The sequence below is a fragment of the Oscillospiraceae bacterium genome (assembly GCA_034925865.1).
In the GTDB taxonomy this organism is placed as follows: Bacteria; Bacillota; Clostridia; order Oscillospirales; family SIG627; genus SIG704.
In genome coordinates this window covers 57,672-115,342 of record JAYFRN010000005.1, presented here as the reverse complement: position 1 = coordinate 115,342, position 57,671 = coordinate 57,672, and the positions used below count along the sequence as shown (strand labels likewise).

At 39.0% G+C, this 57,671-nt stretch carries 59 protein-coding genes (1 of these 59 only partly in view); 29 read left to right on the top strand and 30 right to left on the bottom strand.

Annotated features, from left to right (window positions below):
• Positions 1 to 607 carry the 5' portion of an NAD-dependent protein deacylase gene (locus VB118_02205; protein MEA4831415.1) on the bottom strand. It extends 119 nt beyond the left edge of the window, so 607 of the gene's 726 nt are visible here — the first part of the coding sequence; it begins with the start codon at positions 605 to 607; its stop codon lies beyond the left edge, outside the window.
• Between the two features lie 774 nt (positions 608 to 1,381).
• Here VB118_02205 and VB118_02200 point away from each other — a divergent pair.
• The 11 genes from VB118_02200 (at position 1,382) to VB118_02150 (ending at position 13,053) form a co-directional block, all read left to right on the top strand.
• Positions 1,382 to 1,927, top strand: coding sequence for a sigma-70 family RNA polymerase sigma factor (locus VB118_02200; GenBank protein MEA4831414.1), 546 nt, complete (start codon positions 1,382 to 1,384; stop codon positions 1,925 to 1,927).
• The gene (locus tag VB118_02195; protein MEA4831413.1) at positions 1,924 to 2,610 is read left to right on the top strand and encodes a DUF4367 domain-containing protein; all 687 of its coding nucleotides are present in this window, start codon (positions 1,924 to 1,926) and stop codon (positions 2,608 to 2,610) included. Before VB118_02200 ends, VB118_02195 begins: the two co-directional genes overlap by 4 nt.
• A 120-nt stretch (positions 2,611 to 2,730) precedes the next feature.
• On the top strand, positions 2,731 to 3,183 hold the full coding sequence (locus tag VB118_02190) for a hypothetical protein (GenBank protein ID MEA4831412.1): 453 nt from the start codon (positions 2,731 to 2,733) through the stop codon (positions 3,181 to 3,183).
• Positions 3,184 to 3,646: 463 nt separating this feature from the next.
• A complete protein-coding gene (locus tag VB118_02185) occupies positions 3,647 to 5,194 on the top strand; it encodes a hypothetical protein (GenBank protein ID MEA4831411.1) in 1,548 nt (515 codons plus the stop codon).
• 71 nt (positions 5,195 to 5,265) lie between these two features.
• On the top strand, positions 5,266 to 5,817 hold the full coding sequence (locus VB118_02180; GenBank protein MEA4831410.1) for a hypothetical protein: 552 nt from the start codon (positions 5,266 to 5,268) through the stop codon (positions 5,815 to 5,817).
• 353 nt (positions 5,818 to 6,170) lie between these two features.
• On the top strand, positions 6,171 to 7,397 hold the full coding sequence (locus tag VB118_02175; protein MEA4831409.1) for a hypothetical protein: 1,227 nt from the start codon (positions 6,171 to 6,173) through the stop codon (positions 7,395 to 7,397).
• A 9-nt stretch (positions 7,398 to 7,406) separates the two neighbouring features.
• Positions 7,407 to 8,000, top strand: coding sequence for a hypothetical protein (locus tag VB118_02170; GenBank protein ID MEA4831408.1), 594 nt, complete (start codon positions 7,407 to 7,409; stop codon positions 7,998 to 8,000).
• Positions 7,997 to 8,647 carry a hypothetical protein gene (locus VB118_02165; protein MEA4831407.1) on the top strand — a complete coding sequence of 217 codons (651 nt, stop codon included), beginning with the start codon at positions 7,997 to 7,999 and terminating at the stop codon, positions 8,645 to 8,647. Before VB118_02170 ends, VB118_02165 begins: the two co-directional genes overlap by 4 nt.
• Before the next feature lie 16 nt (positions 8,648 to 8,663).
• Positions 8,664 to 11,099, top strand: a complete 2,436-nt coding sequence (locus VB118_02160) for a hypothetical protein (GenBank protein MEA4831406.1) — start codon at positions 8,664 to 8,666, stop codon at positions 11,097 to 11,099.
• Positions 11,100 to 11,281: 182 nt separating this feature from the next.
• A complete protein-coding gene (locus tag VB118_02155) occupies positions 11,282 to 12,199 on the top strand; it encodes an ATP-binding cassette domain-containing protein (GenBank protein MEA4831405.1) in 918 nt (305 codons plus the stop codon).
• A gap of 98 nt (positions 12,200 to 12,297) precedes the next feature.
• The gene (locus VB118_02150; GenBank protein MEA4831404.1) at positions 12,298 to 13,053 is read left to right on the top strand and encodes a hypothetical protein; all 756 of its coding nucleotides are present in this window, start codon (positions 12,298 to 12,300) and stop codon (positions 13,051 to 13,053) included.
• Between the two features lie 825 nt (positions 13,054 to 13,878).
• On the opposite strand, the gene VB118_02145 is transcribed toward VB118_02150, so the two are convergent.
• The 5 genes from VB118_02145 to VB118_02125 form a co-directional block, all read right to left on the bottom strand.
• Positions 13,879 to 14,247: a hypothetical protein gene (locus VB118_02145; protein ID MEA4831403.1), complete on the bottom strand. Its 369-nt coding sequence runs from the start codon at positions 14,245 to 14,247 to the stop codon at positions 13,879 to 13,881.
• Between the two features lie 157 nt (positions 14,248 to 14,404).
• Entirely contained in the window at positions 14,405 to 14,608 is a 204-nt protein-coding gene (locus VB118_02140; protein ID MEA4831402.1) for a hypothetical protein, read from the bottom strand.
• A 165-nt stretch (positions 14,609 to 14,773) separates the two neighbouring features.
• A complete protein-coding gene (locus VB118_02135; protein MEA4831401.1) occupies positions 14,774 to 15,007 on the bottom strand; it encodes a hypothetical protein in 234 nt (77 codons plus the stop codon).
• A complete protein-coding gene (locus tag VB118_02130) occupies positions 15,004 to 15,171 on the bottom strand; it encodes a hypothetical protein (protein MEA4831400.1) in 168 nt (55 codons plus the stop codon). Before VB118_02130 ends, VB118_02135 begins: the two co-directional genes overlap by 4 nt.
• A 42-nt stretch (positions 15,172 to 15,213) precedes the next feature.
• On the bottom strand, positions 15,214 to 15,543 hold the full coding sequence (locus tag VB118_02125; GenBank protein ID MEA4831399.1) for a TIGR04076 family protein: 330 nt from the start codon (positions 15,541 to 15,543) through the stop codon (positions 15,214 to 15,216).
• 318 nt (positions 15,544 to 15,861) lie between these two features.
• Between VB118_02125 and VB118_02120 the strand changes: the two genes are divergently transcribed.
• The 7 genes from VB118_02120 (at position 15,862) to VB118_02090 (ending at position 21,423) form a co-directional block, all read left to right on the top strand.
• On the top strand, positions 15,862 to 16,056 hold the full coding sequence (locus VB118_02120) for a DNA-binding protein (protein MEA4831398.1): 195 nt from the start codon (positions 15,862 to 15,864) through the stop codon (positions 16,054 to 16,056).
• Positions 16,037 to 17,548 (top strand): DUF4118 domain-containing protein, encoded by a 1,512-nt coding sequence (locus tag VB118_02115; protein ID MEA4831397.1) that lies wholly within the window; start codon positions 16,037 to 16,039, stop codon positions 17,546 to 17,548. Before VB118_02120 ends, VB118_02115 begins: the two co-directional genes overlap by 20 nt.
• 3 nt (positions 17,549 to 17,551) lie before the next feature.
• On the top strand, positions 17,552 to 18,250 hold the full coding sequence (locus VB118_02110) for a response regulator transcription factor (GenBank protein MEA4831396.1): 699 nt from the start codon (positions 17,552 to 17,554) through the stop codon (positions 18,248 to 18,250).
• Positions 18,251 to 18,414: 164 nt separating this feature from the next.
• Positions 18,415 to 18,816: a hypothetical protein gene (locus tag VB118_02105; GenBank protein MEA4831395.1), complete on the top strand. Its 402-nt coding sequence runs from the start codon at positions 18,415 to 18,417 to the stop codon at positions 18,814 to 18,816.
• A gap of 2 nt (positions 18,817 to 18,818) precedes the next feature.
• Positions 18,819 to 19,289, top strand: coding sequence for a TrkA family potassium uptake protein (locus VB118_02100; protein ID MEA4831394.1), 471 nt, complete (start codon positions 18,819 to 18,821; stop codon positions 19,287 to 19,289).
• Positions 19,286 to 19,951, top strand: a complete 666-nt coding sequence (locus VB118_02095; GenBank protein ID MEA4831393.1) for an NAD-binding protein — start codon at positions 19,286 to 19,288, stop codon at positions 19,949 to 19,951. The genes VB118_02100 and VB118_02095 overlap by 4 nt, the downstream gene beginning before the upstream one ends.
• Before the next feature lie 221 nt (positions 19,952 to 20,172).
• On the top strand, positions 20,173 to 21,423 hold the full coding sequence (locus tag VB118_02090) for a potassium transporter TrkG (protein MEA4831392.1): 1,251 nt from the start codon (positions 20,173 to 20,175) through the stop codon (positions 21,421 to 21,423).
• Between the two features lie 999 nt (positions 21,424 to 22,422).
• Here VB118_02090 and VB118_02085 read toward each other — a convergent pair.
• The 11 genes from VB118_02085 to asnB all read right to left on the bottom strand — a co-directional run bounded on the left by VB118_02085 (position 22,423) and on the right by asnB (position 31,816).
• Complete coding sequence (locus VB118_02085; GenBank protein MEA4831391.1) at positions 22,423 to 22,818, bottom strand: hypothetical protein; 396 nt, start codon at positions 22,816 to 22,818, stop codon at positions 22,423 to 22,425.
• Positions 22,815 to 23,378: a GNAT family N-acetyltransferase gene (locus VB118_02080; protein ID MEA4831390.1), complete on the bottom strand. Its 564-nt coding sequence runs from the start codon at positions 23,376 to 23,378 to the stop codon at positions 22,815 to 22,817. The genes VB118_02085 and VB118_02080 overlap by 4 nt, the downstream gene beginning before the upstream one ends.
• A gap of 2 nt (positions 23,379 to 23,380) precedes the next feature.
• Positions 23,381 to 24,412 (bottom strand): GNAT family N-acetyltransferase, encoded by a 1,032-nt coding sequence (locus VB118_02075; GenBank protein MEA4831389.1) that lies wholly within the window; start codon positions 24,410 to 24,412, stop codon positions 23,381 to 23,383.
• 6 nt (positions 24,413 to 24,418) lie between these two features.
• Positions 24,419 to 25,270, bottom strand: a complete 852-nt coding sequence (locus VB118_02070; protein ID MEA4831388.1) for a Nif3-like dinuclear metal center hexameric protein — start codon at positions 25,268 to 25,270, stop codon at positions 24,419 to 24,421.
• A 25-nt stretch (positions 25,271 to 25,295) separates the two neighbouring features.
• The gene (locus tag VB118_02065; protein ID MEA4831387.1) at positions 25,296 to 26,129 is read right to left on the bottom strand and encodes a class I SAM-dependent methyltransferase; all 834 of its coding nucleotides are present in this window, start codon (positions 26,127 to 26,129) and stop codon (positions 25,296 to 25,298) included.
• A 47-nt stretch (positions 26,130 to 26,176) separates the two neighbouring features.
• Positions 26,177 to 26,950: a methyltransferase domain-containing protein gene (locus VB118_02060; protein ID MEA4831386.1), complete on the bottom strand. Its 774-nt coding sequence runs from the start codon at positions 26,948 to 26,950 to the stop codon at positions 26,177 to 26,179.
• Between the two features lie 111 nt (positions 26,951 to 27,061).
• Entirely contained in the window at positions 27,062 to 27,544 is a 483-nt protein-coding gene (locus VB118_02055) for a GNAT family N-acetyltransferase (protein ID MEA4831385.1), read from the bottom strand.
• A gap of 4 nt (positions 27,545 to 27,548) precedes the next feature.
• Positions 27,549 to 28,325: a methyltransferase domain-containing protein gene (locus VB118_02050; protein MEA4831384.1), complete on the bottom strand. Its 777-nt coding sequence runs from the start codon at positions 28,323 to 28,325 to the stop codon at positions 27,549 to 27,551.
• Positions 28,326 to 28,805, bottom strand: a complete 480-nt coding sequence (locus tag VB118_02045) for a GNAT family N-acetyltransferase (protein ID MEA4831383.1) — start codon at positions 28,803 to 28,805, stop codon at positions 28,326 to 28,328.
• A gap of 23 nt (positions 28,806 to 28,828) precedes the next feature.
• On the bottom strand, positions 28,829 to 29,419 hold the full coding sequence (locus VB118_02040) for an HAD-IA family hydrolase (GenBank protein MEA4831382.1): 591 nt from the start codon (positions 29,417 to 29,419) through the stop codon (positions 28,829 to 28,831).
• Between the two features lie 555 nt (positions 29,420 to 29,974).
• Positions 29,975 to 31,816, bottom strand: coding sequence for an asparagine synthase (glutamine-hydrolyzing) (gene asnB / locus VB118_02035; GenBank protein MEA4831381.1), 1,842 nt, complete (start codon positions 31,814 to 31,816; stop codon positions 29,975 to 29,977).
• A 399-nt stretch (positions 31,817 to 32,215) separates the two neighbouring features.
• Between asnB and VB118_02030 the strand changes: the two genes are divergently transcribed.
• Positions 32,216 to 33,277 (top strand): SGNH/GDSL hydrolase family protein, encoded by a 1,062-nt coding sequence (locus tag VB118_02030; protein MEA4831380.1) that lies wholly within the window; start codon positions 32,216 to 32,218, stop codon positions 33,275 to 33,277.
• Between the two features lie 164 nt (positions 33,278 to 33,441).
• Positions 33,442 to 34,500, top strand: coding sequence for a hypothetical protein (locus VB118_02025; protein ID MEA4831379.1), 1,059 nt, complete (start codon positions 33,442 to 33,444; stop codon positions 34,498 to 34,500).
• A 380-nt stretch (positions 34,501 to 34,880) separates the two neighbouring features.
• Here the strand turns inward: VB118_02025 and VB118_02020 are convergent, their stop codons facing one another.
• The 10 genes from VB118_02020 to VB118_01975 form a co-directional block, all read right to left on the bottom strand.
• Entirely contained in the window at positions 34,881 to 36,047 is a 1,167-nt protein-coding gene (locus VB118_02020; GenBank protein MEA4831378.1) for a helix-turn-helix transcriptional regulator, read from the bottom strand.
• A 263-nt stretch (positions 36,048 to 36,310) separates the two neighbouring features.
• On the bottom strand, positions 36,311 to 36,781 hold the full coding sequence (locus tag VB118_02015; GenBank protein MEA4831377.1) for a chemotaxis protein CheD: 471 nt from the start codon (positions 36,779 to 36,781) through the stop codon (positions 36,311 to 36,313).
• Entirely contained in the window at positions 36,781 to 37,398 is a 618-nt protein-coding gene (locus VB118_02010) for a chemotaxis protein CheC (protein MEA4831376.1), read from the bottom strand. Before VB118_02010 ends, VB118_02015 begins: the two co-directional genes overlap by 1 nt.
• 335 nt (positions 37,399 to 37,733) lie before the next feature.
• Entirely contained in the window at positions 37,734 to 38,006 is a 273-nt protein-coding gene (locus tag VB118_02005) for a hypothetical protein (GenBank protein MEA4831375.1), read from the bottom strand.
• A 190-nt stretch (positions 38,007 to 38,196) separates the two neighbouring features.
• Entirely contained in the window at positions 38,197 to 39,567 is a 1,371-nt protein-coding gene (locus VB118_02000) for a hypothetical protein (protein ID MEA4831374.1), read from the bottom strand.
• 35 nt (positions 39,568 to 39,602) lie between these two features.
• Positions 39,603 to 40,751, bottom strand: a complete 1,149-nt coding sequence (locus VB118_01995) for an FtsX-like permease family protein (GenBank protein MEA4831373.1) — start codon at positions 40,749 to 40,751, stop codon at positions 39,603 to 39,605.
• Positions 40,752 to 40,755: 4 nt separating this feature from the next.
• Complete coding sequence (locus VB118_01990) at positions 40,756 to 41,448, bottom strand: ABC transporter ATP-binding protein (GenBank protein ID MEA4831372.1); 693 nt, start codon at positions 41,446 to 41,448, stop codon at positions 40,756 to 40,758.
• Complete coding sequence (locus VB118_01985; GenBank protein ID MEA4831371.1) at positions 41,441 to 42,031, bottom strand: WHG domain-containing protein; 591 nt, start codon at positions 42,029 to 42,031, stop codon at positions 41,441 to 41,443. Before VB118_01985 ends, VB118_01990 begins: the two co-directional genes overlap by 8 nt.
• A gap of 330 nt (positions 42,032 to 42,361) precedes the next feature.
• Entirely contained in the window at positions 42,362 to 43,333 is a 972-nt protein-coding gene (locus VB118_01980) for a GNAT family N-acetyltransferase (protein MEA4831370.1), read from the bottom strand.
• A gap of 212 nt (positions 43,334 to 43,545) precedes the next feature.
• Positions 43,546 to 45,093, bottom strand: a complete 1,548-nt coding sequence (locus VB118_01975; protein ID MEA4831369.1) for an RNA polymerase sigma factor — start codon at positions 45,091 to 45,093, stop codon at positions 43,546 to 43,548.
• Between the two features lie 275 nt (positions 45,094 to 45,368).
• On the opposite strand from VB118_01975, the gene vanR reads away from it, so the two are divergent.
• The 8 genes from vanR to VB118_01935 all read left to right on the top strand — a co-directional run bounded on the left by vanR (position 45,369) and on the right by VB118_01935 (position 54,308).
• Complete coding sequence (gene vanR / locus VB118_01970; protein ID MEA4831368.1) at positions 45,369 to 46,064, top strand: VanR-ABDEGLN family response regulator transcription factor; 696 nt, start codon at positions 45,369 to 45,371, stop codon at positions 46,062 to 46,064.
• A 202-nt stretch (positions 46,065 to 46,266) separates the two neighbouring features.
• Positions 46,267 to 47,184, top strand: a complete 918-nt coding sequence (gene vanS / locus VB118_01965; protein MEA4831367.1) for a vancomycin resistance histidine kinase VanS — start codon at positions 46,267 to 46,269, stop codon at positions 47,182 to 47,184.
• Between the two features lie 209 nt (positions 47,185 to 47,393).
• The gene (locus VB118_01960) at positions 47,394 to 48,191 is read left to right on the top strand and encodes a M15 family metallopeptidase (protein MEA4831366.1); all 798 of its coding nucleotides are present in this window, start codon (positions 47,394 to 47,396) and stop codon (positions 48,189 to 48,191) included.
• A 293-nt stretch (positions 48,192 to 48,484) separates the two neighbouring features.
• The gene (vanG, locus tag VB118_01955; GenBank protein MEA4831365.1) at positions 48,485 to 49,534 is read left to right on the top strand and encodes a D-alanine--D-serine ligase VanG; all 1,050 of its coding nucleotides are present in this window, start codon (positions 48,485 to 48,487) and stop codon (positions 49,532 to 49,534) included.
• Positions 49,531 to 50,319, top strand: coding sequence for a M15 family metallopeptidase (locus VB118_01950; protein MEA4831364.1), 789 nt, complete (start codon positions 49,531 to 49,533; stop codon positions 50,317 to 50,319). Before vanG ends, VB118_01950 begins: the two co-directional genes overlap by 4 nt.
• On the top strand, positions 50,288 to 52,417 hold the full coding sequence (vanT, locus tag VB118_01945) for a serine racemase VanT catalytic subunit (protein ID MEA4831363.1): 2,130 nt from the start codon (positions 50,288 to 50,290) through the stop codon (positions 52,415 to 52,417). The genes VB118_01950 and vanT overlap by 32 nt, the downstream gene beginning before the upstream one ends.
• 566 nt (positions 52,418 to 52,983) lie before the next feature.
• The gene (locus tag VB118_01940; GenBank protein MEA4831362.1) at positions 52,984 to 53,592 is read left to right on the top strand and encodes a 3'-5' exonuclease; all 609 of its coding nucleotides are present in this window, start codon (positions 52,984 to 52,986) and stop codon (positions 53,590 to 53,592) included.
• A gap of 2 nt (positions 53,593 to 53,594) precedes the next feature.
• Positions 53,595 to 54,308 (top strand): DNA alkylation repair protein, encoded by a 714-nt coding sequence (locus tag VB118_01935; GenBank protein ID MEA4831361.1) that lies wholly within the window; start codon positions 53,595 to 53,597, stop codon positions 54,306 to 54,308.
• Positions 54,309 to 54,389: 81 nt separating this feature from the next.
• Here VB118_01935 and VB118_01930 read toward each other — a convergent pair whose 3' ends face one another.
• Genes VB118_01930 through VB118_01920 form a run of 3 tightly spaced genes read right to left on the bottom strand, consistent with a single transcriptional unit; the run spans position 54,390 to position 56,794 of the window.
• The gene (locus VB118_01930; protein ID MEA4831360.1) at positions 54,390 to 55,169 is read right to left on the bottom strand and encodes an amino acid ABC transporter ATP-binding protein; all 780 of its coding nucleotides are present in this window, start codon (positions 55,167 to 55,169) and stop codon (positions 54,390 to 54,392) included.
• A gap of 14 nt (positions 55,170 to 55,183) precedes the next feature.
• Positions 55,184 to 55,894 carry an amino acid ABC transporter permease gene (locus VB118_01925; GenBank protein MEA4831359.1) on the bottom strand — a complete coding sequence of 237 codons (711 nt, stop codon included), beginning with the start codon at positions 55,892 to 55,894 and terminating at the stop codon, positions 55,184 to 55,186.
• Between the two features lie 57 nt (positions 55,895 to 55,951).
• The gene (locus VB118_01920) at positions 55,952 to 56,794 is read right to left on the bottom strand and encodes a transporter substrate-binding domain-containing protein (GenBank protein MEA4831358.1); all 843 of its coding nucleotides are present in this window, start codon (positions 56,792 to 56,794) and stop codon (positions 55,952 to 55,954) included.
• A gap of 405 nt (positions 56,795 to 57,199) precedes the next feature.
• Between VB118_01920 and VB118_01915 the strand changes: the two genes are divergently transcribed.
• A complete protein-coding gene (locus VB118_01915) occupies positions 57,200 to 57,640 on the top strand; it encodes a hypothetical protein (GenBank protein ID MEA4831357.1) in 441 nt (146 codons plus the stop codon).
• The last annotated feature ends 31 nt before the right edge of the window (positions 57,641 to 57,671 follow it).

Sequence of the window (57,671 nt, the reverse complement as noted above, 5' to 3'; positions counted from 1 at the left end):
TAAAGGAAGCGGCGGGATAAACGACCAGCGACGTACCCACAACTATCATCATATCGGCACCTGAAATTATTTTCAACGCCTTTTCTATAACATTCTCATTAAGCTGCTCCTCATAAAGCACAACATCGGGCTTTATGTTAGAGCCGCATACATCGCATTTCGGGACACCGTCTGAATTAACAATATAATCGAGATCATAATATTTTCCGCATTTCATACAGAAATTGCGGTGTACACTGCCATGCAGCTCGGCAACCTCCGTGCTTCCGGCAGCCTGATGAAGACCGTCGATATTCTGTGTAATGACACCGACGTTTTTCCCTTCTTTTTCGAGTCTGGAAAAATAATAATGCGCCGCGTTCGGAAGCGCGGAGGGATAAAGCATTTTCCCTTTATAAAACTCATAAAAAAGCTCCGGATCCGACATAAAGAATGTATGTGAAATTATGCGTTCAGGTAAAAGGCTCCCATGCGACTTATTATACAATCCGTCCGCCGATCTGAAATCAGGTATTCCGGACGGGCAGCTTATTCCCGCGCCAGTAAAAACACAAATATTTTTGGCTTTTTCAATTTTCTCTTTTAGTTTCAATATATCGTCAATCATTTATATAACCTTTCCTTTCTGCCCTGCTTCCGAAAACTCGAGTATTCAAACCGCTCTATGCTTTCGGCATATTATAATGTCTACTAAAGTTTTGGCAGTTGAAAAGCCAGCCAAAACACTCCAAAATATTGATTTTGGAGTTCAGTATCCATTGATTTCCTAAATTGGTCGGTAGTCGACCAATTTAGATGTGCAATCCTTGTTTACATCATTTCTTTACTGTCGTATGTGTTTTATGTTTGTTCAGCAGACATTATTATAACACAATCATGATAATTCGACAAAAAATATTATACCGAATATGGCTTTAGCCTCGGTATTTTTCTGTTTATAATTTGCAATATTTTCAACATGCATTAATTCTTAAAAGCTTTTTATGGTTTTTTACCACTATGAAGCTATATTTAATAAAATTAAATTGCAATAGTATTTATATAATGCCTGCTGAAGTTTCGGCAGTTGAAAAGCCAGCCAAAACCCGCAGTATCCTTTGAATTGCCTAAATTGGTCGGGAGTCGACCAATTTAGGCAATCATTGCTTTCATCATGTCTTAACTGTTGTATGTTTTTTATGTTTGTTCGGCAGACATTACATAAAAGAAAGCAATATATTGTATAATGGTAAATATTATGATACAATCCAGTATGGGATAAAGTATTATTTATGATGTTGCGGATCATTCTAAAAAAAAATTTTTAAATATTTTTTATTTTTTGACACCTATACGCCTGTTTTTTACGTATATATATACGAAGGCGTATAAAAGGAGAAGTATGCTGATTTACCTTTACATGATAGACACGCCCGAGGATAAGGAGAAATTCAAATGTCTGTATATGACTTACCGAAAAAAGATGATCGTAATTGCTGATAATATTCTGCATGATACATATGAAGCCGAAGACGCGGTGCAGGACGCCTTTTTCTCAATTGCGCGCAATATCATCCGTATAAACGAGGTGGATTCATCGCAGACAATAGGTTATATTATGGTCATGGCAAAAAACGCAGCATATGACATACTAAGGAAGCAAAAAAAGATTTATACTGAGCCGGCGAACAACGATATGGCAGATAATGAGCTTGACAATGCATTGAATCAGTTATGCTCTAAAGAAACTTATGAACAAATTGTCGAGATAATTCGCGGCTTGGACGATGTATATCGTTCCGTGCTTTATCTGCATTTTGTCGAACAATGCACGGCTCCGGAGATTGCCAGAATACTCGGACGCAAGCTTTCAACTGTTAAAACACAGCTTATAAGAGGCAAAAAAATTCTTATTGAAATAATCCGAAAGGAACTTGGAATTAAATGAATACAGCAGAATTTACTTTGAAAAACGCTTTTATAGAAGCTGAAAGAAGAGATTATGAAACTCTACCGCCTGAAAATGAAATAAACTGGATTCCCTCACCACGGTTTCTGAAAAAGATAAACGCGCTTATAAAGGCGCAGCAGCATTCATACTGGAAGTATGTAAATACAATAGGTAAAAAAATCGCATTAATAGCAATTACGACAGCGATTATTCTCGGGTCGGCTATGAGCGTCAAAGCGATACGCGAACCCGTTATTGAGTTTATAATGGAGATTTTTGAGAAGTATACTGGTATATCTATTTCAAAAGATGATTCAAATAATACTCTACCTGAGACAATTAAAACAAAATATACATTTTCATATATTCCGGATGGATTCAATCTTGTACAAACGGAGGAAAATGAATTTATAAGAATTACTGTATATCGAAACCCGGAAGGTGATGAATTTGAATTTTGTCAAAGCATAATGGCTAACTATAACAATATTATAGATACAGAAAATGCGCCATACAAAAATATAAATGTGGGTAAATATGAAGCTATATATCATGCAAATAACAATTTGCAAACCATCGTATGGCATAATGAAGAATACGCATTTTCATTAATTTGTCCTGCTTCGATGAAATTTGAAGAGCTTATTTCGCTTGCAGAAAGCGTATCTCCGGTAAAATAAAAAATATTTTCATTTTTTCAAAAATATTTTTCAAAAGTTGACACCTATCGACCTGTTTTTTACGTATATATAAATGAGAACTCATAAAATTCTCAAATTTTATTTTCGGAGGACATGTTTATGAAACTCAAAAGAAAAATCGGATTCCTTTTAATGGTGGTCACTTTGCTCTTATGCACAATTACCCCGGTATTTGCCGCCGGAGCTGATTGTACGGCAGTATCATCTCCTATTTGCATGTTGGCAAATGTCAGCGATGCTATTACTGTATTTCTAATTGTCGATACCAACAATGCGGTGGTAAATGCTTATTATTGTGGATATCCGGGAATCACAACTAATGGCACTATCGAAATTAAACTACAGAAAAAGTTCTTATTCTGGTGGACTGATGTAAACAACGGGCAACCCAACAATACCTGGACTGATACTTTTACCGGATATGACGGATCTGTCTCACATTCGCTCCGTTTGTCTCAAACCGGCGAATACCGCGCCTTGGTTACATATACGGTATACGGCTCCGGCGGAGAAACGGATGTTATCCCGGTCACAATGTATGATACATATTAAAGATATCAGAAGATTACTGATGCATAATTTCACTTTTTAAAAACGTATTCCTGGCAAAATAAAATATTCTCCATTTTTAGAAGATATTTTGGAAGTTCTGACACCTATCGACTCCTTTTTTACGTATATATAATTGAGAATAAGTATAAAAAACTGTACTGATCTCAATTAACTCCAATATTTACGTAAAAAGGGAGCGATGATGAGGTTTCAGGCGAATTAAGTATAACCGTATTATTATACGAGCAAGGGAGAACCAAACAAATATTTTTTCGCTTTATATGAGCGCATTTCAAATAAAATAGAAATATTTCCATTTTTAGAAAATATTTTGTAAATATTTGACACCTATCGACTCGTTTTTTACGTATATATAATTGAGAACAAGTATAAGAAATTGTATTGATCTTAATTACCTCCAATATTTACGTAAAAATGGAGCGATGCCAATGTGTGTATCATAGTGAAAAAGTTTCCGGCAAGTATATCCCTTGCTCGTATAATAATACGGTTATACGAAAGAAACAAGAAAGAAATCAAAATTAAGGAGTATTACAATGAAAAAAATCGGGTTTTTTTAATGGTATTGGTTTTATTTTTTTCACTTACTTTTTCAGTTATTGCAGTTGGAAATATATCCAGTTCCACAACTCTCGCAAAGCATTCTTATACGCCCGGAGAATTAGCAGGCGAATTCAACTCAGAAAGAAGTTTAAATAAAATAACGGAAGGTGTTCACGTTTCTTTAGCCACAAGGTCAACTACCTCTTATTATATTACATATCTGTCGAATGGTGATATGTTAACAAATCTCAGTTATTCTTTGGATTATTCAAGATTTGTGTTAACCAATCATAACATTGCAAACAATTTAAGAAGATGGAATTTTATATTAGTTACAGGTAGTGATAACAAATATTTAATTCAATCTGTAAATAACACCAATCTCTATTTAACCGCTAATCCTACAACTCGCGTTGTTTCATTGAATAGTCTGAATAATTCAGGCGTAGACAGTAATCAACATTGGCAGATGTATATTGGTGGTCCTAATGGGAATGGTTTGATGTCAGCTTCAACAAACACCAATATTACAGGGTATAAATTAAGTGGGTTAAATACGTTAGTCAATACAAATTCGTATTCGTCAATTGGATTTATTGATTGTAGTTGGTTTGTTCCTGCTACATTAGCGAATTTAAGTGCAGAACCTTTAGCTGTAAATCAAAGTCGATATATGTACCCAATAGTGACACCAAGTAATGCGAATTGTGTTGGTTCTAATTATTGGAATCATTCATCAAATGATCATGAAATATTTACCGTAAATAATAATCTTATTACAGGCGTAAATGGTGGTACAGCTACATACACAATAACTCATAAAGTAACTGGAATTATTGCGTCGTGTACCATAAATGTTTATAACACTATGTATACAACCTCAATAAATTCAAACCAAGTTACATTTTCCACTTTGGTATCATCGACACCGATATGGCCTGACAGGACTGCTGCGATTGATGACTCTGTTAGACTATTCGATAAATGGCCGGCATTTCAAGAATCAAAATATTACTTCAGTTGGTCAACAGCAAATGAGTTTAAAACAAATGAGATTAACGCCACCTTGGCTGCTTCCGAAGCATTGGCAAGACCGGGGCTAAATACTGTGTTCTATACGACCAGTGAGATAGGCCATGGCATATCTGAAAGTACAGACTGGGGGAGATCTATAGGATCATATACAACAGGTATTAAGTGTACTGTTTCTGTCACCGGTACTAATACTTATAACGCTACGATCATTTATTCATTACATGATTATTACGATTGGAATCCTTTAATGACCAGCATGGGTAATTTACCGGTTTCGCCAAAAGATATGTGGGAGCTTCATCACGGTGGACTAGGGAAAAATTATGAGATATCTGGCACAAACACGATTACAATAACATGGTCAAAAGGGCAGCGATTAGGGACAGGTGCAAATAAAATCAGTGACATATAAGTAAAAGCAACGTGAGGAATAGTGGAATGAGTCTATTCCTCACGTGTTATTCGTATCAAGGAGGTGTGATTGTGAAAAAGATAATGATAACAATATTGATTATTGTTTTACTTGTTGTTTCCTATTCCCTAATAAGTTATATGACATTAGTAAACGAAGTGAATAAAGCGCCAATTATTTATAATTTATCAGATAATCAAAAAAATAAAATTATAAAAGAACTGCAATTAAATATATTTCTACCTGATAACACAGAAATTGTTTCTTTACAATTGTTTTCTGATACAAGAAATCCGTCTGCATTAATTGTAATAAAAACGGACAATTATAATTTTGACAACTTAGAGTTTAAAAGTATTAATGAAGATTGGACGAATGGAAATAAGGAGATAGCACTAACGCCGAATTCCAGATATCCCTTTATTATAGTTAACGGAGAGCATATTTGGCCGGTTAAAGCTACAGAATATGATCAAATAAATTCGACTATCTTGTATTTATATCCTAAGATCGACAACAGTTCATTTATATGTATATATACATCAAGATATGTTGGAAATTATTTTGATATTGTAAAAGAAGCAATAGCTAAAAACAATGCCTTTTATTTTCTTTGGAAATAATTATTATATATATTTATCAATTATAATTTTGTTGTGAATCTATTTAAGAAGGTATCCTACAGTGCCCCGGCATAAAAAGATACCAACATTGAGGAACAGCAAGTACCGCTAATGAACTCAGATTCCCATTTCGCCCGGATGAGTAATAACTCTTTTGGGAATATATTTAATTGTATTTATAATATCATTGATGACATGCAATAAATATGGTAATAACCGGGAGTATATTGATGATTTGTATATTTCAGTTTTATAGTAATATGATAATTGCATAATATTACCATTGATTAATGCAGCTTTGTGAATTATAAGCAATTACATTACAAAGCTGCTTAACCATTAAAGGAGCTATCATGAAAACAAAAACCTTAACTAAAATCACATCGCTTTTAATTCTCTCCCTTCTTCTCTTTTCCTGTACTCCCCAAACGCCGTATCTTTCCGAAGAAGAAAGCAAAACCGGATCACAAAATACATCCGGTAAATTTGAGTATTATGACAATGGCGACACAAGTAAAGGGGTAAAAGGAAATTTCTCTCCTATAGGTGTTGTCGATGATAATTTCTTATACACCACACTAAACACAGTATATAGCGGGAATTGTATGAGATACGATATAAGAACAGGAACTATAAAGAATGCCTGTGCAGATCCTGTCTGCACACATGACTCAGAAAAATGTCCGCTTTATTGGATAGGAGGCTCAATAAAATTTGCGAGTAATGGAATAATCGGAATTGGAAAGACGGAAGGTTTTGGATTGCAATCAGTAACGAATTATTGCACATATAATACAATAAATAACAAATTGTGTCAAATATACAATGCAAGCGTCGGATCTAGTATGTACGAATCCGATGATTATTATTATTTTGCAGATAAATTATTAAAAAAAGGAGGGGACTACAATAACAAAGAAGATTATAAGAATAATCTGATCCGTGTAAGAAAAAGGGATTTGCAATCAATTAATCTCGGCGAGTGTAATGACATTGTTGCTTTTGCTGATAAAGATAAGATATTCTTTTATACAAGCACAAACAGAATATATTATACAGATATTGATATGAAAAATGAAGTCGAATTGGTGCCGCCAAGTACGGTGTCAATAGGCCAGATGAGTTTATACGGTGACGATCTGTATTATTCTGCCACTATGCGAGATGAAAATGGTGTTTATTATGGCTCAACATTAAATAAGATAAATATAATAACAAAATATAATTCTCTTATTGCCGAAAAGCTCAGTGAATACACTTTAACAAGTAATTACATTTATTATGAACCATATACAAACGAGGAAACCGGAGCATTTCGTATTGATGAAGAAACGGTGGAAAAAATACCAGTCATAATTCATTTGACCGGCGAAATATTCAGATGCGACCATAATGGAGATGAAAAGATACTAATTTATAGTAATAATGATAATTATTTGGGGCATATGCTTATAGAAGGTAATTATATATTTGCCTGGACATATATTATCGACAGAAAAAACGAAAAGTTTACTGATAAAATATTGGATATTGCTTGCCTTGATATACACAATAAAGAATGGTGGTATATAAAAGAATAAGGAGCTATAATGAAAACAAAAACTTTCGTTAAAATCACCTCAATTATAACCCTCTCCCTTCTTCTCTTTTCCTGTACTCCCCAAACGCCGTATCTTACCGAAGAAGAAAGCAAAACCGGATCACAAAATACATCCGGTAAATTTAAGTATTTTGATAACGGAGATTCAAGCACAGGGGTAGTACAACTGTCGATGTCACCCTGGGCTATTGCAGACAAGAATTATGTATATACACAATGGGTGAACCAAAATGACGGAAAATTAATGAGATATGACATTAAAACACGAACAATGAAAAATGCCTGTGCAGATCCGGTTTGCACACATGATTCTGAAAAATGCCCGCTATACTATATGCAATCTCCAATAAGTTTTGCACATGATGGAATTATAGGAATTTCCATGAGAGATCCGACAGTTAACTACAGCTTCAGACGCATATTTTACACATATGATACGAATACGAACAGCTTGCGTCAGATATATACAACAGAATTAGCAACTGTATTTTACGAATCTGATGAGTATTATTTTGTTTTAGATATGCTGCTTAAAGAAGGCGGAGACGAGAAAAATTACGATAGCGACTACGAGCGTTTTTGATTAGAATACGCAAATCTGATCTCAAGACAGAAAATCTCGGTAAATGTGATGATCAATTAGCATTGGTAAGTAAAGATAAACTATTTTTCTGTACAAATACAAACAAAGTATATTATACTGATTTAGAAATGAATAATGGAGTTGAAATAATAAAAGAAGGAAGAGAAACAGTATGTGATTTAAAGCTTTACGGTGATGATGAGTTATTTTATATTGTAGTTCCGCAGAGTGGCGAAAATTTAATATTCAACGGCAGGAAGCTTTATAAAATTAATATTAAAACAAAAGAAAACATGCTTTTGACTGAAAATCTCTCCGAATACTATTTAACAAACAATTATGTTTATTATCAGCCTTATTCGAATGAAGAAACCGGCGCATTTCGTATTGATGAACAAACAGGAGAGAAGACACCAATAATTATTCATTTGTCAGGCGAAATTTTCAGATGCGATCATAATGGAGAAAATAAAGAACTCGTATTTAAAAGCAACACTGTTTATTTTTCGCAAATGATCGTCGAAAACAATTATATATTCGGAGGTACGATTATTTTTGATAGAGAAAACACGAAGCTTCTTGATATCCATAAACTTATCTGCCTTGATATACACAATAAAGAATGGTGGTATATAGAAAATAAATGATTCGGAGGAATAAAACATGAAACTGTTGGGTTACGAAATCAAAAAGCTTCTCGGATTTCATTACATATGGATAATAATTGCCGTTCTTTTCATCGCGAACGCGGCGCTATGTCTTTATGTCGCTGAGAAGGCGGAAATCTATAATCCACCTGCCGACATTATGGCGCAAATATACGCGGATTATATCAAGGATAAAGACGCGTTTTCGAAGTATCGTGATTCGCTTCAAGAATTAAGCGATGAACAAGCTCGGCTTATTTTTGAAGCTACGCATAACGGGATTCTTGATTACGAACCGCCTGTGCTGCCAAGCAAATATTACCCTTTGGAAATGCGCGGGATAAACAAAAACATGGATGACCTCATGCTGATGAATATTTGCCTCGCGGATCGTGATTATGTGTTAACATTTAAATCTCAGCTTAAAAAGCTAAGCGATGATGCTCTGTCTGACCGCGATGAGTTTATCACGAACGGAATATCTCCTGACAGCTTCATTTGCCGATATCAGCAAAATACAGCTCAGATTTATTCTGATATTGCCGAAAAAACACGTATCGGATTTGAGTATAATCACGGATATAAGAATTTCTTTAAGTACTATGAGGTAAATATCTTTATTTTCTTCTCAATTATTGCGCTTTGCGGTGCTTTCTTTATCGGTGAAAAAAACAACGGTTTTATTTTTATTTTAAAATCATCGAAGTACGGGCGAGGTAAAACAGCGGCGGCAAAGCTTTACGCGCTTGCGGTATGTGTGTTTTTAATTGTTCTAATATTTACTGCATCAAGCTTTATAATTTTTGGAGCGGTTATCGGTTATTCTGATATTTTCAATGCTGTTCAATCGGTTGACGGCTTTATGCTTATGCCGTTAAATACTTCGATCGCAGGATATATTGCAATATTTTTATGTATAAAAACGCTGTCATATATCGCGTTTTCATTACTTATATTAATAATATCCGCGTTTACAAAAAGCTATACAGTTTATTATGCCGCTTCACTCGGTTTGTTTGGATTGAATTTTGCACTTTATATAATGAAATTTCTAAATTACTCATCTCCTCTGCACCTGCTAAATCTGTTTTCTCTTTCAACTGTAGTTCCGGTTACAGAACAATATGGTAATTTTAACTTTTTTGGTTTCGGCATGAATTATATAATATCATCGCTTGTGTTTATGATGCTGATTATTATTACTTCGTCCGCTATATGCGTGAAATGTTATTCCGACAGACCGGTAGCGATTGAAAACGGATTACTCGGATTTCAAAAAGCATTTTCCGGTGTAAAAGAATCTGTAAAAAGAAAGAATCTAAAATCACATGAGAGCTGTAGGCCAAGAAGCTACTCGCTTTCACTTATATCAGCGGAGCTTTATAAAGCAGTATTTAACAATCGCAGGCTGATAGTGCTTATATTATTCATAATTGTAAAAATATATATTTCATATATTTCGCTTTCACCGGTAACAGGATACAATAATGCGATATATAAGGATTATATGAGTTCATTCGAAGGTGTCTTGTCTGATAAAAACCATGCAATGATAACAAATGAACGCGCACGCATCGGCGGCATTATTGAAAACAACGATAAAATGATAAGTGGTTTTGAAGCCGGTAAAGTATCTTTCAATGATTATGATGCTTACAGGAAAGAGTATAACGATGCTTGCATTAAAAACAATGTTTTTGAAAGCGTAGAAGAATATGAAAAGTATCTATCGAAGGAGAAAGAAAATACGGGAATAACCGGATGGATTTTATATGATTCTGATTGGAATAAATTCTTTTCACAGGGATTTGATATTGTTCTTTTTGCTCTGTTGTGTGTTTTGCTTGCTGGAAGCTTTGCGGATGAATATAATGCGTCGTCCGGCAAAGGGAGTGTCGGCGGTTTCGCTCAGATAATGCACGCGACAAAAAATGGTCGGAATAATACATTCCGAGCCAAGCTTATAGCCGCCGGAATATCGGGATTCATACTTGCCCTAATATACTGTGCGATCGACACCGCATTTGCGTTTTCGCGAATGTCAATACCGGCTGGGAACGCTCCGCTCATTTCCTTAAGAATTTTTGATAGTTTTAATTATGATATTTCAATATACAGGTATCTGGCAGTCTTTTTTGCATTCAAATTATTTGCGTATACCGTCCTTTCTTTGGCGATTGTCTGCGTTTCTGCGCTTACGAGAAAAATCATTCCCGCACTTACCGCAGTAACCGCGGTATGTCTGTTCCCTGCTTTGATATTGAATTTCGGACTTGGTATTTTCAAATATATAGATTATAGCTCCTTTATGGGAGTTACTGAGATGTCGGTTTTCTCGGCAAAGCTTGATATATTGGGCGATTTTGGCTATATCTGCGTTTTTGCCGCCGCCGCGCTCACCATCTGCGTGATATTGATATTTTCCGCAAAGAAACGGTTTGTAAAGGATTGATAGTGATTAAAACACAAAACAATGTATTGATTCGCCTTACAAAAGGCTCATTTATTACCGAAACTATCTGCAAGTACTGCATGCTTTGATATTCAGCAGCAGATTATGGAATGGAAAAATTCTAAAAAGCAGAAAACTCGGTTAATAAACCTATATATTTTTCACTAAGCAAAGGAGAACATATGAATCTTTCAATCAACAACATATCAAAAGCTTATGGTACGAACAAGGCTCTTTCAGGTTTCACCGCACAATTCGAGCCTGGTATTTACGCTCTGCTCGGACCGAACGGAAGCGGAAAATCAACGCTTATGAACATAATTACCGATAATTTAAAGGCTGATACCGGTGAAATTTCATTTGACGGAGAAAATACGCTGAAAATGGGTGTCCGCTTTCGCGAAAAGCTGGGCTTTATGCCTCAATATCCCGGAATGTATCCTAATTTTTCGATAGAACGCTTTATGTGGTACATTGCGGCACTTAAGGGCATTAAAAATGAAGAAGCTAAGAAGCAAATACCAGAGTTGCTCTCCGCCGTAGAGCTTGACGATGTGCCGCGCAGAAAAATTGGCGCGCTTTCCGGCGGCATGAAGCAGCGGCTTGCGCTTGCGCAGGCATTGCTCGGAAATCCCGCAATACTTATTCTCGACGAACCGACCGCAGGGCTTGACCCGAAGCAAAGAATTGCGATCCGAAATTACATTTCACGCATCGCGTTTGATAAGATCGTAATTATAGCGACTCATGTTGTTTCGGATATTGAATATATTGCCCGCAGCATAATAATGCTAAAAAAAGGCGTTATTATTAACAATGCCTCACCGCATGAACTTGTGCGTAAAATCGAGGGCATTGTTTGGAATGTTCCCTGCTCAGAAGCGGACGTCCCTGAGCTTCAGCAAAAATTTCGTGTGACAAACATTGTCAAGACCGAGGATGATCAGATGTCTGTTTCTTTGCGTGTGCTTTCAGAAAATAAACCGTCCGAATCCGCTTTTTGCGTAACACCGACATTGGAAGATTATTATCTGTATGTTTTCGGTGAGCAAACTAGCGTTGATTATCTCCGTCAGAATGTTGCCGCGGAAGCTGACTAATATTATTAAAACTGCACTACGTTTATTATACAAAGGCGTTCAAAATCATCATTAATCTTAAGGAGTATAATAAAATTAAAAAAGTAATAGTTCTTTTAATGGGAGTTATATTACTCTTAACATCATGCAAAGCGATAAACATCGAAAATAATTCTAAATCTATTACAAGCAGCAATTCTGATAACTTGTATGAATCTAATAATTCAATTGAAGAACCCCCGATTTATTATCCTGAAGAATTTAAAACGATCGAAGAATTAAAAAGATCATTTTTTGCCATATGTTCGGAAGAAAAAATTAAAGAAATAGAGGAAGATGAGAATAACAATAATAAAGGAGTTTTCCGTGCTTTTATATATAGTAGAACAACAGACAATAAACTAAATGTTCCTTTTTACAAAGGAGCTCCAATAACTCTTCGAAACAAAGAAGGTTTACCCATCATTTCAGTGTTCCCATATGAAAAATATAATAAACCTTGGATTTGGTATCAATGTACAGAAAAAAATACTGATTTCATTATTAAGACTATGTATATTGATGACAGCGTGATACTTAATGAAATATCATCTCATGACATTTCATGGTCTATTAATCGGATATGGCCCGGTGCACCTAATGTAAACAACTATTCTGATTATCCTATTTTTAAAAAAATATACATTAAAGAATATGAATTAAATGATAGGAAAGTAAGCGCCTTGGTTACTGAATTTAATGACGATCCTCGTTTGTATGTTGAATTTATTTATGATGATATGTTAGTGAGCATACAAAGCAAACCTGAACTTTTAACACCTGAATTTATGGCGGATTTAAGTTTTGCATCTGTTTCTTTGTCCCCGAAAGAATAATCCCATGAAACAACTGAACAAATAAAAACGTCCGAACAAATAATAACGACTGAACAGAGCGAAAATCCATCTTCGGATTACATAATAACGGATGACGGTACGCTTGTTGCATATAACGGCACCAATCCGGTTCTTACTATTCCCAAAACAGTCAAATCAATTATTGATTATTATGGAGATGAAGACTGCGAAAGCTATATACAAAAGATAAGCGCTTTTGAGGTTGAGACCGGAAATGAGTATTTCAAAGCGGTTGACGGCGTGTTGTTTGATATTACCGGAGAAACACTTATGTACTATCCTCAAATGAAACTTGATACCATCTTCATTTATGGAATTCTTTATTAGATTTACTTCCTTTTGAAGTTCATCTATGTATGGATATAAACCGCATCTGCACAGCCACTCTACTGTTTCAAGCTTTGTATAATGTATGCCCTATTTATCATATACAATAGTAAAACCCTCCGCAAAACAACCAACAGTACCCAATACATGACCAACCCATGAAGCCGCACCAAGCCCAATTACTTTCGGCTTGTCTGTTCTCATTAATTTTTGTATGGAATCAGCTAATATTTTTATGTTTTCTTTTGTTTTCCATGAATTTGTATGAGTTAAAATATCCAAGTGATAACGGCACGGCCACTTTTCAAAATTGTTAAATACTCGGTATTTACTGCTTTTTATAGTACTCTTTTCACCCTCGACACCGATTTACAAGCCGAAATTATCCGCCATATCTCACCACCTCCTCGTTAAACTGGGCATGAAAAAGGCACTCCCGAAAGAGTGCCTTTCAAACCAGCTATCTTATGAGAATTATTATTTTTTATCTACAAACTTTTTAATTTCAGATAAATACAGTTCATATTTTAAGTTAGTGTGTTCTGTATATTTTCCAATCAACTTTTGATTAACCCAAGTCTCAGTACGAGTAGGATTCTGAGAGAAATAAATGTCTCCTCGATCAAAAATAAATCTGTACCAGCAATTTTCTTTTTCAAGAATTAAAACAACATTTCCGAAACAATTGGCATCGTAAAAATAGTAGGAAAGTTTATATGGAGATTCGTTCACTATATTTCCAATATTGGATTTCAAATCGATCCCCTCATCAATCCCGTTAATATCATCTTGTTTTTTTGTATTTCTCATACAAAATGCAAATAAATCAAATAGAAATTTATTCATTAATAACTATGCCTGCAATTTCACTTAAATCATTGATCTCAATTTCCTCTATTTTTACAAATGGGCAATATCCGTTCCATTGACCGGAATATGGATAATACCATTTAAAAGATATTATTGAACGCAAATCCTTAGAAACAAGGAAATAATAATTACTCTAGAAATTATTATTATCTATGTTTACATATACTTCTGATTCAAAGTTTTTCTTGCTTTCTTTTTTCTGAGTATCAGACAAAAAAGGAAAAACTTTTTTTATGGCTTCTTCTGGAGTACATTCAACCCAAAACGAATCGATCTTTTCATTACACCAATTTCCGTTTGTATATTTACAGCCAGGCCAATATAATCCTATTTTCATTTAATTACTCCAAAATTACGTTCTTTCTATACACAGTTATAAAGTTTTCGCAAAAATGATATGGTAATTACCAGTCAAATTCTTGGATAGCCTCAATAACTATTTGCTTAATTTTTAACAAATCATTTTTTTCATATAACTTTTCCATAACTTCATACACCTCATCTACGTCTCCCCACGCTCAGCCTCTTGAATTTCAGGACTGTCTCCGTCTTTAAGCCAGCTTTCGTCAGAGCTTCCCCATCTCGAAATACCTTTTGTTGCATGCCGATATAATGAATATTCATTGCTTGGCACAAAAAATATATTCCTCTTAAATGTCCATGTTTCGGTGATCTTGAATTCCTTATATGCAGCGATATCCAACTGTTCTGCTTTAAAATCTTTTTCCTGTTTCAAAGCACCATATATTGGTTTAGATATATTGTGGGATTAGGGTCATATTGCAATCCGCATATGTCCGATACTATATCCTCTATGCTTTTAGAACTTTTTTCGAGCAGGTGCTGACTATCAAGAATTATATTTCGTAAAAGATTTATGTTTATAATAGTATCACTCATAGACACCTCATATGAACTTATGATGAAAGTCGTTTGTTTTGATTATTCCGGCCTTGGCTTGTTTGGCAATGGTTTTCCGTTTTCGTCTCTGTTTATGGGAGTTGCTTTTAAATGGAAATTAATACATCTGTCGGCGCACGGAATATCCATTTCATACTTTTCCTTTAAGCCTCTGTGTGTAAAGTCACCGCCGCATCTGATAACCTCGCACCATGTGTATAACTGTGCCATTGTTTTCGGGCACATTCCGGCAGGGCATTCGTACGAAAAGACAAATTTATCTCCTTCTTCTAACCCAAGTCTGCAGTGCCCGGCTTTTCCTTGAGTAACTGTTAATTCAAATCCCCAATCCTCGGTAATCCATTTTTTCATATTTAACCTCCTGTTACATAAATAATCTGCAGTTAAACTATCTCACAAGTTTCTGTTTGTCAATCATAATAATATAAAGCATATCATAATTTTCCAAATAAATCAAGTAATATCAGATACCACTTGACATTATTTAATCTATATACCACTCCCGTTTCCGCTTCACCATTCCGTTAAACTGCTTATATACGTTTCGTGGATGGTTGAAGGTTGACGTTGTATAGTATGCTTCCACAGCTTAGCACCATAATGTACTATCTTGCATATTTCGAGATAATGAAGTATAATAACCTCAATCATATCTTGAGGTGGTTCATAATGGATTACTTAACTGTTAAAGAAGCTGGGATAAAATGGGGCATTTCAAGCCGGATGGTTAATTATTACTGCGTAGCGGGGCGCGTTTTTGGTGCGGTAAAAAAAGGGAATCTTTGGCTCGTTCCTATAGATGCGGATAAACCGGCTGATTGCCGGACTCGGGGAGGCAGGAAAAGTGACAGTACTAAAAAGTAAGAGGCAAAAACACGCTTTCAACCCCGTTTTGATCACTGTTGTGATTATTGCCTCCGCAACTGGTATTGGCTGGGCCTTCCGTTCTTTTGGTTTTCCGGAAACGAATATTGTTATTGTTTATCTCTTCTCTATCCTCATGATTGCCAGGTTGACGCGTGGATACTCTTATGGAATCGTTGCATCAGTAGTTGCGACTTTGGCGTTTAACTATTTTTTCACAAAACCGTACTACACGCTTTCTGTCAATGATCCGACTTATCTCATTACTTTTGCTGTTATGACGATTACTGCCTTCGTCACTAGTACCCTAACCTCAAAAGTCAAGCAGAATGCTTTGGAGGCGCAGGAGAAAGAAACAGAAACAAGTTCCCTGTTTCATCTTACAAACCGGCTGACGGATGCCGCCGATATATCCGATATAGCCAATATTACTACAGACGCAATCAGCAGTATTATGAGTTGCCGGGCCGCCTGTCTGTGCTTTGATGAAGGCGGTCAACCTGAGCAGAACTTTGTTCAGCAACAAAGCGAAGGAAAACAAGTCCGGCGTAAGTTGGACAACACTGCCGAACTTAGGTACCGAATAGAGGGTCTGCGGACAGCTTATGATATTAATGATGAGTTTTACGACTGGCCAATTTACGGAAGAAATGCGATCCTGGGCGTGTTGCGAATTCCAAAGGAAACCGCCGTTTCCATGAACGAGCCGCAGAAACGCCTCTTACGATCTATGATAGAAAGTACAGCGCTTGCAATGGACCGTTTTCGCAGTGCACAGGAGCAGTTGAAATCCAGAGAGGAAACCATACAGGAGCGATACCGCAGCAATCTTTTACGTGCGATTTCCCACGATCTTCGCACACCTCTCGCCGGAATTATGGGTACGGCGGAAATAATGATGGATATGACTTGTGTAGACGACCCGAGGTATTCACTTGCGCAGGGAATTCAAAAAGATGCTGATTGGCTTCATTCGCTGGTCGAGAACATTTTAAGTCTTACCCGCTTACAGGACGGAAAGCTGATTCTTGCCAAGCAACCAGAAGCGGTAGAAGAAGTAATCGGCGGTGCGGTAGGACATATTGCCAAGCTTTACCCTGAATATGATATTGCGGTCAATATCCCCGAAGAAATAATGATCGTGCCTATGGACGCAAAACTGATCGAGCAAGTATTTATCAATTTGCTGGATAACGCTATTAAGCACTCTGCTCCGGAGCGTGAGATAAGTATTTCAGCAGCTAAAGATGACCATTCGGCTGTATTTACTGTTGCTGATCGAGGATGTGGAATCCCTGCATCTGAATTACCAAATATTTTCAAGATGTTTTACACTACCCGCTCCGGAGGAGGCGACGCGCAACGGGGTGTGGGTTTAGGTCTCACAATCTGCGAAGCGATCATCAGTGCTCACGGCGGTACAATAGTAGGCCGCAATCGCACTGATGGGCAGGGGACTGAATTTGTCTTTTCGCTGCCGATTGAGGTATAAAACATGGATAGTAGAACTGAAAAAATCTTGATTGTCGAGGACGATTCACAGATTAGAAATTTTATAACATATTCTCTGAAGCAGGAGGGTTTTCCATATACGACGACTGGAACAGCGCAGGGAGCGCTTTCAACGCTTGTCTCCGGACAGATTGATCTGATGCTGCTGGATCTAGGTTTGCCGGATTTCGACGGGATGGAGGTTATTAAAAAAGTTCGCGAATGGTCGGAAATGCCGATCATTGTTGTTTCCGCCCGTGATCAGGACAAGGAAAAGGCGTTGGCGTTGGACAGCGGAGCCGACGACTATTTGACGAAACCTTTTTCTGCTACCGAACTGATGGCTCGTATCAGGGTTGCACTCCGTCACCTGCATAAAGCGGTTGGCCTTAAGCAACAAACAAGCATTTCCGTAGGTGAGCTGAAAATAGATTTGGAAAAGCATCTTGTTTATTTGAGCAATGCCGAGCTGCACACAACGCCGATGGAATATATTCTTCTTTCTTTATTTTTCCGTAACCTCGGTAAAGTGCTGACAACAAAATACATTATTAACGAGGTTTATGGTGTAGGATATGGATCAGATACACAGGCGCTTCGTACACTGATGGCAGGTCTGAGGCGCAAGATCGAAAAGAACCCCGCAAAGCCACGATACATTTTAACTGAAATCGGTGTTGGATACCGGCTCTCAGATATATAAAACAAAACTGAATCATAAAAAAGGACCGCTTCAATCGTTCGAAGCGGTCCTTTTTACATTCTCACAGCATTCTCACAAAAAATTCCGACCTCTCACACCGTGCTCACAGCTTTCCTGCTACTATAATCATGTAAAGTCCACCTACTTAAAGGAGGCATATAGCAATGGAACGGTATGATTTATCTAAGAGCTCAGAGGAACTGAGCACACTCAGCAAAACGGTAAGAGAGCTTATCGGTAAACAGGACTATCGAAAATGTGAAGACCTCATTTGCAGCGCTATTGGTAAATACCCTCATGCACCTGAGCCGCATAATCTAATCGGCATTCTATTGGAAAAAACAGGTGACCATCTTGCTGCTATGAAACATTTTAGGGCTGCTTGGGCACTTGATCCCACTTACATACCAGCCCGGCAAAATCTTGATTGTTATGGAACGTTCTTTTCAAACGGTAAATGCGCTTATGATGAAAGCGATTACTCTGTTGAAGAGGATGAAGAAAGAAAGAAATATGAAATTGAATATGACAAGCACGGCATCGGACATATTGTAAGAAAGGACTAAATATGAAAATGTTTTTTGATAGAAGCTCAAATGAAAAATACATAATCATTATAGGCTGCGGAAGATTAGGGGCAAATCTGGCTAATACACTCTCTGACAACGGTGGAAATGTTCTGATTGTCGATAAGGACAAAGAATCTTTTCGAAAGCTCTCTCCTTCTTTTGGAGGAATCACTTTAGCCGCAGACGCTACTGATCTTGATGTTCTTCAGGAAGCACAGTTCGGGAAGGCTGATGTTGTAGTTGCAGTAACGAATAATGACAATGTAAACATTATGGCAGCACAAATTGCGCGAGAACAGTTTCAGATACAACGCGTAATTGCAAGGCTTTATGATCCTGACAGAGAATATGTGTATCGTGAATTTGGCATCGATACGATCTGTCCAGCCGTTCTGTCTGTAAAGGAGATCAATAAAATATTGTCTGAAACAGGTATTACAGAAGACAATTCTCAGGAGGCAACACAATGAAAACGAACGTACTACTTGTCGGAGGAAGAAGCAAAGCAAAATCCCTTGCAACATCCCTACTTAAAAAAGGTTACAAAGTTACTGTGATTAATGATACATATGAGGACTGTTTAAAACTGGCTGAAATTGATAACCTTAACGTTATTAACGGTGACGGTACAAAACCGTTTGTATTGGAGGATGCCAATGCAGGTGATGCAGACATTGCGATTGCATTGACATCAAAGGATGAAGAAAACCTAGTGATATGTGAACTATGTAAAAAAAAGTTTAAGGTGAAGAAAACTGTTGCTTTGGTTTCTGATCCTAAAAAAACGGATTTTTTCTACAAAATGGGTATCGACAGCGTTGTATGCGCAATTTCCGTAATAACAGGTATCATTGAGCAGCAAGCATTTGTAGATAAAATTGCAAACCTTGTGCCTATTGGAGAGGGGCGGGTTAGTATTGCTGAGGTACCGATTCCCGGCACAGCGCCTGTCGTGGGTAAAAAGCTCTGGGAAATCGACCTTCCGAAACAAGTCATTATAGGATGCATATTGAGAGGCGATATTACTTTGGTGCCCAGAGGAGATACACGTATTCTTGCAGGAGATATGCTAATAATTATTTCTTCCGACAAGCAGGAATTGGCAGCAATCAAGGAACTGACGGGACGGTGATTGGCTTGATTAACAAATTCATAAATCGCAGCAATATAGGAAAGCTAATGTTGTTAATAGGGTTGCTGGTTGCGGCACCGTTAATTGTCCTGCCATTTTACGCTGAAGACAGGATACATACATTATCTTTTGTTATACCGGCTCTCGGTTCTATTATTGCAGGTACCATCACCTGTCTGATTGGAAAAAAAGAGGTTTCAACATTTGAATGGCGATCTTCTATGCAACGCGGCAGTCTTACTGTGCTTTTCGCATGGGGCTGGGGTATTTTGATCGGATCGCTGCCCTTTGTCATCAGCGGCCAACTCACATTTATTCAAGCGCTTTTTGAAGCTGTTAGCGGATGGACAACCACCGGTCTTTCCGTTATGGATATATCGGAGACTCCGCATATATTCCTGTTCCACCGGAGCTTTATGCAGTTCTGCGGCGGCCTTGGCTTTGTGATGATGATGGTGATGCTCGTTCAGGATAAGCACTCTATGAACCTGTATAATGCAGAAGGGCATCCCGATAAACTCATGCCCAACTTGAAAAAGACAGCGCAGACGATATGTCTGATGTATAATGGCTTTCTTGTAGTCGGTACGACAGCATACACCATCGCAGGTATGAAGTTATTTGATGCGGTTAACCACACAATGTGCGCGTTATCAACCGGTGGATTTTCAACCAAGCTAAACAGCATCGGAGAGTATAATAGTTTTACAATTGAAATCATTACATTTGTTTTGATGCTAATTGGTACAACGAATTTTGTAGTTCTTTTGCTTCTTACAAGAAGGAAATGGCGGCAGGTCATCCGGGTCAGCGAAGTTAGGTTCATGCTCCTCTTGCTCCTGATTTTTGTTCCTATCACCGCACTGTCACTGATCAGCGGGCTCAACATGGGCACTGGTGAAGGATTCCGACACGCTATGTTTGACATTTCTTCCGCATTATCCACAACCGGGTATTCTACTATGGGCTATACTACATGGCCTCCACTGGCAATAGGCATTCTGATTTTGATGATGCTCGTTGGCGGTGGAATGGGCTCGACAGCCGGTGGCATAAAGCTTACCCGCATTTATCTCATGTTACGCATCACTATACAGAACATACGAAAACGTCTCGTACCGCCAAGAAGCGTCGATGCGCCATATTATGTAAGAGCGCAGGGAAAAACGCTTATCGATACTTCACTGGCGATGGATACAACCGGCTTTGTGACGTGCTATTTAGGTCTCTTCATTCTAGGCACGTTACTCATTACTGTAACTGCTGGTTGTTCCCTGATTGAGGCGATGTTTGAGTTTGCCTCCGCTTTGGGTACTGTCGGATTGTCCATCGGCCTTACCACCCCTACAACCGGATCAGCTACATTAATCGTAGAAATGTTCGGCATGTTATTAGGTAGACTTGAAATTTTCATTGTATTGATAGGAATATATTCTGGAGTCTCTGTATTGAGACAAAGTATAAAAAAATAATTTGGTTATCGTTAGGAATACACTTGGACAAATGCGTTTCGATTGGTGTTTACACCCCTCACATAGAACAAACGGGAAAAGCTAAGGGTGTGTACAAAGCAAATGTAACAAACGGAAACGCGGCAAGTGTGTGCATTTTGTATAAAACTCGTGTTCTTCTCCAAAACGCTTTACAGTCGATTATTTGACAAAAGAGCTGCGTGTCAATAACGGTGAGGTGCCGCAACCTTTTTCTTGTTTTGTATATGTTCGTTGTAGTGATAGGCCTTCTTCCTTTTTATTTAAATTGCATAAATTCTTAAAAAGTCTGCCAAAAAACGTTTCATATTTTGCCGCAACAAAGGAAAATGAACTGGTTTTTCTTAAAATGCCACAGATGGAAATACCTAAAGTACGAATGCAAATGGAAGACCCTTTAAACATCCCCGTCCATCTATTCCGGTGGTAACAGTAAAAGAGATTGCAGGAAATGAGCAAATTCCATGGGAAATGACCTCTCTTGCTCAGGGTACAAAAGGACCTATTTGTACATATACAAAATGTATTCGCTGCCTCTCCTGCGAAAGCACGACGCAATACGCTAACTATATTGCTTCGGCAGAATGGATCTGGATTTACATTCGCAGATACAGTGACGGGAAAATCAAATATTTTATCAGTAATACCCCTGAAAATATTGATAGAAGTACTTTAGACAGGCTTGCGACTTTACGGTGGTCAATCGAGCAGTGCTTTCAGGAGTGTAAAAGCTATCTTGGTATGACACATTATGAAACGAGAACCTTTCAGGCATGGCCACATGCTTTTCGTTATAATTGCTCATCTTTTTACCACTTTGATGAGGCAGACTCTAAAAAAAACTCCCATTGACCATGCCTGAGGCAAAATGATTGATTTCCTGTGTGCTCAAGCAGGATTTTGCCTTCCTCAATGCTGTCGCCATAGCCCTTTATCATATTAAGCAAAATTCCGATTCCTATCTCTCTTTTTGCAATAAGTCTATTTGTTCGTTGTAGTGTTAATTACAATCAGCCCAAGACGGTTTGAAGCGCAGCCTTTCGGTATCTCATATAGTCGATCATCCGTCAGGGTATCTATATAGGCGAGAGTTTTATCTCTGAGCGTTTCGAGATAAGATGCAAGCGTCTCACGCGATAAAACCTTTTCGCTCGGTATGTCAAGCGAATTCAGATTCGGCTCGTGAAAATCCGGCTCTTTATCATATTCAAACGGGCTGATAAACCACTGGTCGCACGAATACAGCATATGATAAACGTGCTTCCAGATCGGTATATCACAGAGTATAAAATCGAGATTACATGTTTTCAGCATAATATCGGCGTTTATCAACATTATTTCCGTTTGACGGCGTATGTTTGCTACAAGTTCGTTCACCTTATTGTATCCTTCCATTCCTCACGCAGTATGGCGTAATGAGCTATATCGAGAAACTCTCCGTATACAGCTTTGTAAAGCTGTCGCTGCGTCCCTTCGTATGTCATTCCGCATTTCTGCGCGACACATCCTGAACCGGGATTTTTCACCGCGTGTGAAATGCTGATGCGGTTGAATCCTATTTCTCCAAACAGATAATCAATAACGGCTTTTACCGTTTCTGTCATAATTCCTTTGTTCCACCATTCATGCCCCATGCAATAACCGAGATCAGCAAATTCGCTTTGTTCTGAAATCCGGACAACGCTGATGTTTCCGATTACTTCCCCGTTCAGCTCCATAGCCCAGTTGTATGTATCCGGTTTGTCATATGCTTCTGTCCATACGGCAAGAAGCTTCTTTGTAAGCTCCGGCGTGTCATGCGGCGTCCATGTCAGAAAGCGTGTCACCCTCTCGTCGTTTGCCCAGTTGTCAAACATAGCCTGAGCGTCGGAAACAGTAAACCGGCGTAATATTAGCCGAGGCGTTTTAATTGTTTGTGTTCCTTTATGTTTTAACATTTTTAATCATCGCTCCACTCAAAAATATTTATATATCGCTGACCTTCGCAGTATAGCTCAGTCCATTCCGGAAGAAGTGCCGTTCTGACAAAGCGCAAGCCGAGTTTTTCACACACACGCCGTGAAGCGAAGTTGTTCACATCATTTGTTATAAGAAGCTTTGTCATACCGTGCGCTTTCGCCACAGGCAAAACGAGACGGCACGCCGCCGCGGCATAACCATTACCGCGATGCGGTTCATCAACAGCATATCCGATTTGTCCGCCGTAATATAATCCTTCGGTATAACCGATCCGTAGCCCCAATACTCCCACTCTCTGTCCGTTTTTACGGATTTCAAAAATATATGCCGGTACATATTTCTTTTCCGGTATGGATTCGCATTTGTTTGTACATACAAGCTCTATTGTTCCGTCTGAAAGCTTCGGTATATCGATAAAACCATCAAAATGACATGGCAGAGCGCAGTAATATTCGATTTCTTTTTTTGCTTCCCATTCCTCGTCGAGTATCGCATAATGATATTCGTCATACCATATCTGACTGTCGCAGACACGGCCATACCGGTTCTTAATAAAATGCGCTTCACGGCGCATTCCGATTTTCTCCATAACGCGATAAGAACTGTAATTTTCTGTATTGCAGGTCGCAAATACACGGTGAAGCTTTAATTCCTCGAAGCAATATTTCAACAGAGCGGTCGCGGCTTCCGGCATATAGCCTTGCTTCCAATAATCGCGGTGCAGAATCCAGCCGAGCATGGCGGTGTTAGGTTCTTTGCTTAGATAAATCCCGCAGCCTCCAATCACTTTATTTTCAGCTTTTATAACAATCGCAAAATCATATTCCGTCATCGGATCGCAAGCCCGCTTTTCTTCACATTCGGCAAGAAATTTGCGCGTTGCGTCTTCATCGTTAGGTCCCCAAACCATGAATTTAACGTTTTCGGGAACGGATGAATATGAAAATACCGCTTCATAGTCTCTGCTTGTGAACGGGCGCAGTAGCAATCTTTCTGTTTCAAGTGTTATCATGTTTTTTTATATATCCTCCATGCACGGTATGCCGGGAACGAACTCACCGGGCACGCCAAATTGCGCAAAAAACTCGACCATCTTTATACAAGCAAATTTCTCTGTTGAATAATGAGTTCCGGCTATTATGTTTATCTCACATTCCTTTGCGGCGCTGTGAGCCTCGACAGAGGGTGGATAAGCTTCAACCTTTCGTGCTATTCCGGTCAGATAAGTATTTATACCCATATCCCGCAGGAATGGATAAATGTTTGCATCGTTACCGCCGCCGGCAACAAGCGCTACCTTGTCACCGTTAATAGTAGCATCTCCGTATTGATAGAGCTTGACACTATGTCCTACAGCGTTTTCAAACCGCTTTTGTAGCTCACCGATTATTTTATATGAAGTTTTCCCAATCACACCGATTTTTACTTTATGATATTTGTAAAATTCGCCGGTCATTTCTATTCCCAGCGCAGCGGCGAAATTACAGGTGGTACTAAACTTTCCGTTAGCGTCAAGCGGTGCGTGTAAATTATAAATTGATATATTTCTCTCTTTAAATGTTTTCAGAGTTTTAAGCGGTATATCTGTAAACACAGGCATTCTGTTTATATCAAAGTCCATGGGGTGATGCAGGAACAACAGCACGTTTTTCCGGTTGTCGCTTATAATTTTGCCGATTACTTCAGCGGACGGAAACACCGCCGTGTAGACATAATCGATCTTATCTGAATTATCGGTTACAAGCCCCATATAACGCTGTTGGTATTGCTCGGTTATATAGCTACTCATTTGCATTTCGCTCCAATCATCATCGCAAATTGATAAGCGAAAATCCTGTTCTAAGTGATTATATAAATCTTTAGCTATCATAAATTTTTCCTCCTAGTTTCAAGTGTTAGCATTGTTTTTTCCTCCCCACATACATGAGATGTTCTGACCATGAGAGAAGCTCTTCATTTTCGCATACCTTAAGGCTGAAATCGACAAATGCATCGATTACATTCTGCGGCTGAGACATTATTTTGTCTTCGTTGAGTGTCATAATGCCTTCCTGTCCGAAAAGATGAAGCTTTTCGAGCGGAAACCGCTCCATAAACGGCAGTATTTCCTTCATCTGTATAAAATGAGCCAAGGTAAAGGCTTCGCCGGAATAGCTTCGTCTGTTAATAACTGTTTCACGGAAGTTGATTTCCATAGGAACCTCGGATATGATAATATCCTGAGCGCACTTTGTCATATAAATCAAACCGCCGTAAACGCTGATGAACGAAACGAATATAATTCCATTCGGCTTCAGAAGCTTAAGCGCGGAATTAACCGCTTTTATCCTGTCCTCTTCTTCAAGAAGATGATACATCGGTCCCATGAGCAGAATATAATCAAATTGTTTATTTACAAGACTGTCCGCTTCGCGTGCATCGCCGCATATGGTGTTTAGCTTAAGATTTAATTCATCGGCCTTGTTCTTCGCAAATTCGATGTTTTTGTCAGAAAGATCGAACAGGGTTACATTACATCCTTTTTGAGACAGATAAAGCGAATAACGTCCGGGGCCGCCGCCTATATCAAGTACGCTGTCACCGGAGTTAATGTATTTGCTGTCACCTGGTTTAATGTATTTATCTAAAAAGCGGCAAGTCAAAAGGAATTCCGGTCTTCCGGCAATTCTGTTCCATTCGGCTTCAACCGAACTGTTGTAGTATTCTTTTACTGTTTTGGCTGTATCCATTTTTTCATCTCCATTTTATAAAATCTGCCGCAGAACGGCAGGTATCATTATCTCCCATCGGTTTTCCTCCCGATATATAATCCGTGCATGCTGTGTCCTATTATTGACGGTTGTTCACAGCTTGCGAGATGGTATTGTAAATAATCATCAAAATCATCCTTGCTTGCAGAATTGAGTCTTTCTTTAAGCGGATATATAAGTCCATCCACGCCGGCATTTGTTATTTTTACGAGAGGAAATTGGTTCATAAGATTATCTGATTCGCCGAAATCCATAGCATAAAATATACCGTTTTTTCCTGTTTGATATGTTTGTCTTCGTTTTTCGATGTCTGAACCCTGATTAAAATGATTGATATATACCGCGTTTCGGTTTACATAAGCGGCGACGAAGCAACCGCCTCTTTTTAAAAGACGCAAGCACTCGGAAACACATTTTTGCCGATCGTCATATTTCATAATGTGATATAAAGCACCCATGCATAATACAATATCAAAGCTTTCGCTTTCAAAACGCGACATATCAAGTACATCAATTTGATATACCGCTTTAAGTAATCCGTTTTTATTATCTGAATGCAGAATATCAACATGCTTTTTCATAAGATCTCCGGCGGTTACTTCATACCCTTGTTTTGCTAATGTAAAAGAATAGATTCCGCCGCCTGCGCAGCAGTCGATAACGCTTCCGCTTCCAGGTAAATATTTCTTAAACAAATACATTGTAGTAATATATTCTAATGAGTGCATTTTGTCATTTATCAATCTGCTTTTTTCATCATGGCTGCTTTCATAATACGCGGTTAATTCATCATAATTCATTTTTTATCTCTCCATTCCATAAATCCCACCGTAAACGGCAGGAGTCTTTACTTAAATTTATTCAAACAAATGCTTCCGTCTGACTTTTTATATTGCTCACAAGTTCGTTGCTCATTTATTATCTCTCCATTCCATAAATCCCACCGTAAACGGCAGGTGATCGAATTTTCTCGTTCCGGTATGGACAAATCCGTTTGCCGTATACCAGTTCATAAGTCTTGTGTTTTCCTCGATAATACCTATTGTAATTTTTTGTCCGCCGAATGCGCGGACTTTTTCTTTTGCGTAATCGATAAGCATTTTACCGTATCCGTTCTGGCGGTATTCCGGCAGTACGGCAAGATTATGTAACTCATACGTACCATTCCCGGCATCTGAAATCCCAACAAAGCCAATAAACTCATCGCCGCTATGTACAGCGAACATCAATTCTCCGTTTGAAAATCGCTTTTGCAGTGTTTCAAGCTTCATGAAGCTTGTATGATTTGGGCAATTCTCGCGTGTAATATTAAATTCCACAGCAACAGTCGCGAAGCTTTTATGAATGACTGAAAGTACTTCGGGAAGATCATTATAATTTAGTTGCTTTATCATAATATCAGCCTCTCTTGTTTAAAATCCATATGCAATTACCGTTATACGGTGATTTTCGGTAGTCGTTATAAACATTGACTATATCAAAATTGCACAACTTAAACAAATACTCAATTTCCTGTTTATATGTTTGCCGCATTGCAAGCGGTCGAATGCGTGTATCAATAATATTTCCGTTATCATCCAGCGTTTCAAATTTCCAGTTACCGCTCATGATTTGTGTTTGGTAATTGTAAGTAATCGCATTGTATATCCGTTCTCTGTGACCGTCCTTATTTATATATTCAGAACGCAGAGTAAAATCATCAGGTGAGGTGTTCATTTGATTTGACTGTATTTTAGGGTGTGGTTGAAATGTGTTGAGCGTAAGTATACCATCATCGGTTAAATGATTATATATATTGCATAACGCTTGGCGTTGTTCTTCCGCTGAAAGCAAGTGCATAAAACCACTGCGAGCGATTATTGCCAGAGAAAACTTGCGGTCAAGCTTGAAATCTGTCATATTGGAGACAATCAAATTTGCCTGATAATTTCCCTCTTTAAGCTTATTTCTTGTTACCTCTATCACAGGAGCAGATAAATCAAGAGCTGTTACATCAAATCCCGATTTTATAAGCTTGTGCGTTATTTTATCAAGATATATCCGATAATCACTGTCATTATGCAGTCCGCCGCTGCCGTGAATTCTTATCTCTCCGTTATCGAAGAATTCTGTTCTGTAATCCATAACGGCATTTTCCATTTCCGGCGTCGGGAAAACCAATTTCAACTCGTCCATTTAATCAATCCTCATTTCCATTCTTCTCATTCGCTCGCTCATGCCGCAGCTTTCGTAGAACGCGATCGCATCGCGGTTGAAGCTGAATACTCCGAGATCAATATTATCACAGTGTGAATTGATCGCCTGCAATTTGCATTTTTCAAACAGCTTCTTTCCTATACCATGCCGTCTGTATGTGCTTAAAACGCATATGTCGCCGATATAAAACATATCGAAATCGCGGTATGTACTGTGTCCGCGGTATTTTATTATATATGCGAAAGCGTATCCCGCAATCTCTCCGCTCTCATTTTCGGCAATGAAAATAAAATGATTGGAATCATTGAGCATTTCTGAAAAAGCTTCGTCAGAATAATACCGCGCTTCCTGGCGGAACAGGTCAGGTCTGCCGTCAAAGTGTAGCTTTGCTATCTCCTCCTGAAGAAGATGAATCTTCAAATTGTCGCCGCTCTCGGCGTTTCGTATTGTGATATTCATGTTTTTATTCCTTTCTGAAAATATCAAGATAATATATCTGCAAGTTCGATGAAATCCTTAACGGTTTTCCCCTCATAAGGAACGTTTCTGCTGTTGAATAAGATTGTGTCCATACCAAGTGTTTGTGCTGCATCCAAATTAAATCTTCTGTCATCCACATATACACAATCAGATGCTGAAACTCCGAGCTTTTCAAGCGTTAGCGTAAATATTTTTACATCGGGCTTTTTAACTTTTACATCGCCGCTCACTGTTATGACATCAAAATAATTGTTGATTTTATACTTATCACGAAAATATCTACTCCATTCGCTTGAATCGTTTGATATTAATGCTAATTTGTACTTTTCCGTTATGGTTGAAGCAAAACCATAAAATGTTTCGTCAATTTCCACAGTATCCAAATATTCTTTTTCTATTTTACTGAGATCGTCTTGATATCCCAATAACTTAAATACTTCCAATGAGGATATTTCACCCAAGTCCGCTTTGTCCCAGTGCGCATATATATCAGAAACACTTAAATCGGGAAATGTTCGGTTGACATATGATATAAAACCATCGCCTGTATCTTTTAAAATAACACCATACATATCTAATATTATTGCTTTCATATTTAACTCCTTTAAATAAAAAAGCGGCGCAAGCCTTTGTTTTGGCTTGCACCGCGTAAATTCTTATCCTAAAAATATAACTATATTTCCCGATAAGGGTACGACAATGTAAGCCCGTCCGGATATGCATAATATCCAGTATCGTGCGCCATAGATGGGTTATTAGTGTATTTTCTAAACATACCCAACATTGCCGAAACACTCCTTGAGGAAATTTTTTCAAGTATAACACCTTGATAAGTCTTTGTCAAGATATTTTTTAAATATTTATATACAAAATTTATTGAAGTCTGAACTGATTATTGATATATTTATAAACGGGCGATGTATATCGCGCTTTATTAACTCGGAATTAATAATTACCGCTAAAAGAGAGAAAAGACTTTGATATATGAGCTTTCTCATATAAAACAGGGATTATTAAATTACCCACATTGATACCATAACCGGAGCTGATTTGTAATTGCTGTAATTACTTAAGGGGTATTAATATGGATAGTTTTGTTCCGAACAAAAATACCCTCATCCCGCCTTCGGGATAAAATATCATATTTGTTATAAATGAAATTTTTCCATCCATCCGTTTACCTGCAGAATGTATGCCGCCATCTGAGGCGCAGCCATGAGCTGCCCGAACCACGGCTTGCCGTATTCCACAGGCAGCGCCATAAAATCGCGCGCTTTTTTCTGATCGATAAACGCCATAACCGGTGCGTTTGGGTTTTCGAGAATCTGCGAAAAGCGTCCGTAAACAAGCTTATGAAAGTTTGGATTATAGGTTTTTGGATAAGGGCTCTTTTTGCGATGCAAAACCTCTTCGGGCAGCAAGTCGGCGCAGGCCTCGCGAAGGAGTGATTTTTCCACTCCGTTGACGCACTTCATATTCCACGGTACATTGTAGAGATATTCAATAATCCTGTGGTCTGCGAAAGGCACCCTTGCCTCAAGCCCGCAATACATACTCGCCCTGTCCATACGGTCAAGCAGAGTCTGCATAAACCATTTTATATTCAGATATGTTATTTCCCTGCGCCTTTTGTCTTCCGCTGTTTCATCGTATAAAGCGGGAACCTCCCTGAGCGTTTTACGGTATTTTTCTGATACATATTCATCAAGCTCGAGCGATTTTATAAAATCATCTGTTAACAACGCGGTTCTTGCCGAAATATCATATGACCATGGGAATCCGTCCGCATTCATCAGCTCTTTTCTGTAAAACCAGGGATATCCGCCGAATATCTCATCGGCGCATTCACCCGTCAACGCCACTTTGTTTTTTTCCTTTACAAGACCGCAAAAGTATATAAGAGATGCATCGATATCCGCCATACCCGGCATATCCTTCGCGTCGACAACCGTATGGAGCATATCCGCAAGCAGAGATTCGTCGCACTCCAGGCAGGTATGATTCAGATCATATGCAGCAACCATTTTATCCACGTACATTCGGTCCCGTTCTGGCTGAAAGCTGTTGGACTTAAAATAAACATCGTTACCGGAAAAGTCAAAGGAAAATGTGTTGAGCTTTCCCCCTCTCTTTTTCAGATAATTTGACGCAACACCCGTCACTATGCTCGAATCTACACCTCCGGATAAAAAGCTGCAGACCGGCACATCGGACACCATCTGTCGCTTGATCGCATCTCTGACTAAAAATGATACGGTTTCTACCGTTTGTTCATAGCTGTCAGAATGTTCTCGCGCAGTCAGCTCCCAATATTGCGATTGCTTAAATCCCTCTATTGTAAACACCGCAAAGCGTCCGGGCAATATTTCGTTTATTCCTTTGAACACACCGCATCCCGGCGTCCGTGCCGGCCCGATGCCGAAAACCTCACGAAAGCTGTCTATGTCAATTTCCGGTTTTACCTCGGGATGGCAGAATAACGCCTTTGGCTCAGAACCGAACACAAGAGTATTATTTCTGATTGCATAAAACAGCGGTTTTATCCCTGCTCTGTCGCGATATAAAATGAGCTTTTCTAAGCCGCTGTCCCATATCGCAAAAGCGAAGATACCGTTCAGGCGGCTCACAAAATCGCAGCCGTACTCGATATATAAGTATAAAATAACTTCCGTATCCGTAGTAGTTTGAAAATTATATCCGGCCTTTGTCAATGCGGGCTTTAGTTCATCAATATTATAAATTTCGCCGTTATATATAATAGCATACTCCGTACCGCAAATATTCCTTACAATCGGCTGCGCTCCGCCGGATATATCCCTGATTGACAGTCTTGTGTGACCAAGTCCTACATGACTTTTTAAATATTCTCCAGTCTGATCGCTGCCCCGATGGGCGACAGCTTTCCGCATTTTAATCAATATATCATTCCAAAGACCGTATTGATCGGTAAAATTTCTTTCGTAATTACAAAATCCTGCGATTCCACACATCTCTATGACCATGCCTTTCTGCCGAACCGCAAATTTTAGCGGTTTCAGCTTACCGGAATTGCGATTTAAACCTTAAAAATAATAACTTGCTCACCGAAATGAAAAAGGCGCCGCTCGGTAAAAAGCGAACGCCATTGTTCACCATACAGTATATGTGCAGGAACAAGATGATGACAATTCAATTTCGTGGTCATACTCCTGTAGGCTCACCAAAATTTGCCTCATCTATTGACTTAATGATTTAAAAATGCTATTGTAAAGCTGCTTAAAACAACCAGTTTTTGTCGAAAGCGATGCGCACCAAAGCTACCGAAAGCCTCTCAAACAGGTGTTTCCACAAATACGAGGTATTCGTAGATAAATTTTTCGGTCAGCAATATAGAAAGGAATAGTCTTAATATGAATAAAAACAATTATAACGAATATCTTGAGGATTTTACGCAGACTGGATTTATGCTTCACGAGCCGGTTATGCTTTATAAAATCGGAGATAAACAGCCATGCGGAAATATCAGATATAAACCTATATCCGGGGTTTCCGTTATGAATTCAGGTTTGAATATCAAATATACCGAAGGTAAAGATTATAAAATCGAAGACAATACGATTATTATGCTGCCGAATTCTAAAATGATGTATATAACGGATGAATTGTATCATGTAACAAAAAAAGAAGAAAATTTATCTTTCCAAAAAGCATGCGACGGAGTTAATCTTGTTTTATTTACTAATTCTCCTTATATAATCGAGCATCAGATTGCCGTTTCATATGAATTTGATAAAAGCGAATGCAAGATTGAATATGAAAAATTTGACGACACAAAGCTGAAAAATACATTATGTATTTTAAAAAATAAGAAGCCTCTTAAATATGTCTTGTACGGTGACAGCATAACCTGCGGATTCAATTCCAGCTTTTTTATGAATGTAGAGCCTTTTTTGCCTACATGGGGAGAGCTTATCAAATGGAAGCTGGAAGATCGGTATAATACATCAGTTAATATGATAAATTCCGCGGTCAACGGAATGGACAGCGGCTGGGGTGCGGCAAACGCAAAAAAGCTGATTGCCGAAAACAATCCGGATCTGACTGTTCTGGCCTTCGGGATGAATGACGGAACTCTAATGGTTAAACCTGAAAAATTCAAGGAAAATATCAAAAGCATTATTGATACGGTCGGGCAAGGCGATTTTATCCTCGTAGCTCCGATGCTTGCAAATCCTGACAGCGCATTCGTAGGTTATCAGGAAGCTTATTATGATGTATTAAAAGAATTGGTTGCGCCTAATATAAAAGTTATCGGTATGGCTAATATTCACAAAGAGCTTCTTATAAATAAAAAATATTGCGATTACACAGGCAATAATATCAATCATCCCAATGATTTTCTGGCTAGATGCTATGCAATCAATATTTTAAAATTGTTGATTGATACTGATACTTCGATCAAGCCTTGCTGAGCCTGTTCATTTTTGCATAAAGCAACTGAAATTGATATATTAGAATCGGATATTGCTGTTGCACAATCGATTTAAATGCAATGATTCGAAGAATCGTGTTTTTAGAGGTTGCATAATAAAAATCTAAGTTTAATAAAATATTTTAGTAAAAGAGGCGTTTTTACATGGAAATTCCGGATTATATATATTCAGGACTGTGGAAGGAAGGTCATGTTCAGGGAATTGCGGTGGACAAGAAAATTGAAAATATCTATTATTCTTTTACGAATATCCTGGTTAAAACAACGATCGACGGAAAAATTTTGGGAAGCGTAACAGGCATTTACGGTCATCTCGGATGTATCGCCTATAATAATAAAAACAATAAAGTTTATGCTTCGCTCGAATTTAAAAACGACGCAATCGGAGAGGCGATCCGAAGACGGCTTAACGTAGATGAAAAGCCGGAGGAGGGTTTTTATGTCGCCATTTTTGATGTCGAAAAAATAAACCGGCTCAATATGGATGCGTACGGCGACGGAGTAATGACTACGGTATATCTTAAGACCGTAACAGACGATTACTGTACCGAGGTTGAGAACATCAACAGGAAAATAAAGCATCGGTATGGCTGCAGCGGTATCGACGGAATCTCCTTCGGACCCGATTTCGGCGAAATACATGGAAAGCATTATTTATGCGTTGCATATGGAATATATGGAGATATTTCCCGGCAGGATAACGATTACCAGGTTATTGTTCAATATGACTGCGATGATTGGACGCAATATGAATCTTCACTCAGATTGAGTAAAATCGGTCCCGTTGAACCCAGAAATAAATATTTTGTATATACCGGCAATACAACCTATGGCATTCAGAATCTTGAATACGATCCATTTACAAATAAATGGCTTGCCGCCGTATACAGAGGAAGCAAACCACAATTTCAAAATCGGTCGCTTTATACCATCAATGGCTTAATCAAACCGAGATTGGAAATATTAAAAGGCAGCAACGGCGAAAGAGGTCTTGTCCTTACTCTATCCGAAGAGGGCCTTTTTGATAAAGCAACCGGTATTTATGGGTGGGAAAGCAAATATGGCACGACAGGGTTGGTATCTCTGGGAGACGGCAGATTTTATATATCGCATGAAGGCAGCAAGGAAAACGCATTTTATTCCGAAGTATATATGTATAAATGGACGGGACAGTCTCCGTGTCCTTTTCAAAGAGCGGAATGAGCAAGCAATCTTCACAGCTTCACCGATTTGCCGTGAGCTATTACATTATTGAAACAGCAATAAAATAATTCTTGTCTTATAAGAAAAAACTATATACCAGAGTCTTTTCTCTCTTTGAACTGAATAATACCGTTTTTAATCGGCATAGATTTTGGCAATAGAAAAACCAGCTAAACCCTCTAAAATCATTGATTTCAGAGTTCAATATCCATTGATTGCATATCTATAATTGGTCGGGGATCGACCAATTCAAATTAATCATTGTTTTTATCATTTCCTTACTGTCCTATGTTTTTTATGATTGTCCGGCAGATATTATTTAATTGCAGTATTAACAAACATAGAAAATGCCCCGCCGAAGCGGGGCTTGATTTATATACTTATTCCCTTGTTTTTGCAACCCATTCTGCCCAGCGCGGATCAGCCTGCATTTCTGCCTTCACTTTGCTGCAATCCGGTACGCACCACCAGGGCCAATCCTCAGATAAACCAGATGCAATATGCAAATCTGAATATCCTTTCGGATTGATTTTTACTTTACGGAGCAACGGCGCAGATAATGTCATTTCTGTTTGACCGCTGAAACCCTCATATGCTTTGGCACATTCCAATGCTTTGTCCAAAGCAGCGAATGCATCATCATGATTTCCATCAAGCCAGAGGTGTTCAGACATATACAGATACAGACGAGTCAAACTGCCATTATATAGCCCATAATTTTTATCCGTGTAGACCAGATCATATATGGCAGCTGCATTTTGAAGGATCTGCACTGCTGTGTTTTCATTCATATTGGATTTGTTTACCATGACACCAGAAATCATTAGACTGGAACATGTTTCTACGAGCTTTAGAAGAGTATCGCCAAGTATCTCTGAGCGTTTACTGCCATCACAGCTATTGAAACGCAGCAGCTCACGGCAATCGTTAAAACTTGGAGCATTGTCGGCAATTGTCATAGCTTTTTCATAACAACCAGTATTAACATACAGCTGAACCAGTTCTCGCACTGCCTGATGACGAAGGTCGCCTTCACCTAAAGAAGACAACAGCTTTTCATAGAGCTTGATCGCTTCCTGCCACTCTGTATAAGTTTTGTGCCGTTCCACGTCGTATACATCATAGCCTTCCGTATCAGTTAAATGATGTTCACCGTAACGGACATATCCTGTATTGTAAAGCACAGATGCCAGACACAGCATAATCCGTTCGTTGCCGGGAAATTCAACCATTGCTTCCCGGGCAAGCTGCAGACATCTGTCAATACAAACATCAACACCGTTGTTTTCTTTGTTCATTGTCTGTATCTCATTGACAAGAGCATCAATTTTCTTGGTACGTTCACACTCATACCCGAACAGTTCATCAATAGTAATACCGAAATAGTTCGCAATTGATGGAATGATCTCCATATCGGGATAACTTCCGCCAGCCTCCCAGCGTGAAACAGCCTGACTCGTCACACCAAGCGCGTCCGCCAGTGTTTCCTGCGTCCTGCCGTCACGACGGCGTAGCTCACGTATTTTCTGACCTATTGTAATTTGCATAATTATTACCTCCATTAGCCGCTTAGCGGCGTTGTTATCACCGGTGTGATTATATGATAACATGAGTATGGATAGAAAACAATTATCAAATAGTTGTTTAAAATACAACTATCAATTGTATTTGGCTTTACACATTCGACATATTATCATTGTGAAATACATTTTCACCGCTTCAACAATATGCTTATAAACTTTATAGCCATAAAAGAGCCGCGGCTAAATTTTCGTTTTGCCGCAGCTCTTTATTTCAGGTATAATCCGTATTATAATGCTTTTTTACCTTTACTGATCGCATTTATTTCAACATGCCCGTCTTTTGCATGACATGTCATCGTTCTGCCGTAATTCTCGCCTACATCATGAGCTACAATTTTAATGCCAAGCTTATTCAGTTCGTCAATTACCGCTTTTATATTTTTGTCGCCGATACGGTTGCTGTTTGCAAACATCTGGGCGCCCCCCGCAATCTTCGCATGCAATCTATATTGATTTGCTCCCTTTGCTTTCATTTGTCTGACCAGTTCTTTGATCGCGGTATCGGCAAATTTATAAATATTGCTGTCGTTGGGACATATTCCGCTGTCTGATAATAAGATATGTGACAGACCTATTATTTTTGCGGTACTGTCATAAAGACATGTCCCGACACAGGAACCGAGCGCGTATGTAATAAGCATGTCATCGCCAGAAGCAATTTTCATATCCGATATACCGACAACAATAAGATTTCCCATTAAATAATTCCTAAGCTTGATAAAATAATGTCCAACGAATCGGCTTCAGGTATCATGATCAAATGACTTGTGATCTGCTCTGTACCGATAAAATCTTCACGGATAATAAGAACCTTGTCGCCTGTCATTCCGAAAATTGACGCAGGAACGCTCATAATGGCTCCCGCCATATCAGCACAAATATCAGGTGGCGAAATTACTATTTTCAGTCCGGTAAGCTGAGCCAGCGCATTTAAATATGCGCTGCCCAATATATTTCCCACTTCCATAAAAACGGACTTGTCCATTTCGCTTAAATTATTCAGCCCGTCTATATCCGTGCCCAACAACGTTCGAATCACGGTATTTAAGAATTTCTCTTCATACACAAGCATGATAAGGCCTTTGACGTCACCGGACATTGACATAAGTATTCCGACGACCCCATTTTCAGGCCCTCCGAGCGTATCGGCTATATCTTTAATATCAACAATATTCAGAATAGGCACAGACATTGATACTCTGTTTGACAATAATGTCGCCAACGCCGTGGCGGCGTTCCCCGCTCCGATATTTCCGATTTCCTGCAATACATCCAGCTGCTCACTGTTAAGATTATTAATATTTACTTTTTTCATACACATTCCTTATCGAATTATATCAGTTGATATTGCTTTCGCGATTAAATCCTGTCAGAACCATGCGGAAGGTTTATTCGAATTTAATGTATTTCAAGTTTTCCCGCCTATTATATATAATTCGACAATATTTGCAGTTTTTTAATATAAGCCTCGTCTTCTTTTCAAAAATCAGTCCGAACGATTATTAACTCGGTAATTAAATAATTACCGCTAAAAGAGAGAAAAGCTTTGGTATATGGGCTTTTCTCTCTTTTAAGACAAGGATTATTTAATTGCAGTTTAATAATGATGGAATATTATATCAATTGTCAGCCATTGCTCATATTTACATCTCATTTCGTTTGATTGCAAAACCGCCATGCCATTTTCCCAGCTTTTACATAAGCGGTATGATTTTCACTCAGCTTAACCTTTTTTTCAAGATTGAAATTATACTCGGTTGACCAGAGAATATAATTATCCTTCAAGCCATACCGCTCATCCGAAATAAAGTCTATCATGAAATCAAAAATATAAAAAAATCCCGACGGAATACGAAAATCACAAACATTATTGAAGAGCATTTCAACAACGGGCGTTTTCTCCATGCTTGTGATAAGAATCATAACAGACAGCAACGAATCCAAGCCGAACGATGTTGTTGTGCAGTCAGAAACAACGTCATTTTTGTAATTGACTGCAATAATATATCCGTCATGAAGATTGTTGCATTCCCGTTGAAAATGTACTATGTCTTACGGAGTATTAATATCGTGAATTTCACTCATGTAATTTTACCTCAATGAATTATATAATTTAACGATTCATTACTAAATTCCTGACATCTTCTTCGCTGTCATATCGGGCTTCGTCACAGATTTCGCTTGTCATCAATCCATATTTGTTAATTATTTTAACGGCATTTCTGCGGCAAGCCGCGCAAAGCGTTGTTTCATAGATATAGTAAATAAGCTCCGCAGGCGCAATGTCAGGTTTATGCTTCCACATGCCAAGCACAGCAAAATCCGCTTTATGCCATATGTCGCTGTTCGATCGTTCCACGGGAATGCCTTTAATGTATTTCACAAACGAATCATGATCGGAAAGCTCATAGATCTGCGCTCGCAGACCTACCATAATACTGTCGGGATATCCCTTTGCAACAAGCTTCCGTGCATACTCACGAATATCCGGCTTATCGTTGAATATGTTGCCGAGTTTTTCCAGAATACGCGTTTCAAGCAGATACTCAGGACAATCTGGATTTTTAAGTGCATATTCATATTTACACGCTTCCTCTATGAGCTTATCTGACGAAATTGCCATAAATGGAAGGATAGAATACAGTACTGTTTTACGTTCAACATCATTCTCCTGATATGCCAGCTTAGAAAGTTCAATAATCTGTTTACTTTCAATCGGATCCTTCAGGTATTTTTTCATACTGTAATTTACAGGTTTTCTCTCACGGATGTATGTTATAAGACGGTTGACGTTCTCAAAGGTCGTCATTTCAGATGTCCATCTGATCCTAAGATGCTTTATCCTTTCTTTTTCGGCCTTCCAAGCAGATTTGAATCTGATAACATCGCGATTATCCCAAGTCAGCACCGAATCAAAGGCGGTATCACCTATGTATATTCGGACTTCATCAATCCACATATAAAAATCAGTTATTTGGAAAATGCCATCTTTTAAAAGAAGATTACCGATATCACAAAACAATCTGTAAGGCGTTATACATCCGGAATATATTGCCTCAACCGCAGTGTAACCGTATTTATCGCGTCCATAATCGTATGAATCAGAGTTTTGTGTGCGACCTGCCATTATGTTATACTCTTTATCATAGATTTGCATAATTACATCTGCTGCATCAGAATAACCATTTTGAGAAAAAATTGTAAGCATTTTCAGATAATGCGTGCAGCCGTATTCGCTTTCTGATATTTCTTTATATCTGCTGATGATTGCTGCAACAATTAAATCGACATCGTCGAAGCACTTGATCAGCTCATAGACATACCAAGCCTGGTCATCGCTGCATTGCCAGTCGTACCGCAAATCGTTAATTGCGGCGAATATAACCATATCTCTGAAAGGGGATTTGTCCGCCTCTTTTTTAAGCAATAATATACCGTTTCCTCTTCCCTGTCTTACTAACAACTCAAATTCTGATTTTAACATATGATTTCCTTTCTACGGTATTACAGCACATCCGACTACTCCGACATAACCTCTTTTACGGAAATTTTCTTTATTCTTGCAGAATAGATATACATTATAGCTTCATAAATAAAAACAAACGAGATAAGAACGATTATAAAAGCTTTAACATCGAAGCAGTATTCCGGAATTGACTCCATGGTCGTAGAAAAAACGCCAACCATTATTTTTAATAAAACGTATTGATATACAGTCCCTATGGCAAATCCGATATAGGCGATCGGTCGGTATCCATTGAGAATTGCATCGCTGCACTCGCGAAATGAATAGCCAAACACCTTCATAATAGATATTTGTTTCGTATTTGCGTTTATAACGGTAGTAACGGCTAAAAACAAGGTAGTAAATGCTAAAATAAATCCGATAATGACAATGATAGCCGCCATCATAGGGCTTGCTAAATCTTTCATACTCATAGACATTTGAGTCATCGCCGAATAGCAAAATGAAGCAAATGCGATAAAAAATATGAGTATAAATCGATTTCTTACTGTGCTTTTCTTTAATTCCTGTAAAAATGTTATTTCCGTTTCATGTTGTTTGCGGCTTTTTTTCTTTTTCATGGCGGATTCGCTTTTCCCTTTTAACAACTCCAGCGCAGAACATTTTAATCTAAAGTAACTGTAACCCACAGCAAGAAGACCGAACACCAATGTGGGTAAAATCACCAGGTACAAAAACAATATGAAGTTAAAATGCATTGGTATTTCCGGTAGTATTTTGTCTTCATTCATAACCTCATAGAATTTTGGCAGTAAAGCAAATGCCGAACATAATCCCAAAGTTGTTCCTGTAAAAACACTCAAGCTGAACACAGCGAAATTTTTTGCTATTTTAAATTTCGAGTATCCCAATGCCTTGAGTATCCCTAAATCTTTTTTATGTATATCAATATAGTGTTTGATATAGAAGCACAGCATAACAACAGATGTTAACAACAAGCATAAACCGCTGACAGCGCATGACACTTTTCCGTTTAACACCTGAGCATCATAAAATGCCATTATTTTGTCACTGTCAATAAGATCCTTTATTTTTACTATATCGATATTGTAATTCATAAACAGAGTGGAAACAAAAACTGCGCAGCAAGTAATAATAGTAACTCCTATTAATTTGACAGCATCTTTCAATCGAATTATCATGCGGTCACCACCCTATCACATAAGCGCTTTTTTGCTCTCGATTCGAATATGATTCAACCACTTTTCCGCTATTCATTTTAATAACTGTATTTGCCATATCAGCAATATTCGTGTTGTGCGTTACCATGATAATTGTAAAATGTAGTTTTTTATGAAGTTTAAATATGTAATCCAAAATCAATCTGCCAGTTTCTTCATCCAATGCGCCTGTAGGCTCATCCAAGAATAATACCTTTGGCTTTTTTGCCAATGCTCTGGCGACGGAGACTCTCTGTTGCTCTCCGCCACTAAGCTCGCTTGGAAATTTATCTGTTTTATCATTTAAGCCAACCGCTTCTATAATCTGCTTATATTCTCTGTTTCCGACTAAATCGGCTCCCATTTTTACATTCTTATCTACATTCAGATTAGGCAACAGATAATATTGCTGAAACACAAAACCAATATTATTTTTTCTGAATAATGTCAGATCGTTGTCATTTAGAGTTGTTATATCTACACTGTCATAAAATATTGTTCCGTTGTTCGGACGTTCAAGACCTGAAACTATATTTAACAGAGTTGATTTCCCTGAGCCGGACGGACCTAATATAACGGTGAAATCTCCGTCATTGATTTTTAGCGATATACCTTTTAATGCCGTAAAGGAGCTTTCTTCATTCCCGTATTCTTTTATTATATTATTTATTTCAATCATCGTTCTCCACCTCGGATTCTTCTTTCATTTTTCTTAATATCGATACAAATACTTCCGTCAACATCTCACTGACTTGCTTATCAGTAAAACGACAAACTCCTGTAGCATACAATGTAGCGATACCGTGAGTAAACAGCCATAGATACTGATACAGCTTGTAGGATTTTTCTTTACTCATTCCGTATTTCTGAACAGATTCTAAAATGCGGTTGCTGTTTTCGTCAATAGCCGGCAGGATATCCGACAATTCCGTTGATATACCATTCTTCTCTGTCATAAACAGCAGCTGAAATAATTTCGGCTCATCTTTAGAAAAATGTACATACGCAGTCCCGACGCCTTTAAAAGCCGGTTCTTCTTCAAGTCCTTTTTGAACATATCCGCTATATATCGCTTTAGCTGCTTTTATGGTTTCTTGATGCACTTCTTCCATATTTTTAAATATTGTAAAAATCGGTCTGGCAGAACTTTTTAATTCTGCACCCAAACCCCTGGCTGTGAGTCCTGTTAAACCCTCACGCCTTGTTATATTTAAGGAAGCTGCAATAATTTCTTCTCTCGAAAATTTCTGTTTTGGCGGCATACTTTTGTCTCCTTCCATTATTAAAACAGCATTTAAATAAGTCGTGTTTTATAAAAGAGATAAGCCCATATAACATAGTCTTTTCCCTCTTTGAGCGGTAATTATTTAAATGCCCGAGTTAATAAAAACAGTTGTTTTGAAACATCTGTTTTTATTATACTCATTTATCATATATTTGTCAATATTATTTCTGGTTAATTTTTTAATAACAGATAAACAGTATATATTCCCATATTTATAACACTTTGTTTGGCTTTCTGCCGGTAAAAAATAATGTTGCTTGCAAGCATCAACGCTTGCAAGCAACATTGTTCAGTGAGTATTATATATTTATATTTCCTTCTGCATATCGGACCACACTCTTACGATTTTGAAGCCCGCTGATTCGTAAATGTTACGTGCCGGATTTGTTTCGCCTGTGAAAAGCGACATGAATCCGGCTCCTTTTTCTTTCAGGCTTTCACACAGTACATTGAACAGCACTTTCCCTATGCCGTGATGTCTGTACGCGCTGTGAACCCCGATACCTTCAAAATATCCTCTCATGGAGCTTTGTACTGATAAGGGCCCGGCATACCCGCATATTCTTCCTCCGTCCGAAACGACTATAACAGGCTTTCCGTCTTCTATACCATCAAGCACCGCCTTTCGCCATACGTCATTTTTCAGATCGTCAAAGAGCTCATTCAGATCATAATGAAGATTTTTATCATAATATTCAAAAATAATGTTGTTTTTCATAAGTTCTTCGCGTTTTAAGGCGATGTCCGGAGGTACGGTGAAGCCTTTGAGCGGACGGTAATATGAATTCTGATATGCGATATCACGATAGCCGCAGTTCTTCAGAAAAATATAACCACCGCAGGATATGTCGACTCCCGGCGAATTAGGGTGATCGTCCGATTTTGTTTCTGGTATTATCCATTCAAGCTTTGCGGGATTGAAAAATATCACTTCATATTTTTTGACTCTGCCGTCGGATATTTCAAAAAGCTTTTGCTCCAGCGCCTGAAGTAGCAACGATCCTATTTTTTGACCGCGGTATTTTTTATCGACTAGTATATAGCTGATATACGCTTTGCCTGAGGCTTTATCATAGACGCCGGCCGAAAAGCCCGCAAAGCTGCTTTCATATATGGCGGCAAAGGAGATTTTTATTATTTCCGCTTCACTGCAGGTAAATTTATCAGCAAAGGTCGATCTGTCCATCTGCTTATAAACGCTTTTCTCCCGGCAATGTCTGTTCCATAAATCCAGCGCTGGTTCTATGTAATTTATCAAATCCGCTGTTTCCATTTCCATTTCAAGCACCATACTTTCAAAAGCTTAGTTTCGTTTTACTAATATCATTATAAATCAAAGATCAAGCATTGTCAATTATATGTATAACGTCATTGTATACTTATAAAAGCTGGCGAAAAATACGAAACGGCGGTTATTAAAAGCCTCCGATGTAGAGAAAACCGCATCGGAGACTGAACGAACTATATGAAAGTATAGTTTCAAATTGCTTGTCAAATTTGCAGCATTACGTCGCAGAAGCTGTCAGGTGAAGGAAGCTCTATATCACCCGTTCGCTGCGCAAATTCTATTATGGCCTTATACAATCCGACAAACATTCCATTGCACATACGGTCGGTGTCATCCTCGAGATATTTCGGGAACAGCTTTTTATATCCTGTGATAAAGCGTTCAACAATACCGGAATATTCATCCATCAGCGGCGCGAGATACCTGTCCGCAATAGCATAAAATTCATCCTTCTGTTCTTTGGTGAATGCTGTCGATGTAACTATCAGTTTTCCGTCGGCATCTCTTACGATATAACCCTCCTGTATGGCAAGAGCTGTCTCATCTGCATCATCCGAATGACCTGTCAGTAGAATATCTTCACACACATCGATATAGTTTTCATACATCATATCTCGGCGTGACAGTCCGCCAAAGCCACAGTATACAGTATGCGTGTAATGCCCTCTTCTCCCACTGCCTCCATTATGCAGAATATTAATATTGTTTCTTTCGTGCTTTCCTGTTTCCATATTGCCGAGATAACACCATCTGAAACCGTCATACTTTGCTTTTATTTGCGGTCTCGGAAGATTGCAAAAGCGATTTCTCGCATATTCAAAGGCCATAATGCCATATAGGTAAAACAAATCCTTCGGAGCTTTTCCGGCTTTGTAAAAGCTTATTTTATCTGCTTCTTTTGCGATGGATTTTAAAGCAGCGATTATTTTATCCATCATCGGCATAAGTACTTTTTCAGAGTTTTCTTCGCAATATATACCATATTTATCCGACCAGATAATAAAGTCGGTTTGATATCTTCCCTTTGATGGTTCAATGACAGCTTCATGTTTTATCAGATTGTCGATCCGATCTTCGATGTAATATGCGGGAACTCCGCAAATCTTTGCAAGTCCTTCAATACTCTGTGGTTCGTCATAACAATAATATAAGATATTCTGCGACAGAGCATCATTGATATATACATCCGGAAACGGCACATTTTTCACGTGAAAGTTTCCGTTTCCGTATATATCAATTCTCAGTTTCATCGGTCTCAGTGCGCTTTCTTCCATTTTGGTACACTCCTTTTTCAATTTTCTCCGTGCTTCGGACAGTCTCCATGTGACAGTTCCTTCGGGAATTCCGAGCTTCACGGATATTTGTTTTGTAGAAAGACCGTCATAATAATAAAGGATAATGATGTCGCGGTAAATTGTCGAAAGCATTGCGATCTTCCGCCTCAGAAGATCATAAATCTCATTGTTTTCTTCGGTATCATCATTTTTCTCGGGTATTTCCTCCGGCATATCATAAGAATACATCGCGCGTTGTCGTCCCTGATGCCGACGGAATGCTTTTGTTACGTTTTCAGCTATGCCCCACAACCACGGTTCGAAACGGTTTTGATCTCTGAGCTTCGGCAGCTCTCTGATAGCAATAAAAAGGATTTCCTGTGAAAGATCAGCTGCTTCCTCACTTGTAAAAGTCCTTTTTACTGCATAGGCATATACTTTATCTACGTATAATGCCATAATTTCCGCATTCATCATTCTCACCTGCCTTTCGCATAAAAAGTGCATCAATATGGGTTTTCATTGGGTGCTTATAAGAAATTTTTACACGGTAATTTTATAATCACGCCTTATATGGAAAGCACACTGGTATATGGGCTTTTCTTACAATACAACTTTTTTCACTTATAAAACAAGGATTATTTAATTGTTGTTTTAATTATAATGTGAATTTATACGGATACCACTTGCAAAATTAATTTATCGGTGTAAAATAAGAATGAGTTTTTGATACATAAGGAGAAACAGCATATATGAGCGAAGCCGTTTTAATAGTTGACGACGAAAAAGAAATTGCGGACCTGGTAGAGGTATATTTACAAAATGACGGTTATGAGGTACATAAATTTTACTCGGCAAAAGAAGCGTTATTTTGTACGGAGCACACATCTCTCAGTCTTGCAATACTGGATGTTATGCTGCCTGATATGGACGGCTTTACGTTATGTCAAAAAATCAGAGCGAATCATCTGTTTCCGATTATCATGCTGACGGCAAAGATCGAGGATATCGACAAAATAACAGGCCTTACATTGGGGGCTGACGACTATATTACAAAGCCCTTTAATCCGCTGGAGCTGATCGCCCGTGTAAAAACTCAACTCCGCAGGTATAAACGGTACAACACCGGAGATCAAGGCACACAAATTGTCGATGAATATGACATTAAGGCATTACACATTTCTCACAGCAGCCACAAATGCACATTGAACAGCAAGGAACTATCTCTTACACCGATTGAATTCAATATCTTATGGTATCTTTGCGAGCACAGGGGAACCGTTGTATCATCGGAGAAATTATTCGAATCAGTCTGGTGTGAAAAATATCTGGACAACAACAACACAGTCATGGCACATATTGCCCGGCTGCGTGAAAAGCTTCAAGAGCCGGCAAGAAAGCCGAAAATAATTAAAACTGTCTGGGGGGTAGGCTATACCATTGAATAGCAATGATAAATTAAAAAGCAAAAGAAAAAACTACAGGAGCCAGATTGCACGCCGATTTGCAATTCAATATGTTTTTGCGCTTGCCGGTTTTGTCGCGGGCTTTTTTTTGCTTGCTTTATCAGCATGGAAGTTTTTAAGCGCGTTTACCTGGCAGCCATACGATCCGCTTTATGTCTTTTTCCAATTTATAAAAACATATATTGTGGTGTTTATCGGCATCCCGATTTTTGCCGGATGGGCATGGATCACTTATTATTTTATGGGCAAGCCGCTTCGCTTTCTTGATGATATTATAACAGCATCCGAAGCTTTGGCCAACCCCACTGACACACAAATTCTTTTACCAGATGCAATGAAGAACATACAGGATGAATTGAATCAAGTCCGGGAAAGCGCTCTGCGCAATGCGAAACTTGCAAGGGATGAAGAACAAAGAAAGAATGATTTGATTGTATATCTTGCGCATGACTTAAAAACGCCGCTGACCAGCGTTATCGGTTATCTGACACTGCTGCGGGACGAGCCCGATATTTCACAGGAGCTGCGCGCGAAATATACGGGGATCGCGCTTGACAAGGCAGAACGGCTGGAGGATTTGATCAACGAGTTTTTTGATATTACCCGTTTTAATCTCACTGCAATTACTTTGGATTATGAAAACATCAATCTAAGCCGTATGCTTGAGCAAATTATCAACGAATTCAATCCCATTCTGGCGGAAAAAGGGCTGCGCTGGAATACGGCTGTACAACCGAATATTGATATCAGCTGTGATCCGGGCAAGCTGGAACGCGTATTTGACAACCTGATCCGCAATGCTGTCAACTACAGTTATCCTCAAACAGATATCCGGCTTTCAATGCTTCTAAAGGAAAACAATGTGGAAATACAAGTATGCAACCGAGGAAAAACAATCGCGCCTGAAAAATTGAATCGGATCTTTGAACAATTCTACCGGCTTGATTCCTCGCGTTCAACCGCTACCGGCGGAGCCGGTTTAGGGCTTGCCATTTCGAAAGAAATCGTCAAATTACACGGCGGAATAATCACCGTGCAAAGTTCTGATGATGACATTATTTTTACTGTCCGGCTTCCCGTAAATCGTCAGAAAATCGTATGATTTATCATAGAAAATGATAAGAATTTCAAAATATAAACCGAAAGCATTCAGCGCCTCGTTTTGATATTATAAACATGTCAAAACGAGGCGCTTTTCTCCGGCGTTTTTATAACTCAAGATATCGGTTATATTTAATATGCTTTTTATAATAACAGTTTCATAATAAATTGGTATGTACTGTCTCTAAGCTCAAAAGAATGAAGGAGAATATGAATAAAAGAAAGCCTTATCAACGAATAAAATCACATTCCGTAAAACACCGCAATCGAAGCGGAAATTTGTCTTCTGCATTATTCCGCTGTATTATTACTGCTATAATAATTATCGGAGCGGTTTATCTTCTCAAGATAATTAATCCGGATAAACAAAAACATTCATTATCATCCACCGGTATAAACGATATCTCCACCGATTCTGTAAATAACACCGCAAGCAGTGAAAATACAGTAAGCGTTGATAACAAATGGTATTTAATGCTGGTTAATAAATGGAACATTATACCGGATGGATACCAGTTCAATCTGACCAAATTAAGCGGCGGAGAGTCAGTTGATTCCCGCATATACCCCGCATTACAGGAAATGCTTGATACGGCAAAAAAAGACGGAGTATATGCCGTTGTCGTCTCCGGTTATAGAACATCCGCCATACAGCAAGATTTATTAGACAATAAGGTTGCGGCATATAAAGATCAGGGATATGGTAACGACGAGGCAAAAGCGTTGGCTGAAGCATGGGTCGCTGTTCCGGGAACAAGCGAGCATCAGATCGGACTGGCTGTGGATATCAATGCTGACGGAATTCATTCCGCCGGTTATGAAGTTTATGATTGGCTGAACAAGAATAGTTATCGATATGGCTTTATTTGTCGATATCCGGCTGATAAAACAAAAATTACCGGCGTCATTAATGAACCCTGGCATTATCGATATGTAGGAATTAATGTGGCAACAGAGATACATAATCGAGGTATTTGCCTTGAGGAATATTTGAATAAAACAAATTGAAATACTCCGAAAATTTTATAATTATGACGGCTTCATATTACCGCGAAGAATAAATAGCAATATACATAACTATTTGCGCTGTCTTTTAATAAGCACGTCAATAAACGCACCCATATTTGAGAAAAGTTTTTGTTATATTACTTTTCTCTATAAATTGTGACTCACATCACAAGCTACATCATGAGCCAATTAATATTTGATTGCCGTTATAACAAATGGCACTCGGCGCTGTTTTTCAAGCAGAGATAAAAATAAAAATAAATTTTCTAATCAGTAAAAGGAAGTACAACATCATGAACAAGCTCAACATCGTCATATTGTTTGGCGGATGCTCTTCAGAGTACGGCGTTTCGCTTGAATCCGCATACTCTGTCATTTCGAATATGGATTCCAAAAAATATAATCCCATTCCGGTCGGTATTACAGAAAGCGGTGAATGGTATTTATTTTCCGGAGATTATAACAAAATAATAGAAAATACATGGCTGAACAAAACGGACTGCCGTCCTGTCATACTGCCGCCGAACCGCAACGAACACAGGCTACTCGTTTTCGGAAAAGCAAAAATTGAAATTGTCGAAATTGATGCCGTATTTCCGGTTTTACATGGTAAAAACGGTGAAGACGGCACGGTTCAGGGGCTGGTGACGCTTGCCGGACTTCCTCTGATAGGCTGTGGTGTTCTGTCATCCGCGCTATGTATGGATAAGGACAAGGCGCATAGGCTGGCTTCTCTTTCAGGCGTTGCCGTTCCGAGGGCACTGTCTATATCACAACAAACTTCATTAAATGTAATTTCTTCCTTTGCCGATTTAATCGGATATCCGCTGTTTGTAAAGCCAGTTAAATCCGGCTCCTCTTATGGCGTTACAAAAGTACAGAATAACTCAGAGCTTGCGGATGCAGTCAGCAATGCATTCCGGTATGATGATCAGGTTATTGTCGAGGAAAATATAGCCGGCTTTGAGGTGGGCTGCGCAATAATGGGAAGCGATACGCTGACAATCGGAGAGCTTGATGAGATTGAGCTTTCAAGCGGATTTTTTGATTTTGTCGAAAAATATACATTGAAAACATCTGCGATTCATGTGCCTGCCCGAATCAACCAAAAAAAATCAGATGAAATAAAAGAAACAGCGCGGAAAATTTATAAAGCGCTGGGATGTTCCGGCTTCGCTCGGGTGGATCTCTTCCTGACCCCAGATGGAACAATTGTTTTTAATGAAGTCAACACCATCCCCGGATTTACCGAACACAGCCGGTTTCCGGGGATGATGAAAGCCGCCGGAATTTCGTTTTCCGAAGTCCTTTCTTTCGTCATAGACGGGGCGGTGTCAAAATGAGCTTGGTAAAATTATCAAACGGCAGCTTTCACGCCGGAAATCTGATTCTGGTTAATCAAAGCTATTCCTGCCAAAATAATACCGAGCGGTCTCTTGTTCCGGTAATTGATCAAAATGAGTCTGTTTTATTGAACCGTGCCGCTGTCGTATTGCTGTCCAGTCTTATGGAGAAGATACATGGCTGGAAAAATATTGTGCCGGTAAGCGGCTGGCGTCCAGTGCAGGAACAACAGAAAATATGGGATGATACCATGGCAGAAAGCGGAGAGGAATTCACAAAAAAATTTGTGGCGGTCCCGGGACACAGCGAACACCAAACCGGGCTTGCCATTGATCTTGCTCTGGAAAGCAAGCAGATCGACTTCATCTGTCCGGACTTCCCGTATACAGGAATTTGTCAGATCTTTCGCCGGAAAGCGACTTCATACGGCTTTATAGAGCGTTATCCATCCGGGAAAGAGGCGATCACCGGGATCGGTCATGAACCATGGCATTTTCGATATGTGGGCGTTCCGCATGCCGACATTATGGATGAGCTTAATATGACGCTGGAGGAATACATCCCGTTTTTAAAAAAATACCCATATGGACAGCTGCCATTCAGATACAAAAAAAATGGAATTGTCGTGGATATTTCTTATCTGCCGGCTGATTTTGCGGGTGAAACTAAAATAGATATCAACACAGAATTGCCATACTCCATTTCAGGCAACAACGTAGACGGATTCATCATAACGGAATGGAGGAATGCCGATGACGGGCAAAAGAGATTACAGCGGGCTTGACTCCTTCCGGTTGATTGCAGCTTTTTTAGTTATTGCCATACACACCTCGCCACTTTCAAGCATTGATATGAATGCGGATTTTTTTCTTACACGCATTCTTGCAAGGCTTGCTGTCCCCTTCTTTTTGATGATTACGGGGCAATTCGTCCTTTCCGAGTATGTTTTATGTGAATATAAAAGCATGTACGGAATATGGAAGCAGCTTAAAAAGCTCGCTGTGCTTTACGGCATTTCAATACTTGTCTATCTCCCGCTGGGTATTTATGCAGGACATTATAAAGATATCGGAATATCTGATCTGCTGCGTATGCTTTTATTTGACGGCACTTTTTATCATCTGTGGTATTTTCCGGCTTGTATTCTCGGAATTCTGCTTGTTTGTCTGTTATGTCGCTTTTTATCTGTCAGGGCGACCTTTGCGGTATCCGGTGTTTTGTATCTGATCGGATTATTTGGTGACAGTTATTACGGGCTTATTTCCGGCGTCTCCGGCATAAAATCCGCTTATGATTTCGGCTTTCAAATTTTCACCTATACTCGAAACGGTTTATTTCTGGCACCCGTCTTTCTGCTTTTAGGCGCATACTTCGGACGGAATAAACGCACTATAAAACCGGGTTATTCCGTAATAGGCTTTACCGTATCTTTTGTCATTATGACAGCTGAAGCCTTTGTGCTGCATCATTTTCAAATGCAGCGTCATGACAGCATGTATATAGCCCTGCTGCCTTGTATGTTCTTCCTATACCAATTGCTTTTATCTTGGAAAACGAAAAAAATAAAATCATTGAGGTCATTATCAATGCTGATGTATATCATACATCCGGCAATGATTGTCGCTATCCGCGGCGCGGCAAAAGCAATTCATATGACCCAGTTGTTTGTGACAAACAGCCTCGTTTATTACTCATTGGTTTGTGTGTCATCTTTTGTGATGGCTTTTGGGCTTATCTGCTGTGCCAGACATATAAGAAAATCCTTTGATCCGCGTGCCCGGGCATGGATCGAATTAAATCAGGAGGCTCTGCGGTACAATGTATCAATGCTTCGTTCCTTTCTGCCTCAAAACTGCCGTTTAATGCCGGTTGTCAAAGCGGAAGCCTACGGACATGGCGCGGTACTGATTGCCCGGGAGTTGAACCGAATGGATGTGGATTGCTTCTGTGTGGCCTCTGCCGCAGAGGGCGCGGAGCTTCGAAAAAACGGGATTTTCGGTGAAATTCTTGTGCTTGGATATACCCATCCCAGCCAATTCCGGCTTCTCCGCCGCTATAATCTTAGCCAAACGGTAGTCGATTTTGCATATGCGGAAAAGCTAAATTGTTATGGGAAAATGTTTCATGTACATATCGGCATCGACACGGGCATGCGACGGCTCGGAGAACGCAGCGAAAATATTGAAAATATTTGCGCTATTTTTCATATGAAGCATTTGAAAGTTGATGGTTTGTTCACACATCTGTGCGCCGACGATACCGATGCCCCGGAGGACATAGCTTTCACAAAGGCGCAGGCGTCCGCTTTTTATAAGGTTGTTGACCAGTTAAAAGCGGAAGGTTATTGCCCGAGGCTGCACCTTACCGCAAGCTATGGCTTGTTGAATTATCCGGAGCTTCTGGAGGATTATGCACGAGTAGGAATTGCGCTTTACGGCGTGTTCAGTTTGAAAACTGATACGGATAATAGCCGTATTCCGCTCTGGCCTGTTCTTTCTCTGAAAACGCGGATCGCTTCGGTAAGAGAAATGCATTGCGGCGAGTCTGTCGGATACGGACGTGATTTCATAGCCGAGCATGAAATGAAAATCGCCACCCTGGCAATAGGGTATGCGGATGGTTATCCCCGCATCCTTTCAAACGGAGCAGGCGAGGTGCTGATAAACGGGTGTCGAGCTCCTATTGTCGGAAGGATTTGTATGGATCAGCTTATGGTAGATATTACCGGAATCCCCAGAGTTAAAACAGGAGACATCGCTGTGCTGATCGGCAAATCCGGAAATGAAAGCATTTCCGTCGGAGATATTGCCGAAAAAGCAGGCACAATTACAAATGAAATCCTCAGCCGGATGGGAACGCGGTTGGAAAGAATTATAACATAAATATAATTGCTATTTAATAATAATCATTGTTTTCACAACTGAGAGTTACACATAATTCATATCAAAATAACTTTTTGATTATTATTAAATAACAGAATATTGGCCACCGTAGCGCGCAGCTATGGTGGCCTTTTATATCGGTATAAGGCAGTATGTTTGATATAATACGAACGAATTTCTACGTTAGAATAGGAAAGCAACAAACAGCTTTCTTAAAATAATTTTTATACAATTTCAAATTTTATATTGCTTAACATGGAAAAACGCGGTATAATTGAATTTGCAGCAGACAATGCTCAGTTTGAGTAAAGCTTAAAATCAAATGGGAAAAGGTATAAATCGAATCAAGAGGTAATGATTAATGAGTAGATCCATATTTTCATTTAGTCCGATAATGCTGTTATCCATGGTTATTTGCTGTATATTTATAATATGTGCAACAGTTATCATTGTCGTAATATTAAACAACCGTTATAAATTAAAAAAAACAAAAGCAGAATTTAAATCAACAAAAAGTAATATCGAAGATTTAACCAGAAAGTAAATAACAATGAATTTTAAACATTATGCAAAATAAGTATATTGTATTCGATGTCGAAACACCTAACTCTGCCAACGACCGCATGAGCGCGATTGGTATTACCGTTGTGGAAAACGGAAAAATTTCCGAAGATTTATACTTTCTCGTAAATCCCGAGGAACGCTTTGATTATTTTAACATAAATTTAACCGGTATTACTCCCGATTCGGTTGCGGACAAGCCGGCTTTCCCCAAACTATGGAAAACCATAGAACCTCTGATGGGAAGCGGATTGCTGATAGCTCATAATGCTCCGTTTGATATGAGCGTTCTGGCAAAATGCCTGTGCCATTATCAGATAAGCTGGCGTCCGTATACATATTACGCATGTACCTGCAACATGGGACGGTTCTGCTTCCCGGAGCTGACGAATCATAAGCTGAATACCCTATGCGATTATTTCGACATTGATTTACATCATCACAATGCCGGCAGCGACAGCCGTGCCAGCGCACAGCTTTTGATGCTCTACATGGATAACGGAATAAACACAGACAACTTTATCCGCAGCTACGACCTCATAAATCTGCGAACCGTTCAGGAAAAGCGAAGAATGAAGCCCGGATCAGGCTTGGTCGATATAAGGAAATATTAATCATGAGCAGCATTGAAGAAACATTGCAAAACCGTCTATTCGCTCTGCAGGATATAAAATACCGCGATTTTCAATGCAAGCTCATTCCGACAGTGAACCCAAAAACGATGATCGGAGTGCGCACACCGGAATTACGCAAGCTGGCGAGAGATCTCAGTAAAACGCCAGAGGCATCTGAGTTTCTGAAAAGCCTGCCGCACAGGTATTATGAGGAAAACAATTTACACGGATTTCTGATTGAGCAAATAAAAGATTATGACACCTGCATCGCGGCGCTGGATACGTTTCTCCCTTATGTGGATAATTGGGCGACCTGCGACCTGATTAGCCCTGGAATATTCATAAAGTATTTGCCGAAGCTTCTTGAAAAAATAAAAGAATGGCTGAAATCCGATCAAATATATACCGTGCGGTTCGGCATCGAAATGCTTATGAGCTTTTATCTTGATGATCAGTTTGCGCCGGAATACAACGAGCTGGTTGCGGGAATAAGATCACTGGAATATTATATCAACATGATGATCGCCTGGTATTTTGCCACGGCGTTGGCCAAGCAATATGATGCCACCCTGCCCTATATCGAGCAACACAGGCTTGATGCATGGACGCACAATAAAACCATACAAAAAGCCGTCGAAAGCTATCGAATCTCCGATAAGCAGAAAGTATATCTGCGGACAAATAAAGTAAAAATTTTAAATAATAGTGTTTTATGACATACAAAAGGCTGCTGCTTGTTCGATTCAGAACATGCAACAGCTCATTTTCATAGTATCTAGTTTACTGCCTAGTATCTTTTATTTTACCGACGCAAGAAATTCCCTCGTGCGGTCGAATTTCGGATGACAGAATATCTCATCCGGCGTTCCTTCTTCGAGGATAATGCCATTGTTCATGAAAATAATTCTGTCCGCGACATCTCTGGCAAAGCTCATCTCGTGAGTAACGACCACCATCGTCATTTTTTCCTCGGCCAAGGCTTTCATTGTCTGCAATACCTCAACGGTCAGCTCGGGATCAAGAGAGGATGTGGGTTCGTCAAAGAGCATTATGTCCGGCTTTTTCATAAGCGCCCTGGCTATGGCTACTCTCTGCTTCTGACCTCCGGAAAGCGTCCCGGGCATTGCGTCCGGTTTATCTGAAAGCCCCACTTTTTTTAAAAGCTCCTCGGCGCGTGCACATATTTCCTCACGCGGCACGGCATTTGACGGCAAATTTTTATTTGCTATTATCAGCGGCAGCTCGAGATTGGCACGTACAGAAAGATGAGGAAAAAGATTGAACGATTGAAAAACCATTCCCATTTTTGATATAATCCTTGCGATATCCTTCTGATGCGTATAAACGCCATCGCGGACTATATGCTCGTTTTCTATTATTATCGAGCCTTTTTCAACTCGTTCGAGATCAATAAGGCAGCGCAAAAGCGTGCTTTTCCCGCTGCCGGAGGAACCGATCACGGCAATTATTTCATTGCGGCGCACCGAAAAATTTACGCCGCGCAGGACATTATTATCGCCGAAGCTCTTTTCAAGCCCGACAGCTTCAATCATTATTCCGGAATTCTGAATGTTCATGCACACCGCCCCTTTCAATACGCAAATTTATGTTCTAGATAATTAAACAGCTTTGTCAGCGCATACGTCATAACAAGATAAAACAATGCCGCGATAAAAAACGGAAAGACATTCGATGTGCTCGTAACGAGAGCCTTTGTAAGATTCATAAGGTCAGAAAGACTTATCGCGGTGACAAGCGACGTGTCTTTTACAAGCGTTATTGTTTCGTTTGATACCGGAGGCAGCACGACGCGGAACATCTGAGGTATCACGACGCGAAGCATAGTCTGCGTCTTTGTGAACCCGAGCACTTTTGCGGCCTCATACTGACCTTTTTCAACCGATAAAAGTCCGCCGCGGAATATTTCACAGAAATATGCCGCGTAATTCAGCACAAAGGCGACACATGCGGCCGGAAATCGATCCATAACCAGGAATTTCCCTATTCCCGGTAACTTAGGAAGACCGAAATAAATGAAAAACAGCTGAAGCATAAGCGGAGTTCCGCGCATGATCAGCACATAAAAACGCAATATGAACTTTAATATTTTGCTTTTTCCGTGCATTACAAACGCCATCAACAGCCCCAACGGAATCGAGAGAATAATGGTGACGGCGAACAGCCCGATGGTATATTGTAAACCCGGAAGGATAATTTTGATCGTGTTTAAAATGCTTTCTGCGGTATGTTTTAAATCCGGAAGGATTATTTTGATCGTGTTTAAAATGCTTTCTAAGGTCATATCAACAAAATTCTGGAGAGCGGAAGAAAGGCTTCCGCTCTCCGCCTATCATACGTCTTATTTCTGGTTGGCGATTATATATTCGAGGAATGTCTTGTCTCCGATAATGGCATCGATACGTCCGGCCTGGAGATCAAGATAAGCTTCATAAAATGTCGAATATTCCTGAAGACCCGCAAAGCTGTCCTTGAGTTCCTTGTTGGCATCGGTATTGATTTCGTCAAGCGCTGCGCTGCCGGCTTGAGTGCCGACCTTTTTACCGGCGAGATCAGCTTTCTTAGTTATACCGCTGTCTTTTCCGACGAGAATGACCTGAGCGTTTGCAAGATACGGCTTTGACATTGTGAATATTTCTTTCCTGTCGTCACGGACAGACATTCCGCTCCAGATGCAGTCGATATTCTTGGAGGAAAGCTCGAGCTCCTTCGTTTCCCAATCCACAGGCTGAAGCTTCAGCTCTACTCCCCATTTTGCGCAAAGAGCCTTCGCAAGATCGATATCAAAGCCGGTATATTCGCCGGTCTTATCATCGACAAAACCCATCGGAGGATATTCCTTGTCAAACCCGAGAACAAAGGTACCTTTCCCAGTGATATAGGTAAGCGAATCATCAGGAGAATTCGCTTCTCCCTTGGAGGCAAAGTCATTTCCTTTAAGTATAACGTCGCTGCCGAACCATTTTACGGCGATATTTTTGGCGGTACCGTCGGTATAAAGTCCGTCGAGAATCTCCTGTACCTTTTCGGCAAGCGCGTTTTCGCCTTTGCGGAAGCCGATGGCATATTCTTCTTCTCCGAAATTCTCGTCAAGTATGACAAATTTTTGGGAATTGTCACCGCACGCGGAGAGGACGCACGTAAGCATCGCCGCGGCAAGAATCAACATAAGTATTTTTTTCATTGCTTTAAAGCTCCTTATAAAAATGTAGCGCGATTCGCGCAGAATCATATTACAAATTGATTATATATGATTTAATCAAAAAAAGCAATACCGATTTAACACTTTAACAGATTATAACGTATATTTATATGATGTCTCCCGAATTGTAATACCAGTATGATTTATAAACTTTATAACTCCCGATTACCGTACAACTCTCAAAACAGAATCATATAAAGCGATTTTTAGTAGTATTTGAGGTGAGTTTCATAAGTTTTTGAATTAAAATTGAATCCTATTAAATTTATTAACATAAAAGCATTATTTTATTATAATATATACAAAGTTATAAAAATTTTAATTATGATAAGTCATGCATCAACTTTGTTGTAACTTTCTTTGAAAAATTTAAGGTGGTTTTGGCATATGAAAATTGTAAGTATCAAAAAGTGGCTGACTCTTTTTATCGGTGCGGCGTTTATTATTCTTATTATAGTACATATAAATACACTATTTACATTATCCCAAAAGCAATTTCAGTCTGATAATATCGATATTGCTTTCAGGAATAGTTTTATTCAATTATGCAATAATTTAAATAATAAAGCCACCGATGCAAGCGATAAACAACGGTTGTATGTGGAGAACTGCAAACATGCGTACTTGTGCTTTACTGTGTTTAACAGCACGACATATTCAAACAACAAGTATATGAATGATATAATTCTTAAATTATATAACCTGAGCGAAGATGATAAGCTATATGACTCTCTTGATGCTTATATAATTCAAAAATTAAACCGTCTATGTCAAAACATGAAAGATGATGTATTGATAAAGGAAATACATGATAAGTTATGCCAATGACAGCATTTTATAGATAGTTAAATATTTAAAC

Bases quoted from the DNA above. Each gene is read 5' to 3' on its own strand.
- VB118_02200 (MEA4831414.1), top strand. From the start codon at position 1,382: ATGCTGATTTACCTTTACATGATAGACACGCCCGAGGATAAGGAGAAA.
- VB118_02195 (MEA4831413.1), top strand. From the start codon at position 1,924: ATGAATACAGCAGAATTTACTTTGAAAAACGCTTTTATAGAAGCTGAA.
- VB118_02190 (MEA4831412.1), top strand. From the start codon at position 2,731: ATGAAACTCAAAAGAAAAATCGGATTCCTTTTAATGGTGGTCACTTTG.
- VB118_02175 (MEA4831409.1), top strand. From the start codon at position 6,171: ATGAAAACAAAAACCTTAACTAAAATCACATCGCTTTTAATTCTCTCC.
- VB118_02170 (MEA4831408.1), top strand. From the start codon at position 7,407: ATGAAAACAAAAACTTTCGTTAAAATCACCTCAATTATAACCCTCTCC.
- VB118_02160 (MEA4831406.1), top strand. From the start codon at position 8,664: ATGAAACTGTTGGGTTACGAAATCAAAAAGCTTCTCGGATTTCATTAC.
- VB118_02155 (MEA4831405.1), top strand. From the start codon at position 11,282: ATGAATCTTTCAATCAACAACATATCAAAAGCTTATGGTACGAACAAG.
- VB118_02150 (MEA4831404.1), top strand. From the start codon at position 12,298: ATGGGAGTTATATTACTCTTAACATCATGCAAAGCGATAAACATCGAA.
- VB118_02145 (MEA4831403.1), bottom strand. From the start codon at position 14,247: ATGAATAAATTTCTATTTGATTTATTTGCATTTTGTATGAGAAATACA.
- VB118_02140 (MEA4831402.1), bottom strand. From the start codon at position 14,608: ATGAAAATAGGATTATATTGGCCTGGCTGTAAATATACAAACGGAAAT.
- VB118_02130 (MEA4831400.1), bottom strand. From the start codon at position 15,171: ATGAGTGATACTATTATAAACATAAATCTTTTACGAAATATAATTCTT.
- VB118_02125 (MEA4831399.1), bottom strand. From the start codon at position 15,543: ATGAAAAAATGGATTACCGAGGATTGGGGATTTGAATTAACAGTTACT.
- VB118_02120 (MEA4831398.1), top strand. From the start codon at position 15,862: ATGGATTACTTAACTGTTAAAGAAGCTGGGATAAAATGGGGCATTTCA.
- VB118_02110 (MEA4831396.1), top strand. From the start codon at position 17,552: ATGGATAGTAGAACTGAAAAAATCTTGATTGTCGAGGACGATTCACAG.
- VB118_02105 (MEA4831395.1), top strand. From the start codon at position 18,415: ATGGAACGGTATGATTTATCTAAGAGCTCAGAGGAACTGAGCACACTC.
- VB118_02100 (MEA4831394.1), top strand. From the start codon at position 18,819: ATGAAAATGTTTTTTGATAGAAGCTCAAATGAAAAATACATAATCATT.
- VB118_02095 (MEA4831393.1), top strand. From the start codon at position 19,286: ATGAAAACGAACGTACTACTTGTCGGAGGAAGAAGCAAAGCAAAATCC.
- VB118_02090 (MEA4831392.1), top strand. From the start codon at position 20,173: ATGCAACGCGGCAGTCTTACTGTGCTTTTCGCATGGGGCTGGGGTATT.
- VB118_02080 (MEA4831390.1), bottom strand. From the start codon at position 23,378: ATGTTAAAACATAAAGGAACACAAACAATTAAAACGCCTCGGCTAATA.
- VB118_02075 (MEA4831389.1), bottom strand. From the start codon at position 24,412: ATGATAACACTTGAAACAGAAAGATTGCTACTGCGCCCGTTCACAAGC.
- VB118_02070 (MEA4831388.1), bottom strand. From the start codon at position 25,270: ATGATAGCTAAAGATTTATATAATCACTTAGAACAGGATTTTCGCTTA.
- VB118_02065 (MEA4831387.1), bottom strand. From the start codon at position 26,129: ATGGATACAGCCAAAACAGTAAAAGAATACTACAACAGTTCGGTTGAA.
- VB118_02060 (MEA4831386.1), bottom strand. From the start codon at position 26,950: ATGAATTATGATGAATTAACCGCGTATTATGAAAGCAGCCATGATGAA.
- VB118_02055 (MEA4831385.1), bottom strand. From the start codon at position 27,544: ATGATAAAGCAACTAAATTATAATGATCTTCCCGAAGTACTTTCAGTC.
- VB118_02050 (MEA4831384.1), bottom strand. From the start codon at position 28,325: ATGGACGAGTTGAAATTGGTTTTCCCGACGCCGGAAATGGAAAATGCC.
- VB118_02045 (MEA4831383.1), bottom strand. From the start codon at position 28,805: ATGAATATCACAATACGAAACGCCGAGAGCGGCGACAATTTGAAGATT.
- VB118_02040 (MEA4831382.1), bottom strand. From the start codon at position 29,419: ATGAAAGCAATAATATTAGATATGTATGGTGTTATTTTAAAAGATACA.
- asnB (MEA4831381.1), bottom strand. From the start codon at position 31,816: ATGTGTGGAATCGCAGGATTTTGTAATTACGAAAGAAATTTTACCGAT.
- VB118_02030 (MEA4831380.1), top strand. From the start codon at position 32,216: ATGAATAAAAACAATTATAACGAATATCTTGAGGATTTTACGCAGACT.
- VB118_02025 (MEA4831379.1), top strand. From the start codon at position 33,442: ATGGAAATTCCGGATTATATATATTCAGGACTGTGGAAGGAAGGTCAT.
- VB118_02020 (MEA4831378.1), bottom strand. From the start codon at position 36,047: ATGCAAATTACAATAGGTCAGAAAATACGTGAGCTACGCCGTCGTGAC.
- VB118_02015 (MEA4831377.1), bottom strand. From the start codon at position 36,781: ATGGGAAATCTTATTGTTGTCGGTATATCGGATATGAAAATTGCTTCT.
- VB118_02010 (MEA4831376.1), bottom strand. From the start codon at position 37,398: ATGAAAAAAGTAAATATTAATAATCTTAACAGTGAGCAGCTGGATGTA.
- VB118_02005 (MEA4831375.1), bottom strand. From the start codon at position 38,006: ATGATTCTTATCACAAGCATGGAGAAAACGCCCGTTGTTGAAATGCTC.
- VB118_02000 (MEA4831374.1), bottom strand. From the start codon at position 39,567: ATGTTAAAATCAGAATTTGAGTTGTTAGTAAGACAGGGAAGAGGAAAC.
- VB118_01995 (MEA4831373.1), bottom strand. From the start codon at position 40,751: ATGATAATTCGATTGAAAGATGCTGTCAAATTAATAGGAGTTACTATT.
- VB118_01990 (MEA4831372.1), bottom strand. From the start codon at position 41,448: ATGATTGAAATAAATAATATAATAAAAGAATACGGGAATGAAGAAAGC.
- VB118_01985 (MEA4831371.1), bottom strand. From the start codon at position 42,031: ATGCCGCCAAAACAGAAATTTTCGAGAGAAGAAATTATTGCAGCTTCC.
- VB118_01980 (MEA4831370.1), bottom strand. From the start codon at position 43,333: ATGGAAATGGAAACAGCGGATTTGATAAATTACATAGAACCAGCGCTG.
- VB118_01975 (MEA4831369.1), bottom strand. From the start codon at position 45,093: ATGATGAATGCGGAAATTATGGCATTATACGTAGATAAAGTATATGCC.
- vanR (MEA4831368.1), top strand. From the start codon at position 45,369: ATGAGCGAAGCCGTTTTAATAGTTGACGACGAAAAAGAAATTGCGGAC.
- VB118_01960 (MEA4831366.1), top strand. From the start codon at position 47,394: ATGAATAAAAGAAAGCCTTATCAACGAATAAAATCACATTCCGTAAAA.
- vanG (MEA4831365.1), top strand. From the start codon at position 48,485: ATGAACAAGCTCAACATCGTCATATTGTTTGGCGGATGCTCTTCAGAG.
- VB118_01950 (MEA4831364.1), top strand. From the start codon at position 49,531: ATGAGCTTGGTAAAATTATCAAACGGCAGCTTTCACGCCGGAAATCTG.
- vanT (MEA4831363.1), top strand. From the start codon at position 50,288: ATGACGGGCAAAAGAGATTACAGCGGGCTTGACTCCTTCCGGTTGATT.
- VB118_01940 (MEA4831362.1), top strand. From the start codon at position 52,984: ATGCAAAATAAGTATATTGTATTCGATGTCGAAACACCTAACTCTGCC.
- VB118_01935 (MEA4831361.1), top strand. From the start codon at position 53,595: ATGAGCAGCATTGAAGAAACATTGCAAAACCGTCTATTCGCTCTGCAG.
- VB118_01930 (MEA4831360.1), bottom strand. From the start codon at position 55,169: ATGAACATTCAGAATTCCGGAATAATGATTGAAGCTGTCGGGCTTGAA.
- VB118_01925 (MEA4831359.1), bottom strand. From the start codon at position 55,894: ATGACCTTAGAAAGCATTTTAAACACGATCAAAATAATCCTTCCGGAT.
- VB118_01920 (MEA4831358.1), bottom strand. From the start codon at position 56,794: ATGAAAAAAATACTTATGTTGATTCTTGCCGCGGCGATGCTTACGTGC.
- VB118_01915 (MEA4831357.1), top strand. From the start codon at position 57,200: ATGAAAATTGTAAGTATCAAAAAGTGGCTGACTCTTTTTATCGGTGCG.